General features: G+C 43.2%; 39 protein-coding genes (1 of these 39 running past the window's edge). 29 read left to right on the forward strand and 10 right to left on the reverse strand.

Features of this window, described 5'->3' with window-relative positions; all coding sequences use genetic code 11:
* Window positions 1-66: 66 nt before the first annotated feature.
* Window positions 67-1,476: a hypothetical protein gene (locus NCI00_RS27545; RefSeq protein ID WP_253532934.1), complete on the reverse strand. Its 1,410-nt coding sequence runs from the start codon at window positions 1,474-1,476 to the stop codon at window positions 67-69.
* Window positions 1,477-1,548: 72 nt separating this feature from the next.
* Window positions 1,549-2,928: a type IV secretory system conjugative DNA transfer family protein gene (locus NCI00_RS27550; protein WP_253532935.1), complete on the reverse strand. Its 1,380-nt coding sequence runs from the start codon at window positions 2,926-2,928 to the stop codon at window positions 1,549-1,551.
* A 141-nt stretch (window positions 2,929-3,069) separates the two neighbouring features.
* Here NCI00_RS27550 and NCI00_RS27555 point away from each other — a divergent pair, with 141 nt between their 5' ends.
* The 11 genes from NCI00_RS27555 to NCI00_RS27605 all read left to right on the forward strand — a co-directional run bounded on the left by NCI00_RS27555 (window position 3,070) and on the right by NCI00_RS27605 (window position 12,743).
* A complete protein-coding gene (locus NCI00_RS27555) occupies window positions 3,070-3,432 on the forward strand; it encodes a hypothetical protein (RefSeq protein ID WP_253532937.1) in 363 nt (120 codons plus the stop codon).
* Window positions 3,433-3,517: 85 nt separating this feature from the next.
* Complete coding sequence (locus tag NCI00_RS27560; RefSeq protein WP_253532939.1) at window positions 3,518-4,765, forward strand: caspase family protein; 1,248 nt, start codon at window positions 3,518-3,520, stop codon at window positions 4,763-4,765.
* Between the two features lie 194 nt (window positions 4,766-4,959).
* The gene (locus tag NCI00_RS27565; RefSeq protein WP_253532941.1) at window positions 4,960-5,895 is read left to right on the forward strand and encodes a FlgO family outer membrane protein; all 936 of its coding nucleotides are present in this window, start codon (window positions 4,960-4,962) and stop codon (window positions 5,893-5,895) included.
* Window positions 5,896-5,908: 13 nt separating this feature from the next.
* Complete coding sequence (locus tag NCI00_RS27570) at window positions 5,909-6,871, forward strand: FlgO family outer membrane protein (RefSeq protein WP_253532943.1); 963 nt, start codon at window positions 5,909-5,911, stop codon at window positions 6,869-6,871.
* The gene (locus tag NCI00_RS27575) at window positions 6,868-7,761 is read left to right on the forward strand and encodes a FlgO family outer membrane protein (RefSeq protein ID WP_253532946.1); all 894 of its coding nucleotides are present in this window, start codon (window positions 6,868-6,870) and stop codon (window positions 7,759-7,761) included. Before NCI00_RS27570 ends, NCI00_RS27575 begins: the two co-directional genes overlap by 4 nt.
* 4 nt (window positions 7,762-7,765) lie before the next feature.
* The gene (locus tag NCI00_RS27580) at window positions 7,766-8,158 is read left to right on the forward strand and encodes a FlgO family outer membrane protein (RefSeq protein WP_253532948.1); all 393 of its coding nucleotides are present in this window, start codon (window positions 7,766-7,768) and stop codon (window positions 8,156-8,158) included.
* Between the two features lie 69 nt (window positions 8,159-8,227).
* Window positions 8,228-8,662, forward strand: a complete 435-nt coding sequence (locus tag NCI00_RS27585; RefSeq protein ID WP_253532950.1) for a hypothetical protein — start codon at window positions 8,228-8,230, stop codon at window positions 8,660-8,662.
* Window positions 8,613-10,229, forward strand: coding sequence for an ISL3 family transposase (locus NCI00_RS27590; RefSeq protein ID WP_253532952.1), 1,617 nt, complete (start codon window positions 8,613-8,615; stop codon window positions 10,227-10,229). The genes NCI00_RS27585 and NCI00_RS27590 overlap by 50 nt, the downstream gene beginning before the upstream one ends.
* A 70-nt stretch (window positions 10,230-10,299) precedes the next feature.
* Window positions 10,300-11,151: a FlgO family outer membrane protein gene (locus NCI00_RS27595; RefSeq protein ID WP_253532954.1), complete on the forward strand. Its 852-nt coding sequence runs from the start codon at window positions 10,300-10,302 to the stop codon at window positions 11,149-11,151.
* 207 nt (window positions 11,152-11,358) lie between these two features.
* The gene (locus NCI00_RS27600) at window positions 11,359-12,072 is read left to right on the forward strand and encodes a methyltransferase family protein (protein WP_253532957.1); all 714 of its coding nucleotides are present in this window, start codon (window positions 11,359-11,361) and stop codon (window positions 12,070-12,072) included.
* A 62-nt stretch (window positions 12,073-12,134) separates the two neighbouring features.
* Window positions 12,135-12,743, forward strand: coding sequence for a hypothetical protein (locus NCI00_RS27605; RefSeq protein ID WP_253532959.1), 609 nt, complete (start codon window positions 12,135-12,137; stop codon window positions 12,741-12,743).
* Between the two features lie 100 nt (window positions 12,744-12,843).
* On the opposite strand, the gene NCI00_RS27610 is transcribed toward NCI00_RS27605, so the two are convergent.
* The 3 genes from NCI00_RS27610 to NCI00_RS27620 all read right to left on the reverse strand — a co-directional run bounded on the left by NCI00_RS27610 (window position 12,844) and on the right by NCI00_RS27620 (window position 15,780).
* On the reverse strand, window positions 12,844-13,170 hold the full coding sequence (locus NCI00_RS27610) for a LytR/AlgR family response regulator transcription factor (protein ID WP_253532961.1): 327 nt from the start codon (window positions 13,168-13,170) through the stop codon (window positions 12,844-12,846).
* Window positions 13,171-13,234: 64 nt separating this feature from the next.
* The gene (locus NCI00_RS27615) at window positions 13,235-15,085 is read right to left on the reverse strand and encodes a sensor histidine kinase (RefSeq protein WP_253532963.1); all 1,851 of its coding nucleotides are present in this window, start codon (window positions 15,083-15,085) and stop codon (window positions 13,235-13,237) included.
* A 23-nt stretch (window positions 15,086-15,108) separates the two neighbouring features.
* Window positions 15,109-15,780 carry a response regulator transcription factor gene (locus NCI00_RS27620; protein WP_253532965.1) on the reverse strand — a complete coding sequence of 224 codons (672 nt, stop codon included), beginning with the start codon at window positions 15,778-15,780 and terminating at the stop codon, window positions 15,109-15,111.
* 526 nt (window positions 15,781-16,306) lie between these two features.
* On the opposite strand from NCI00_RS27620, the gene NCI00_RS27625 reads away from it, so the two are divergent.
* Genes NCI00_RS27625 through NCI00_RS27640 form a run of 4 tightly spaced genes read left to right on the forward strand, consistent with a single transcriptional unit; the run spans window position 16,307 to window position 23,092 of the window.
* Window positions 16,307-17,611, forward strand: coding sequence for a caspase family protein (locus NCI00_RS27625; RefSeq protein WP_253532967.1), 1,305 nt, complete (start codon window positions 16,307-16,309; stop codon window positions 17,609-17,611).
* A gap of 16 nt (window positions 17,612-17,627) precedes the next feature.
* The gene (locus NCI00_RS27630) at window positions 17,628-18,479 is read left to right on the forward strand and encodes a hypothetical protein (RefSeq protein ID WP_253532970.1); all 852 of its coding nucleotides are present in this window, start codon (window positions 17,628-17,630) and stop codon (window positions 18,477-18,479) included.
* Window positions 18,480-18,492: 13 nt separating this feature from the next.
* Window positions 18,493-20,778 carry a LamG-like jellyroll fold domain-containing protein gene (locus NCI00_RS27635; protein WP_253532972.1) on the forward strand — a complete coding sequence of 762 codons (2,286 nt, stop codon included), beginning with the start codon at window positions 18,493-18,495 and terminating at the stop codon, window positions 20,776-20,778.
* A gap of 16 nt (window positions 20,779-20,794) precedes the next feature.
* Window positions 20,795-23,092, forward strand: coding sequence for a LamG-like jellyroll fold domain-containing protein (locus NCI00_RS27640; RefSeq protein WP_253532974.1), 2,298 nt, complete (start codon window positions 20,795-20,797; stop codon window positions 23,090-23,092).
* 89 nt (window positions 23,093-23,181) lie between these two features.
* On the opposite strand, the gene NCI00_RS27645 is transcribed toward NCI00_RS27640, so the two are convergent.
* From NCI00_RS27645 to NCI00_RS27665, 5 genes are all read right to left on the reverse strand, one after another.
* Window positions 23,182-25,119 (reverse strand): IPT/TIG domain-containing protein, encoded by a 1,938-nt coding sequence (locus NCI00_RS27645; protein WP_253532976.1) that lies wholly within the window; start codon window positions 25,117-25,119, stop codon window positions 23,182-23,184.
* Between the two features lie 22 nt (window positions 25,120-25,141).
* Window positions 25,142-26,116 carry a hypothetical protein gene (locus NCI00_RS27650; protein WP_253532978.1) on the reverse strand — a complete coding sequence of 325 codons (975 nt, stop codon included), beginning with the start codon at window positions 26,114-26,116 and terminating at the stop codon, window positions 25,142-25,144.
* Window positions 26,117-26,237: 121 nt separating this feature from the next.
* A complete protein-coding gene (locus tag NCI00_RS27655) occupies window positions 26,238-27,851 on the reverse strand; it encodes a C1 family peptidase (protein WP_253532980.1) in 1,614 nt (537 codons plus the stop codon).
* Between the two features lie 51 nt (window positions 27,852-27,902).
* Window positions 27,903-29,513 carry a hypothetical protein gene (locus NCI00_RS27660; RefSeq protein WP_253532982.1) on the reverse strand — a complete coding sequence of 537 codons (1,611 nt, stop codon included), beginning with the start codon at window positions 29,511-29,513 and terminating at the stop codon, window positions 27,903-27,905.
* A 20-nt stretch (window positions 29,514-29,533) separates the two neighbouring features.
* Entirely contained in the window at window positions 29,534-31,048 is a 1,515-nt protein-coding gene (locus NCI00_RS27665; protein WP_253532984.1) for a C1 family peptidase, read from the reverse strand.
* Window positions 31,049-31,342: 294 nt separating this feature from the next.
* Here NCI00_RS27665 and NCI00_RS27670 point away from each other — a divergent pair, with 294 nt between their 5' ends.
* From NCI00_RS27670 to NCI00_RS27735, 14 genes are all read left to right on the forward strand, one after another.
* Complete coding sequence (locus NCI00_RS27670) at window positions 31,343-32,371, forward strand: hypothetical protein (RefSeq protein WP_253532986.1); 1,029 nt, start codon at window positions 31,343-31,345, stop codon at window positions 32,369-32,371.
* Between the two features lie 9 nt (window positions 32,372-32,380).
* Entirely contained in the window at window positions 32,381-33,346 is a 966-nt protein-coding gene (locus NCI00_RS27675) for a YfgM family protein (RefSeq protein WP_253532988.1), read from the forward strand.
* 81 nt (window positions 33,347-33,427) lie between these two features.
* Window positions 33,428-36,451 carry a Swt1 family HEPN domain-containing protein gene (locus tag NCI00_RS27680; RefSeq protein ID WP_253532990.1) on the forward strand — a complete coding sequence of 1,008 codons (3,024 nt, stop codon included), beginning with the start codon at window positions 33,428-33,430 and terminating at the stop codon, window positions 36,449-36,451.
* 70 nt (window positions 36,452-36,521) lie between these two features.
* Entirely contained in the window at window positions 36,522-37,742 is a 1,221-nt protein-coding gene (locus NCI00_RS27685) for a hypothetical protein (protein WP_253532992.1), read from the forward strand.
* A gap of 62 nt (window positions 37,743-37,804) precedes the next feature.
* Window positions 37,805-39,463, forward strand: a complete 1,659-nt coding sequence (locus tag NCI00_RS27690; RefSeq protein WP_253532994.1) for an SUMF1/EgtB/PvdO family nonheme iron enzyme — start codon at window positions 37,805-37,807, stop codon at window positions 39,461-39,463.
* A 154-nt stretch (window positions 39,464-39,617) separates the two neighbouring features.
* Window positions 39,618-41,330 (forward strand): SUMF1/EgtB/PvdO family nonheme iron enzyme, encoded by a 1,713-nt coding sequence (locus tag NCI00_RS27695; RefSeq protein WP_253532996.1) that lies wholly within the window; start codon window positions 39,618-39,620, stop codon window positions 41,328-41,330.
* A gap of 175 nt (window positions 41,331-41,505) precedes the next feature.
* Window positions 41,506-46,998: a hypothetical protein gene (locus NCI00_RS27700; protein ID WP_253532998.1), complete on the forward strand. Its 5,493-nt coding sequence runs from the start codon at window positions 41,506-41,508 to the stop codon at window positions 46,996-46,998.
* A 31-nt stretch (window positions 46,999-47,029) separates the two neighbouring features.
* Window positions 47,030-47,503: a hypothetical protein gene (locus NCI00_RS27705; protein ID WP_253533001.1), complete on the forward strand. Its 474-nt coding sequence runs from the start codon at window positions 47,030-47,032 to the stop codon at window positions 47,501-47,503.
* 8 nt (window positions 47,504-47,511) lie between these two features.
* Complete coding sequence (locus NCI00_RS27710) at window positions 47,512-48,648, forward strand: hypothetical protein (RefSeq protein WP_253533003.1); 1,137 nt, start codon at window positions 47,512-47,514, stop codon at window positions 48,646-48,648.
* A gap of 1,055 nt (window positions 48,649-49,703) precedes the next feature.
* Window positions 49,704-50,315, forward strand: coding sequence for a hypothetical protein (locus tag NCI00_RS27715; protein ID WP_253533005.1), 612 nt, complete (start codon window positions 49,704-49,706; stop codon window positions 50,313-50,315).
* Window positions 50,316-50,797: 482 nt separating this feature from the next.
* Window positions 50,798-53,881 (forward strand): type I restriction endonuclease subunit R, encoded by a 3,084-nt coding sequence (locus NCI00_RS27720; protein ID WP_253533008.1) that lies wholly within the window; start codon window positions 50,798-50,800, stop codon window positions 53,879-53,881.
* Window positions 53,875-55,500, forward strand: a complete 1,626-nt coding sequence (locus NCI00_RS27725; protein WP_253533010.1) for an HsdM family class I SAM-dependent methyltransferase — start codon at window positions 53,875-53,877, stop codon at window positions 55,498-55,500. The genes NCI00_RS27720 and NCI00_RS27725 overlap by 7 nt, the downstream gene beginning before the upstream one ends.
* The gene (locus NCI00_RS27730) at window positions 55,493-56,692 is read left to right on the forward strand and encodes a restriction endonuclease subunit S (RefSeq protein WP_253533012.1); all 1,200 of its coding nucleotides are present in this window, start codon (window positions 55,493-55,495) and stop codon (window positions 56,690-56,692) included. Before NCI00_RS27725 ends, NCI00_RS27730 begins: the two co-directional genes overlap by 8 nt.
* A 16-nt stretch (window positions 56,693-56,708) precedes the next feature.
* On the forward strand, window positions 56,709-57,671 hold the 5' portion of the coding sequence (locus NCI00_RS27735; protein ID WP_253533014.1) for a PDDEXK nuclease domain-containing protein. It continues 51 nt past the right edge of the window; only the first 963 of its 1,014 coding nucleotides appear in the window; it begins with the start codon at window positions 56,709-56,711; its stop codon lies off the right edge, out of view.

The following is a 57,671-nucleotide window of genomic DNA, read 5'->3' on the forward strand; positions in this document are numbered from 1 at the left end:
AATTGGGGGAAAGAGCGTTTAAAAATAGCCAGCCAAGCGTAATCTTGGCTGGCTGTATACAAATGGTTATTTACAGAACGCTCGATTAAAACTGCTAAATTTGATTCCAATCGGACTATAATTCACTTCTGTAGGTTTAGTTTTATTCAAAAGGTTTATGGATTTACTTAGTGAGCATGGGGTAGGAGTACCATAATCATTAATTATATTGAGACGTTCTCCTACTGTAATAGCAACTGCCTCAGCGGCGAAGGAGGAACAATTGTAGGTAGTCAAATCATATTCAAAATACCTATTTACAAATTGATCCAATCTTGCTAGTTGGGTTTTATCCAACAAGTAGTAGCGTGTCTCGTCTCCTGACCCGTTTTCGACATTTCTTCTAAGGTCACTGGAAGCACCATTGCTAAGCCCCAGTTTTTTTATATCCGAACTCCAATCAGGCCATAACCCATAGTAAGTAGTTTTACCATTGTCAGTAAGGCTTATCCAAGCGTGGCCAAAATTATTGCAATCCAAACTACAGTTGTTGGCGGGTTCACTCGAATGAACTCCTAAAAGTACACGTTCAGATGGGCAGTCTGTTATTTCAACAACCCATTGAGTTCCACCATCCAAGCAACCTGAAACATAGATATCCAACTTTTTCCCTTTTTTAGGGTCATAATAAATGGTAAATTCACCAGCTTTCCCCACAAACCCTTGCGCAGGCGCAACGTTGTTACATTGACCAATAGGAGGAGTTTGGTTTTTGGCCAATAATGGGCCTGTACTCCGTACCCATTCGCCAGCATATTTGATGTCAATTCGGTCTTTAACTGTGTAAGTATCGTATTTTATTGTTACCCAACCAGGTTTGTCTCCAAGTTCGAAAGACCGCACCGTAATACCATCTTGACCCGAAACGCGCCCAAGTGTCATACCACCATTGGCACAGTAATCTACCGAGGATACCAATTCCCCTTTCATGCTTGCGGGGGCACTCACATTGCCTTTATCGTCGTAGATTTGATACAATAACTCAAATTTTCCGTTGAGGATATGTTTGGGAATGCCTACGTCAAGTACAAAGCCATTCTTTTCGGGGTTTTCATTGACAGCCCCCATCCGGGCAGGTTTGATGACGTAAGGAATATCCCAATAGGAAGCAGATCCTTTGATTTGTACATAAAAGCCCTTCAATTTTTGCGAAGGTTTAATGGCATATACAAATGGTACAAAGAGTGAGTTGTCATTGGTAATTGAAGCACTGGCTTGTGCTTTTTCGATACGGAAAGTCGCATCCTGTTTCCCCAATGGCATTGGGCCTTTTTTTATTTTTCCTGACAGCCCCAGTGCATCCGTAAACTCTGTTGGCTGGGTAGCGGGGTCAATAGAAGAGGGAATAACATCTTTAGATTTACAGCCCTCTAAGGTAAAGAGACTTGCTACAAACAGCGCAGTAAGCAGGATGGTAATGAATGATGTTTTTTTCATGGCGTTTTTATGTTTAGTGTTTAATAGGTATTCGGTAAAAGAGAGGGAACATCATCGGTTTGGATGTTTTTTTTAGAACAAAGTTCCAAGTTGCTGTAAATCATTAATTTTGACGTTGCCCTGCTGACGTTCATAGTAGGGATTGGGCTGGTACATGCCCTTGAAAAGCTCATCTTTTAGGTAATCGAAGCGTTTTGAAAGAATATTCTTTCCATTCATCACTACCAATTGTTGGTCGTCAGGCAGAGCGGCAATGCGCTGGGCAGGGATCCCTGTGATTTCCTCGACTCCTTTGGCCACTAAGTGATTTTTACAACCAAAGAACTGCAACGTTGAACAATTATTAACCAGCGTTTGCCAGTCGCTATACCGTGCCTTGAGCTGTTGTAGATCTTGCCAAAATGTATAACAACTGACCCCATAGCCTCGGCAAAGAGTAATGATGGTTTGTAGATAGTTGAAGGTGCCTAATTGCGCGGCTTCATCCAGCAAAAAAATAGTGCGTTTTTCAGGAATAGAAGTGCGGCTGGTAATGGCTTTGAGCATAGCCCCAATCCAAACACGCAACAATGCACCGTGAGAAGAAAGGTACTCGGGGGGGAATACGATATAGACGGTCATCGGTTTACCCTCGCGAATGTCTTCCAATGAAAAGTCAGAGCTATCGGTTGCTGATAATACAGGCTCGGCCATGAGGGCTTTTACGTAGCTTTGAGCAGTAGCAGATACTCCACCAGATGTTACATCAGGGAGTTGTAGAAATGCTGCAATGTCTTGGTATGCCATCGTTGGGATTTTTTTACCTACCGTATCCAGCATCACCGCCAATGAATACTTCAAATCGTCGGCAAAGAGTTTGCGGAGATAATTACGTAGCGTCCAGTCTTTCGGGTCTTCAGTTACTATCAAACAGGCTAGTATGGCGGCATTTAGACTTAAGCCTTGGGAGTCCCAAAATTTTTCACTGAATCCAGAACTTGAAAAAGACATCATATCTGCTAACAGTTGCGCCTGTGCATCTATAAATTCATTGTGGGTACAGTACTTAAACAAATCGAAGAAATTGAAACGATGTCCTTTTTTGGAAATGAGGTTAGCGAAATCAAGGCAATAAACAGCATGTCCCATTTGTTTTCGGCGTTCAGCCGTTACTGCATGTAATTCGCCTTTTATGTCCAAAACGATTGCGGGATTATTGTTTGTAAGCAGCATCGGAATTGCGACTGAGCGCCCTTTGCCAGAGCCTGTCCCCGCTATGACCATGCCGTGACCTTCGGCAGGGGCATGAAGTAAAGGGAGGGACCCTTCCGATGTCTCGCGTACTGACTTATTAGGGCTTTCATTGCGATTGCCAAACCCAATCGGTCGCGTTTGAATTTGTCCTTGGGCTTGTCCTAAGATTTCGCCGAGGTGATAGCCCAATAGAGGGCCTTGAGAAGTTAGTGAAGTCATAGCTGCTTGCGTTTATTATTGTATTCGATTCTATTTCTCCTTTCTCATCGTTTTTGGTGAAAAAATATTTTTTTATCAAAAATGATGATGTTGAGAGACGTTTTTCGATTACCTCATAAAACCACTTAAAACTCAATAGCCATGAAAACAAACCTTGTAGTATTCGTGATTTTTTTTGGAACCTCATCATCGTGGGCTTACGCCCAAAACATCGAAGGATATTATTGGGTCAACAACCAGCGTCATAAGCCCGTGGTCATTACCCACTACCAAGAGCAAGATTATTATGTGTTGTCGCCGCGCAACGCCGAGGGTTTTGTGCGGTTTACAGATCCAACCACCCTCAAAGGGCTTTGGGCCAAGTTAATGCCCCACCGCAAACGTAGCGCACAGGGGGCTTATACCGCCGTGAAGCAGCCCGACGGCAGTTTGGCGGTAATGGTGACAACCGACACCAAGCAGTGGACTGAACGCTGGGTACCTGCTCCAAAAGGGACACGTTGATAGTTCATTCGATAAGTTTTGCCTTTTTTATTTCTTAGTTTCAACCTGTTGTTTTTATCTTACACCTTTTTAAATCCACCTTGATATGATTCGCTATTTCAAAATGTTTATGTGCCTATTTTGGCTCTGTACGGCGTCTATTATACAAGCCCAAAAGACCATGGGGGTTGCAGCACTCTCGTCTGCCACTAAACGAGTAGCCTTTCTCATCGGTAATAACAACTACACGAATGTTCACCCGCTCAAAAACCCCGAGCGAGACGTGGACGCGCTCCAAAAAGTGCTTGAAGGTTTAGGGTTTAAGGTATTCGCCTACAAGAATTGTAGCCTGAGTGAAACCCAACAAGTCTATTCTGATTTTTTGAAACAACTCGACCACGTGAAACCCGAAGTGGCTTGGGTGTATTTTTCGGGGCATGGCTTGGGGGTAAACGGAGTAAATTATCTGCTGCCTACCGATACAAGCATCGGCTGTGTGGAGCAACTCCAATCTTACGAGGCGGTTTCGCTCAATAGTTGGATTGAGGATTTACTCAAAAAACAAATCAAACATAATTTTATTTTCCTGGATGCCTGCCGCGACTTGGGCAAACTGACGCATTGCAGTGGGGCAGCCATCACAGGCGCGGTGCAGGGCCTTAGTAAACCTACTGAAAAGTACCGTGGTCTTCTCATCGCTTTTGCTACTACCGAAGGCAATACTGCCGACGATAGTAATTTTGATAAGAATAATAGCCTCTTCACGGCGGAACTCATCAAATACCTGCCCACTCCCAACATCGGTATTCGTCAGGTTCTTGACTTAGCCAAGCAAGGAACGTACCTGCGCAGTGGCCAAACCCAAGACCCCAAACGCTGGGACGATTTGGTAGAAGATTATGTATTTGTCAGAACGAAGTCCGAAGCATCTCCTTCCCCAGCCGCTCCCATCCAAAAAGTGATTTCGGTGGTGGCCTATAAGCCCAACAGCAGCGAGGTGGACATGGGGTTGGCAAAAATGACCCAACAACAACTCAAAGTACATGAACAATTAAAAGCTGAATACCCTGACCACGACATCCGCCTCCAAACCAACAGCAAGGGATTGGCTGCCGACGAGATTGTATGCACCGTGCGGCGGCAAACCGAAACCAGCCCCAACCCCGTGGCGGGTTTCAACCTCATCAAGGCCGACACGCGCCTGACACTCACTTTCAAAAAAGGACAAGACCTGCTGGATGAAATAGAACTCTCCGAAGGTGGTACCGATCATCAGAAGAATATCGCTATTCAAAACTCCATCGAACGGGCGATGGAACATCTTAAAAATCAAACGATTAATCTGAAAAGATAAAACACATAGCTACACTTTTGTGACCTTGACGACAGGAACGGTTTGTGGCCGATAGGAAACTGATATAGATGCCCGCAAAGGCGGCCCCGTCGTACCTCGGCATGACAAAATACGTTTTTGCCATAGGCTGTGTGGCCTAAAAACACTAATAGGAGTCCCAAATCAATGAATTAAACCAAACTTAATATACCCAAATGAAACGAATCCTTCTATTCCTCCTGTTGGGCTGCACCCTTGTGCAGCCTGCACTCGCCCAAGAAAGCGACATTGATACCAAAATGGAAAAGATGGCACAAGACCTTGCCAAGCAATTACGAGCTGCTGGAAAGAGCCGTGTTGGTGTAGCGGAATTTACTGATCCTCAAAGCTATGTCACTGAACTGGGGAAATATTTTGCTGACAATTTTCAAGGAACTTTGGTACAGCAAAAATTAAGAGTTATCAATCGTCAACGTTTATCACAGTTACTTACTGAAAATAAACTTACTGCTAAAGGATTATTAGATCCGAATAACTCACTCAAAATAGGAAAAGCTGCTAATATGGAAGTAATTATTGTTGGTACTGTAACTACTTTAAGTAATCGGGAATTTGCAATTGAATTGTTGGCATTGGATGTACAGGGAGCAGAAGCCATAGCGAGTGCAAAGACAAAAATCTTACGAACGGTTCAGTTGGATAAAATGCAGGAGACAATTGTTCCTCAACTCAATATTTCTCAACCGGAAAGTGAAAATTTAGTTGAACAAGGATTAACACCCTCGAACGAACAAAGACCAACACCCTCGAACGAACTTTGTAATGATAAAGCATTTTATCTGGGCCAAGTATGTTTTGAAAATAGAACGAAACAACGATTGATTTTATATGAAATTGTAGGTGCATATACTAAAGACAGGAAACCCAATACCCTTGTTGGGACAGGTAAACAAGGTTGCACTCCAATTTTGAGAGTGGGAGTAAAATCACGAGACATTAAGGTAGTAAGTGCAACATTTTATTTCCATACATCTGAACAAGATGAAAGCAAACGATTATATGGAAAAATGAACGTAGAGGTAGAGGCCTGCAAGGTAAAAAATCAATCAATTACAACCGACAATCTTTTTTTGAATAAAAAACGTTACTAAACTAATTCATAAAATGAAAAACTTACTGTTTTACACTTTTTTCTTGCAGACCGTATTCTCAACGATTCACGCCCAGCAAATGGACGACAAAATCAAGACGCTTGCCAATGAAATAGCCGAGCAAATGGTGAAGAATGGCAGCAAAAAAGTGGCCGTCACTACGCTGGATTACAAAGGTTGCTCAACCGAATTTGGTAAGTTTCTGGCTGAAGAACTTACCGGAAATCTTTCAGTATCAGGGCGCAGCATTACTGTAGTCAATCAAAAATTACTTGAGGCCTTGCTCGTCCAAAACAAGCTTACGGCACAAGGATTATTAGAAGCCAAAAATGATGCCGCCAAATTGGGGCAGGTATCAGGTATTGATGCGCTGGTCTATGGAACGATTACGACCTTGGGTGAAGACATACGTATTTCCATCAGCATTGTCAAGTTACCTACTTTGGCGGTGTTTGGTTATGCAAAAAGCAGTTTTTCTTTAACGAATGGCTTAAAAGAGATGTTATCCTGTATAGAATTCGGCACCAGCGATAGAACTACGATGGAGAAAGCACCAGGAAAACCTGCACCAGAGAAAACAAATTGTACGGGTCAGAACACAGCGGGTGCTTTATTTTCGATGAAAGAGTGTGTATTGAATAGTAAATCACTGGTCTGTCACTTTGTTGTTTCTAATAACCGTGAAGACCGAAGTGATGCAAAATTTGGGTATAACAGTAGAGAGACTTATATCATTACCGATGGCGGAAAACAATACAGTGCCAACAGAATTGATATAGGGAACTCAGGAAATTGGAGTATGTATGGAAACGTGACAGAATACAATTCTATTTTTGGGGGTAAGGTCAATGCCACCATTAAATTTGAGGTGGATGACAGCTCCATTAAAAATCTTCAGGTATTCGAATTAAAAGACCAAGGGATACGGTGTCTAAATGTACCGATAGTATCTTCAAACGGAATAAGCCCCAAATGAAACGCCGTTTTCGAAAATTACAACCTTCAAAATTTGATATTATGAGAAAAACTACGCTCATCATTACGCTTTTATGTGCCATCAGTTTAAACACCCGTGCTCAGGACTTTCGTTCTCAATTACGACAAATTGCCAATGATTTGGCCAAACAGATAGAGGCCAAAGGAAAAAAAAGAGTGGTTAGTGCATCGTTTCTTGACCTCAAAAACCAAGAAACCGACCTCGGTCGCTATATGTCCGATAAGTTCAGCATTGGTCTGGCCTCTTCGTCATTAGAAATCACAGACCGCAGCCAATTGGCACAGCTCCTACTCGACAATAAACTCGGTGCGGATCGTATTCTTGACCCTAAAACGATTCCTACTTTGGGAAAAATTACAGGCGCTGAGGTAATTATTATAGGAAACTATACTGCTTTGGACAACTCTGTGGACATCACCGTTAAGGCTATTGACCTCGAACGGGGTTTGCGGATTGCTATTGCAGAGGGGATAGTGGCACGTACTTCCGAGATTAATAAATTGTTGAGCGAAGTATCCTCTATTGACTCTGATGCTCCGACTACTTCTACTGGAACAAAGCTCCCCACAGATACTAAATTACCCAAACCCTCAGCAGACTGTATTACCAAAAATACTTGCGTAATATGCGCCAAGAATAATTCAAGTTTACCAATTGAAGTAAAAAGAGGATACATAGGGGGTGACCAAGACCATCGTGATTTACTTATCTATACCAGTGAAACAAAGTGTTGGCAAAACGTATGGATTGGTACAAATAACGACTATTTTAAGTTTACTGTTAGCTTTTTTCAAAACGAGGCAAGGGTCAAGCAAGAAGTAGTTAATGTCCGTGCCTGTGAAGTCAAATTAATCACCTTTAACAAATAGACGAATGAAAACGCCTTTTGCTTTTTTGTATTTATTCCTCTTTTTCACCCAAGTTGCCCATACTCAATACGAAGCGCAAATCAAGGGCATTACGCAGGAATTGAGCAAAAAAATTGGTAAAACGGGCAAAAAACGCCTCGCCGTCGCCGATTTTACCGATGCTGATGGAGCTGTTACGAAACTGGGGTGGTTTCTTAGAGAGGAGTTCAACTCGGCCCTATCCCAAATTGGGCAAGACTTTGAAGTAATCGAGCGTAAAAGTGTCAATGAGTTACTCCAAGAAAAGAAAGTTCCAAAATTGGGTAAACTCACAGGTATAGAGGCCTTAATTGATGGTACAATTACGCCATTTGAGGAGATTGTACGGGTTAATATCAAGATTTTAGATTTGCAATAAGGCGTAACACTGGGATCTGTAGTAGGCAACATCCCCCGCACCTTCGAAATCAACAAGCTATTGAGTGAGGTGAGCGAAAGTACAAATTATGACGTAACTTGTTCATTTGACCCCGACCCTAAGTCGACCCAGAGCAAAGATAAAAACTGTGCAAAAAATCATAAAGGTGATATCCTCTTTATCAACAAAACCCAAAAAGATGTATTGCTTGAATGGCGTGACCCAGTGGTGGGGGAATTGAGCATCGTTGTTAGAGCAGGAAACCAGCATCTTGCTCAAGGACTCTACACAAGAGATGGCTTATTTTCTTACAGGGCTAATTTGTATCGAAATATTGCAAAAAAAGAAAATCCTGAGAGCTACTCTATTTTTGTGGAAGAATGTGTAAATTCCAATGAAAGTGGTTCATCGTCACATTTGGTGAAAGTCGGGGTTTGGGTTGTAATTTTGAAGAATGGACTCTCCCTTCCTTTTGCCTTCCAACCTCGACTTAGAATTACTTAATTACGAACTTTACCCCGACCGCATTGATTTGCAGGTAATAAGTACAGCCTCTTCTACCTGCTGTCCTGTTTGTGGAAAGCTTAGCCACAAAATCCATAGCTGCTACCATCGAATCATCCATGATTTACCCGCCGGTGGCCGAAGAGTTCGATTAGAGCTTCAGGTTAGGAAATATTTTTGTAAAAATGCCGACTGCCCGCGCAAGATATTCACTGAAAGATTTGTTGCGGGTTTAGCAAGTTATGCCCGCCGATTTGACCGTTTGAATCAAGTACTCACCGGTATAGGACTGGAATCAGGGGGTAATTCTTCTACCCGCCAAGCCCACTCTTTCTCCGTTAAACTAAGTGCTTCTACTGTTCTGAGGCTTATCAAAAAATGTAATATACCTTCTATAACTGCACCTAAAATCATTGGCGTTGATGATTGGGCGTTTAAAAAAGGGCGCAAGTATGGAACCATCATCGTCGATTTGGAAAAGCACCGAGTGATTGATTTATTGCCTGATCGAGAAGCCAAGACCTTATCTGCCTGGCTTTTAGAACACCCAAGCATTGAAATTGTCAGCAGGGATCGCTCAAATACGTATGCCGCTGCCATTACAGAAGCCTGTCCACAGGCAGAACAGATTGCCGACCGATGGCATATTCTGAAAAATCTCTCGGAAACGCTTGAGCGATTTTTAGATACCCAACGGGGAGAAATTAAAGAAACGGCGCTCAGGCTAAGCCAACAGCAGCAAAAATCCGCCAATGAACAGATAATTCCTGATAAGGCTGAAACTCTTCCACAAAGAGCTGTTTTTGCTGGAAAATACTATGATAACTTTCTAAAAGTTAAAGAGTTACAATCCAAAGGGTACAGTATTAGAAAGATAGCAATTACTTTAAAAATGTCTCGCAGCACGGTGGCAAAATATTGGAATCGGATAGAATTTATTCCTAAAACTTCTCATAAACGAAGTAATATTCTTGACTTTGAGACCTATCTGCAACAGCGTTGGCAGCAAGGGCAGCAGTCGGCCAAAGCGTTGTATGAAGAAATTAACGATCAAGGATTCACCTATTCTCAAGCTACAGTCTATAACGCGGTAAGAAATTATCCCAAATCCGTCTTAGAACCACTGCCGGAGTCAGTAAAAGCAACTTACTATTCTTCCAAACAACTGAGTATTTGGTTAGGGATGTATCAGAGTGATTGGCAAGATTACATGCCCATTGAATTTTTAAGGAAACTTTTGGAAGAAAACCCGCTCATCAAAGTCGTTAGAGAAATTGCTTTAGAATTCAGGCAACTCATGAAGGCAAAGCAAGGGGATCAACTCCGGGATTGGTGTAATAAAGCGCTTGATTCCGGAGTAGAATCGCTGAAAGGATTTGTCAGAGGAGTTAAACAGGATTTTAAAGCCATTTTCCAAGCATTCACCTCCGAATGGAGCAATGGTCAGGTCGAAGGACAAGTAAATCGGCTCAAAAATATCAAGCGTCAAATGTATGGAAGGGCAAGTTTTGAACTACTCCGCAAAAGAGTCATCCTGATGGGGATCCCCGACTTTCACCAAATGTGACGATGAACCATTTTCACGCCATTTTACAAATGTCGCACTAATCCGCTAACTATTAAATAACCATCTAATCATGAATAAGTCTATTTTGTTTTTCTGCCTTGTTGGAAGTCTGCTTTATGCTTCCAAAACCCACGCCCAATACGAAGCTCAAATCAAGGGTATCACGCAGGAGTTAAGCAAAAAAATTGGCGAAACGGGCAAAAAACGCCTCGCCGTCGCTGATTTTACCGATGCTGACGGGGCTGTTACGAAACTGGGGCAATTTATCAGTGAAGAGTTCAACACCTCCCTGCCCGAAGTTGGACAAGGCTTTGAGGTCATAGACCGCAGCCGTATCAATATCCTAATTCGAGAAAACAAAATATCGACAACAGGCCTGACAGACCCTACCAATGCCTTGAAATTGGGAAAGTTGGCGGGTATCGAAGCCCTTGTTTATGGCACCATCACACCTTTTGGAGAAAGCGTACGGGTCAATATTAAAATTTTGGACTTACAACGGGGCGTAATACTGCGATCGGTTGCGGGCAATATTACCCGCACCGCCGACATCAATCGGTTACTGAGCGAAACGGTGAATAATGTAATCTCGACTCTGAATGATGATAATACTACAAGTGATGCCAAACTACCAAAACCACAGAAAGATTGTCAATTTAAGCCCAGTTGTGTTTTGTGTGTAACAAATAAATCAAAGAATGCTATTGAAGTTCAACCCCAATTAAGTAATCAACTTTATGGTTATGCTGGCGAAAAACTTTATGTTCACCCCAATAATTTTAAATGTTGGAGTGAGATGGGATTTAGTGTAAGTGGTGATCATGATACCGTCCGAGTCGATGTTTACATTCAAGGGAGCCATGTAAAGTCCCTTAAAGAAATAATAGAGCCCTGTAAAGTATATAATCTTGTTTATGAATAAGATGCACACCTGTATTTATGATATTGAAAATAGACGAACTTCTTTTAGAACCTTGCAGGGTTTATAATCAGGTGTTTACGAAATAAAACCTAAGATGCGTAAATTTTACTTTGCAAAAAAAAGCACTATGTTTTTGTTACTATGATGATGTTCCACGCATAGCCTCGAATAGATGTATGTAAACCAATTACAAACATCTATTCAGCTATGAGAACAAACCACACACCCGTCCCTACTACTGCTGCTAACTGGCAACTATTCTTCCAAAAACTCCTTCAAGAAGCCCCTCAGAAAGTGGGGGGGCTTCTTATCGCCCTGCTTCTTTACTATATCTTGCCATTACTTGGCAAGCTTACACTTTTGTATGCGCCTTCGGTGGTTATTGCAATGTGGGCGTGTGGCTTGTTGTTTTTGATTCAGCCTGCCACCGATCCTGCGCAAACTAAATCGCGTTCTGACAAAAACTCAATGTGGGGAATCATCGCAGCTACTACCATTAGCCAAGCCTCCATCATGGTGGAGTGGGCATATTTTCACACTAACCACAGTTGGGTATTCGATGCTTCAACTCTCTCGGGGCTTGGCCTCATCGCACTGGGGCTTTGGGTACGTACTTTGGCTATCTACGAATTGGGTCCTAACTTTGACAATACTGTCACTATCAAGGGGGGCCACGAGCTTATTCAAACGGGTATTTACCGTTACATCCGCCACGGAAGCTATACTGGGGCCATCTTGGTTGGGCTTGGCATCGGCATTATGCTATCGGCTTGGTGGGGAGTAGCCATTTCGGTCGTGACGTTGGGCTTGGCCTACGGTTACCGCATCAAACACGAGGAAGCTACTCTACTGGCGTATTTTGAGGATGAGTATCGCCAGTACCAAAAACGAACTTGGAAATTGATACCCTTCATTTTTTAAAATAGTGGGGGCGTATCCCCACTTTACCCTACTTATTTTCTAACTTAATTTATTTTTTAGCCATGAAAGTCACCGTTTCTGTGGCCTCAACCGTCGCGCAGCGTCGGCAGGCATTTGCTTTGCTTTATCAAATTTATTTATCGGCCTTCGGGGTGGATTTAAAGAAGTTGAAAAAGATTTTTCCTTTGGATTTTCGCTCAGTTGTATTACTTGTAAAAAACGAGACAGGGCGGCTTTTGGGTACGGCAAGTTTGATGTACCCGCACGATATTTTTTTTCCTACTGAGTATCTTTTTGGGGCTACAATTCGTCAAGATGGAGTGCATTTGCCATTACGAGAGTCGGTAGAAGTAGGCCGTTTGGCGCAGTTAGAAGATGCCCCAAAGGGCTTAGTAACTCGTGCTATCATGCTGGCTGTAGCGGCCTATCTCAAAAAAGAAGGTTTGGCTGGATGGGTAGCTACTGTCAAGCCTACTATGAAACGTATTATCAAAAATACGGGTGTTGAGTCAGTGCTTTTTGAAACGTATATAGAAGAGACGAACGCAGCAAAAGCATTGATTGTCAAAAGGTACAAAGGTAACGAAATCGTATCTTTTTGGGCCTCGACAGAGAGTACAATTGTTGCCTTTAAGCATTTGGCATCAGAAGATATTGTGGTAGAGATATAATTACACTCGTATAGACGGGGCGTGGACTAAACACCACGCCGTCTATACGAGTGCAATTACAGGTCATCATAAACAGCGGTTACTGGACGCCAATGATTGGTTAGGCAGAAAAATTCAATATCTTCAACCTTCTACGGCTTACGGGCAGTTGAAGGCCCTTTCCTACTAGAGCGACAGGAGTTTCATTGGTGTGATTGATGCCTCTGAAATAGTGAAGATTGATTACGTGAGTACGGCTAATACGCAAAAATTGTCCTGATGGTAAGGCCGCAAAGATTACACTCATGGTTTTGGAAAGCAACATACGTTTACCGTTCGTGAAATAGACAAAAGTGTAGTTACGATTGCTTTCTAAGTATATTACATCGAAGGTTAGCAGACAAGTACGTGGCGTAATATAGACAAGATGTTGGGGTAGTTGTTTCATTAGGGCAAAGGGTTTGATTTCTTTGACAAAAGAAGCAACTACTCAACGTGATTCATACCCCCAATTACAGGGGGTGTGGCAATAAATTTACTTTAATAATGATTGTAGTGCCGCGAGGGCCACTATCTATTGTAAACTGTCCTTTCATATTTTGTGTTATTTGCTTTTCAATATTGGTTAAACCGCTTTTCTTATTTTGTTTGAGGGAGGTTTTTAGGTCAAAGCCCCTACCGTCGTCTTCGATGAGAATACTAAGTTGCGGTTGGTCATAACTTATTTGGACCATAATGCTACTGCATTGGGCGTGTTTTAGGGCATTGGTAATAAGTTCCGAAATAATACCCGATAGTTGAGCTTCAATAAATGGGTCAAATCGAACACTTTGGAGGTTATCAAAGCTAAAATCAACTATATTAATTCGTTTATATTTATTGATTAATACAGACTGCAACGTATCATCATCGTTGGTACGAAGTTGATAGGAAATATCCCTGATACGCAGATAAGCTTCACTTAATTGTTCTTTTATATCTTCCCATTTTGTTTCGGGGTACTCTTTTGCCAACACCCCCACCTGAAATTTGCTGGCCGCTAAAAGTGACCCTAATTCATTGTGCATTTCGTCGGCTATTTGGTTACGTTCGCGACGTTGAGTATTAAATTCGATTTTTAGAATTTCATTTTCAAGTCTATACTTTTCCTCTTCGAGCTTATATTTCGCCTCTTCGAGTCTAAATTTTGCCTCTTCATTTTTTTTAAACCGATAGACAATACCGCCAGTTAAAACAAGCAATTCTATAAGAGTAGTAAAATAATAAGCATTGTGAATGTGTTGCACTGGCCACTGATGTACATCGGAGAAAGTTTCAATAAGTACGGTAATGGTCACGGGTAAAGTGGCACCAACAAAGAGCTTAGCGGCTGGGGACGGCCACTTCGCCAATAAATACACTAAATTAATGGTGCTCAGGATACCCATGAATACGTAAAAAAGGGGTTTGTATTCAAAGAGGGTTTGTTGAAAAAACATCAGCACTGCCATACAACTGTATTGCAAAATGATGACGATTCGACTTATCTGATAGGTTTTGAGAAATACTTGGCGAGATACTTCTAAAAATTGCTCCGCAAAAAGTAAATAAAAGACAGGGACAGTGGCACTCAGTACCCCAAGTGCATTTTTGTTTAGGATAAAAATAGGTAATCGCTCAAAAAATAAATAACCATAGTCGTTGTAAATGAGCATGATGCACAAGGCACATACAATGCAGCCGAGGTAGTACCAATAGATTTTTTCTCTAAAGAAGTAAGCCAAAGCAACACCCAATAACAAAAATAAAGCCATACTACCGATGTAGATACTATGATAGAATTGTTGAATAGAGATGTAAGTACGCCCTGCTTCTTGGCTATATAGTATAAAAGGAGAAGCTGCTAAACGATAATGAACATTGTGCATCTTTGTCCAAATCCAGTAGATTGAATCGGGCAAGACCTCAAACGAAGTAGTCAAAAATGCACTGCTAATTTCGCGTTGTCTCATTGGATAATGACTGCCTGTTCGATAAGATTTCAAAGCATGGAAACGCGAGTCAGTGACATATACCTCCAAACTATCTATACCCTTTGTGATAAGCGATAATCGCTTGGGATTCATACCTGTGTAGTGAACCCCAAATCGTACCCAATGGGGGTGGGGCGAATTTCCAAAATTGGGGTGGTTGTGAATAACGGGTTGTGGCTTAAATATTTTTATAATTTGCTCAAATCGTTGATTTTTCTGATAATCAACCTCATAAGCCAAGTGTCCCGCAAGCGATACTTGTTGAGTTTGTTCAGTTATTTTAACAAGGCGTTGGGCACGAAGATGATAAAATGAAATTAGGGCCAACAAGAAGGCAATAGAGCGAAACATTGAGTTAGGAAGATTAAGTTACGTTATAGAAACTTATGGTCATGGGCGATTTTGACAAGGTGAGTGGCATTTTTGGCTTTGAATTTTTTAAGCAAAATTGCCCGATATTCTTCTACGGTATATTTTGAGAGGCTTAGTTCGCTCGCAATTTCGTCTCCTGTAAGCCCTTGTGATAACAACATAAGAATTTCTTTCTCCCGAGTACTCACCTTAATGCCTTCACCTACTAATCGCCCCTCATCTTCTTGCTTTGATTTGAGGATAGCCCCCACTTCTTCTTGAAAATAAGTACGACCGCTTCCAACGGCCCGAATGGCGATAAGTAATTCATCTACATCAATGCTTTTGAACAAATAGCCTTTAGCCCCGAACGCAACAGCACGTTTAATGATATCGTAGTCGCGGTGGGTGGAGGTAATTAACGGACGGATTGGCAATTTGACTTTTTTGATAAACTCTAATACATCCAGCCCTGATAAGCGGGCATGTTGATTGTTGTAAGTCAGGGGCATATTCAAATCCAGTAAAAGTACATCACAAGTATGTATTTTGAGCTTGTGAATGATGTCGTAATAATTGGTAGCAGTCGCAACAATTGCGAGGTCTTCGGCTGCCGACAACAACTGTTCATACCCCTGCAAGAGGAGTTTGTGGTCTTCGGCGATAAATAGTCTAAGAGGTGTAACATTCTTCATGGCAAGTACTGTTTTTTTTCATGTGTTGAGCAAAGGTAACGGATGGATTTGTGCTATTCCACCCCCATTTACAGGGGTGGATTCTTAAATTTGAAGGTGATAGGTTTGTGTTGTTATAAAGAAGAGGCGTTTCAATTGTGAGTCGCTATAAGCGTTGAAAGTACTTTCCCTTCTTGTTACATAAAATGAGGATTTTATCAAAAAACGCATCAAAAATTCTTTAAAAATCAAATATGCTAAATAATCTCTTTATAAAAAGGCTAAAAAACAAAATAACTAGATGATAAAAATTAATATAGTTGTTACAACAACTATATACAAGACAATGAAAAGTTAAAACAAAAATATCTAATTCATATAATTACTATTAACATATCCATGCATATCTAATAATCTTATGCTTTGATATTCAACGTTTTCAAAAAAATACCTCAAAAAATCAGGCTTAGATGATGATAACCTCCTCTTTTTTACGAATACACCCTTAGAACGCCATTTAATTTATCCTCAAACCCGCTGCAGTACCATGAAAAAAATCTTAATATCTCTCTTAATCCTTGTGGCAAATGGGGCTATTGCCCAAGACAAAACCTTGGGTAAACAGCCGCTTAAACCTCTTAATCCTTATCGCAAAGCGATTTTGATAGGGAATAATTTATACAAAACCCAGCCTAAGCTGCATAATTGCGAGCGCGATGTGGATAGCATGAATGTAGTTTTGACGAAGCTGAAATTCCAAACCACCTGCCACAAAAACCGCAATCGAGTACAGATGATTGAGGAGCTACAGGCATTTTATGAAACTTTGCAGCCGACCGATACTGCAGTAGTGTATGTTAGTATGCACGGGATTGGAAAAACCAATGAGTCGTGGTTGCTACCGATAGATGTCAATATATGCGAGATCAACAAAGACCAACTTTACGGACAACTGCGACTCAGTTACATCATTAATCAAATTTTGGCCCGTAATACCCGCAATGCCATCTTTTTGCTGGATGCCTGCCGCAATATGCCCGACCTTAACAAATGCGGTAAGAACTTACAACTAAACACAGGGGTAGTAACGCCTCTATACAATCCGCTAGGCTATTTTGTGGGCTTTGCCACGGGCGAGGGCGATACTGCCAATGATAATACTTACGACAAAAACAACAGTCTATTTACGTCCGAACTACTCAAACATCTCCCTAATATCAATCTGGGTATTAGGGGAATTTATGATTTAGTACGGGTGGGGGTTTTACAAAGAAGCCAGAACAAGCAAGACCCCAAACGCAATGATGAATTGTTTAGCGACCTTTTCCTTAATGGACAAGCGGCATTTACTACCCACAATAACCCACCACGAGAAGTAGAAATGCCTTGTGCTGATTGGGAAATGGGTCAGACAGATGTGGTTTTACGAGCAGCAGGCGAAGGTAAAAGCCCGCAACAGGGTATTGCCCTTAACATTGCCCGCAACAATGCTCAAGCCAACATCGCCCGAAATTTACGTTCAACCCTTGACTTGGTAGCGGAGCGGTATTTTATGCAAAACGATAATAATGATAAGACCGAATGGAAAGAACTCAACACTGAGGTAAGTAGCATCACCACGACGATGGAAATGGCGAATATGGCGGTAAAGTGCCAAAAATGCCTAATGAACCCAAACAATACCTACACTTGCTGGGTAGGGTTGGAAGTGTTGGCCAAAGATGTGGTAGCCAAATTTGACGAAAAACTACCTAAAGGACTTAGCAAAAAACTCAAATATGATGCCGCAGGATTTGAAAAAACTTATAGAGATGAATTGACCCGAATCCAATCCTATTTTTCCAAACCATAAAACCCACTTTACCCCAATGAAACGGCTCATCTTTCTGTGGCTGGTAGGTAGTAGCTATCTCCAAGCCCAAGACCAATTACTCAATAGTTCTCGTAATACAAAACCCTCTTGGGTAGGCCAGCCACAAACAGCGGTGGACGAATATTATTTTTATGGAATAGGCCAAGCAAATAACCTCATCGAAGCCAAAGAAATAGCAGCCAAGGATGTGATAATAGATACTTTCAAAAAACAAAAATGTACGATTTCGTTGGACGAAATCAATAAGACTACCCAAAAGCAGAAAGGAGAAACCTTTGAAATAGAAGGACAATATTACTCAATTATGCATACTAAATGCAAAGACATTAGTACAGAGGGCTATAATCCCAAAGATTTTTACTGGGAACAATGGAAACAAGCTAATGGGCAAACCTTTTACCGCTACTATCTGTGGGTATCATTGCCAAAGGCTAAATTGGTATCCCTTAAAAAAGCATTGGCCTATTCTATCTTCCCAGGAGGAGGTCAAATGTATAAAATAGAATATGGCCGTTTTGCAGCTATTTGGGGCGGTTTAATCTTGAGTGCTGGCGGAGCAAGTTATTGCTTAATTAAAGCCAACGAAAATCGTGACATAGCTGCAGGTTTTCCATCAATCAAATATCAACGAGATAAATATCAACGCTATGAGAGTAATTGGCGTTTGGGGATAGTGGCTTGCGGAGTAGCTGCCGTGAGTGTTTATATCATAAATCTATACGATGCTAATCATCATAAAAATAAACGAATCCGAACTGCCTCCACGAATAACTTAAAGCTCCTGCCCTATTATGCCGCCAACCATGGCGGACTCATGCTTTCTTATTCACTCCACCCACAAAAATAACCCATCTACAAAAATGAAAACGCTCGCCCACCTTCGCTATCTTCTTTTATTGAGTCTTATCTTGCTGAATCCATCGTGTAATAGAGATAAAGACAGAAACAAGCCCATTCCTGAAAACCAAGGCATTACGGTGACGGTACAAGACATCAAAACCAACAAGCCCGTTGCCAATGCACAAGTCAACCTGACGACATTGAGCAAGTCATTGCCAACCTTGTCAGACGGTACAGCGCGCTTTACCAGTTTAGAAATAAGTAACGCATACCAACTTACGGTTTCTAAAACAGGATATGCTACAGAAACAAAGGCAGTAATCGTAGAAGTTGGAAAAAACACGCCCGTTTTATTCCAACTCAAACCCGTTTTAGAGTTCGTTCCTGCGCAGCTTGATTTTGCAGCGCAAGAACGCATCAAGAAGTTCGATATCATCAACAACTCTGACAAGGATGTGGGCTTTTCAATTAAAGTCAACAACAATTGGATTTCGGTAGAACCCACTTCGGGTACGATACCCAAAGATGGGCGACGAGTACCTATCACTGTCACGGTAGATGACAAAGGTCGTATTCCTGCCAAGTACGAAGGCACTCTGACGCTTGATTTTGGTGGTGCAGTGCCAAGCGAAAACTATCCCATTTTCATGACCGTACCGAATGTGGACGCTCCTTCAGTTAGTTGCGACCAACCTGTGGGTATCACCCGCACCAGCGCAGAAGTACTCGGCACCATTATGTCGGTAGGTAAAACCCCTATCACCAATCACGGCCACGTATGGAGCGAGACCCAGACACCCGAGTGGGGTGTGCCAGGGACATACACCGATTTTAAAGCCAGAGGAACGGGACAATTTACCAGTACTATTGGGCCACTCAAGCCAGGTACTATATATTATGTACGTGCCTACGCCCGCAATGAAAACGGCATCAATTACAGTAAAGAAGAGTACAAAATCACTACCTCAAATACCTTTACCGCTCCTGGGGTAAGAGTAGTAGAGGTATCGAATTTTACACCTACTACTGCTCGTGTATCGGCCAAAATCACCAATAATGGTGGGGCGGATGTGGTATCTTATGGGGTAGCCTACTCTGAAACTGACCCTACTCCCAATGCCGATACACCGACCAAACAGGAATTTAATGGAAACCCCACCAATGGCGATTTTGTGGTCAATTTGGCAAACCTAAAACCAAACACCAAGTACTACGTGGTGGCGTACGCACGCAACAATGCGGTTTCAAGTCCAGGTATTAGCCCCGTCGTTACCTTCAACACACCTGAGCCTATTGTAGCGGCAAAAGTGACAGTTTCGGAAGCAAATGACGTAAAAGAAACATCAGCTGTACTCAATGGCAATATAACAGAATATGGAAGTTTAAAGATTATAGATCATGGCTTCGTTTATTCACAGAGCAATGCAGACCCTAGGCTTAATGCTAAAGATTGTGATTTCAAATCACTTGGTAATCTAACAAAGTCTCAGTCTCAACAAATATCAACTCCAGTTGTTGGCTTAAAGAAAGGCTCTAATTATTATTATCGTTCATATGTTAAGCCAGAAGGTGGCCAAGAGATTTATAGTCTTTCAGTCCAAACCTTTGTTACAAAGGAAGATAATCTGAGAACTTATTATTCTTTTAGTGGAGACTATACAGATGTCTCTGGTAATGCTAATCATGCACAAAGCACTGGTAGTAAATTCGTCAATGATAGATTTGGAAGTCTCAACAAAGCTGTTGATGTAAGTACAGGGGCTGTTACAGAAATCCTAACGAGTAAGTTTGGAATTTCAGGCGAATTGACTTTTAGTATCTGGTTAAAATTTAATGATTCTAACTTTATTGGGGGTAAAAAAGTAATAATTGGTCATGGCGACCAATTCTGTCCAACAAGCTCTTCTTTTTCTGGTTTTATGATTTATTTTGACCCTGCACGTTCAGAAGGACAAAATGGCGATATTCTCTTTTTTATTCGCGATGGAAGTAATGCCCCCCTTAATGTTAAGAGAGTCATTGATAGAAACAACATAGATACTAAGATATGGCATCATATTGTAATTGTAAAATCTGGTAGTAAATGGAGATTTTATTTGGATGGACAATTACAAACAAGCGAAACTTTTCTTGTCAATTTTACTAGTCTGGGTAATCACAAGACCTTTACAGGTGCATCGTGGACATCATGTAGTGCTTCTGAGGGGTTTAGTAATCTCAATGCCCAAATGGACGATGTACGCCGCTACAACAAAGCCTTCTCAGACACTGAAGTAAGAGAGCTCTACAACCGTGAAAAACCTTAAAAACCTACCCACAACAATGAAAACTTACTTAAAAAAACATCTTATTGGCTTCGCTTGCCTTGTCATGGCCGTATTTGGCCTGTACTCTTGTAAATTATTTGGGCCTAAAGACCCACCTAAGCCACAGGCGCAAGGTATCGTCGTCATGGTCAAAGACATGTTTACCAAAAAACCTATCCCCAATGCCACTGTCAAATGGTCAAAATCTGAACTGAGTGGTTCTGGTTCAACCGACAAAGACGGTATTTATCGCAAGGATGGTATGGCTGATGGTAAATATCTGGTTATTGGAACGGCCAATGACTATAAATTGGAACGGGCTGGAAAAGATATGACTGTAGAAGTAGGCGCAATGACTTCGGAAACTTTTGAGCTCACTCCCGAAACTCTTGAAATCACCCCCAAAAATGTAACATTTGCCGACGGCGAAAAATCCAAAACGGTCTATTTCAAAAACAAACACTCAGAGTCAAGCATAACACTCAGTATTGAAGTGCCTCAGAAGGATGATTGGGTCAAAATAAGTAACCCTACCTTGACGATTCCAGCGGGGAGTCAAAAAGATATTACCGTAACAGTTGATACTAAAGGTAGGGGTTTTGGTAGCTATAATAGCACGGTTACCCTCAATTTTACCATTAACGGTCGCCCCGATAACGATGTGTTGAATATCTATATGAACATCGCCAACCCACAAGCTCCGAGCATTTCTACCGATGTACCCACGGGAATAAGCCAAACCTCGGCAGATGTGCGCTGTACCGTGACCAACATTGGCGGGAGTACTGTAACCGACCGTGGTATTTATGTATCAGAAAATAGCGACCCTAAAGCCAGTAATTCCCAGAAAGTTTCTATGGGGCCTGGCGGAATAGGCTCTTTTGTAGCTACGGCCAAAGGGCTTAAATCGGGGGGAAAGTACTTTGCGAGAGGATATTCTATCAACTCTTTTGGCGAGGGCCTGGGTGAAGTACGAGAGTTTGTAACCTCTGTCGAACCTACTCCACCAACCCTCGCCATGAATCCTGTATTAGACAAAGACGTATCGCTTACTACGGCGGTGGTATCGGCGACTGTAACCAACAACGGAGGAACAAATATCACAGAATCAGGCTTTTTAGTTAGTAACGCTAACCCACCCACCATGTCCAATGGTACGAAAGTACCTGCTAATGCTGATCCCAACGGAAAAATGAGTGCCAATTTGACTGGACTTACCCAAGGCACGAATTATTTCGTACAAGCGTATGCCATCAACGGACTGGGTGCTAATAAGTCAGGACTAAGTAATGTGGAGACCTTCAAAACTCAATCTCCCTCCACTCCTGCCAAACTAACAACGGGTGCCCCGACAAATATTACCGAAACCTCCGCTCGCATACAGGCCAACCTGACCGAATTGGGTTCCAGCCCGATTGTGCAGTCGGGCTTCTGTTGGTCTCGACAAAACGCCGAGCCTGAATTAAAGAATTCAGATAAAAATGAACTTGGTGGAAGGCTTGATACTGGGCAGTTATTAGCTACTATTTCAAATTTAAAAAAAGGAAGCTTATACTATATTCGTGCCTATGTCACAAATAAAGACGGTCAAACGTATTACGGCAACGTACAAACCCTCTTTACGAAAGAGCAGGGGCTGGTTGCCTATTATCCATTTAACGGTGACGCCAGTGACATAAGCGGCAACGGTAATAATGCAATTTCAACTGCCCAACCCTCTCAAGACAGATTTGCTAATGAAAAGAGTGCTTATGATTTGAATACTGGTATCGTACAAATACAGAATCAAACTGTTGGACGTTTCGTAGGGGATTTTACCTACAGTTTTCAAGTAAAAATCAACTCTTCGACGTTCAAAGGTTCTAAAAAAGTATTGTTTGCAAAAGGATCGGACAGTGATTGTTCAAATGGTGAATATTGGAGTGGTTTTATGGTTTTTACAGAACCTGTAAGCAGTACATTAAATCTTTTTGTAAACGGTGCTGATGGAAAGAAAGATGATGTCAAATTGTTAAACTCATCAATTATGGCTGATGAATGGCACCATGTTGCACTCTCAAAAACGGGGAAAACGATTAAAGTATTTTTAGATGGCTCCTACATTAATCAAGTTGACGTTACAACGTCAACGGTTGGGTTTGGCAGAAGGTACCCGGGAGGAACAGAGGGGAGTTTGACAATTAGTGGATTTCCCTATTCTTCAACTAATTGCCAAAACCCCGAGAAAATAATTGCCTTAATGGACAATTTTAGGCTATATAGTTACGGTCTTTCGGATGCAGATGTAGCGGATTTGTATCAACGTGAAAAATAAAGGTAGTTGCTGGTTGTTAGATTTTGAATTGCATACAAAAACAGAGCATAATATATGCCCTGTTTTTGTATCTAGGGGCATGAAACTGGCTACCTACACTCCATCGCCCTTACGGTATTGGCTCTGAATACATCCACCAGTAAGACGGCTTTGCGAGTATCGTCGTAGGTGAGACAAGAGATGGCGGCAAAATTTGCTTTTGAGCCATTATCGATCAAAAGGCCATTTTCAAGAGAGGTAGCTGCGCTGGGGGCATTGTAGATGATGCTGCTTGTGCCATTGGTCAGATTGACACGATGTACCAGGAAGCCCCCATTGGAGTTGCGGTCAAAAACATAAGCACATTGGTTGTTGGGGTCAATGGCCATGCCCTTGGGGTAGTTGGTACGGTCGGGAGCTAAATCGGGGCGCGAAATGCCCAAGGCACCCGATGCCAACAAGGTGGTATTTTGCAAAGCGGTCGCAGTTCTTTTTCGGAGCCGCCAAGTTGTTGGGTTGTTTTCGGGTTCTAAGTCGAGCGTATAGACGTCATTGCCGTCAAAGTCCATAAACACAGTGAAGCCCTGGTAATTGGTGAGGTCGGTACGGCTTCCATCCAATCCGTATTTTTTGTAGGCCGCACCATCGGCAAACAAAATACCATTGAAGTTGAATTTGGGGATGTGTAAAATTTCGTTGATAAACACTCTATCGGCTATTTTTTGGTAGTAGGGTGCTGGTGTAGCAGTGATTTGACCGTTGGCAATACGGCGAATACTGGCGTAACCTTCGGAGTGATTGGCACGGTAGCGGGTATTGTCGTATTGGTCCGCTATGTATAGTTCATTATTGACCGCTTCTATTTTGGTAGGATTTACCATTTGGGCGGTAGTGCTAAGGTCGCCATTGGCAAACCCCGCCTCACGTTCAAGCATCGCTGTTTCAACACCACTACCACGCGGGATACGGTAAATACCTGCCTGAGCTATTTCGTTGGAGTTAGGTTTTAGTTCTACCCCAGCCAAGTAAATAGTCCCGTCCTCGGCTACGGTAATGTCATTGATGAAAAAAGAAGTCCGCAAAGAGGCAATGGTACTCACAGTACAGGTAAGATTGTAGGTAAAGACAGCATTAGAAGTTGCAGTATTCTGACCGATTCTCACTTTGATATTATCGGTTTTAGCTCCTACAGGAACTCTGACTCGGTATTCGGTAACACTCCAATTGGTAATGACCGCCTTGCGGTCGCCCCCAAAAAGCACTTGTACTTTGGAGGTATCGGTCTCGAAGTTTTGGCCTGTAATGGTGACGTTGGTGTCGTAGCCCCCTGCTTGGGGCAAGATATTGGAAATAACTGGCGTGACAGAAATAGGCGGGGTGGTAACGGATACAATCAACACATAATCATCATAGTCAGAAAATCCATTATCACCCGTATATTCAAATCTTATATTGGCAGAATGTTCCCCAATGTTCAATGTTCTACTATCCACCGCAAGGGTTACTGCAAGGCTCTGGTCTTTGGCGATGGGTACAGGGTCTTTGGGCGTTACTACAAGCCATTGTTTATTGTTATCTGGGTTTATCAAAATACGGATAGGGCCTCGATTGCCCACATTTGTTAGGCGTAACGTAACGGCTTTATCATTGGCGTTGATACGCAAAGGAGAAGGTTTATCAAAACTGATTTGACGTTCAGAATTCAATAAAAAAATTGCTGTCGGCATCACTCCGTTACTGACTTCCATTTCTTTGCCTGCGGGTAGTTTTTGATAGTTGGTAGCTGAAACCGTCACTTGGTATTTCCCAATAGGCAAGTTCCCTTTCTTGTAGGTACCATCCTTGTCAGTCGAACCTGACCCGGATTGAGGACCAGCCCAACTTACAATAGCATTGGAAATTTCTTTGTTGGTCTTTTGGTCTTTTACAGTTACCAAGATCCCTTGATTTTCGGGAGGCATGGGCTCGCTTTGGGGCTTACATCTTTGTAGCAATAGGATGGGCAGCAATACCCAAATCCATTTGGCTAGTGTCGCTTGTATTCTCATGCGGTGGTGGTTTTAGTTAAGTTTATCTTCGCGAAATTTTTCCGTACCCTTGCGTACTGCCATAAATATGCAATGTATGAGTATCGGTACTACGAAAATAATGCATATTGGATTCTTGTTGAATGTCGGCTTGCTCAAATACGGTGCCATAGCTTTCGCTGAGATTCGGGAAGAAATGAACGATATTGTTATTGGCACTATAAAGAAAGTTGGTGGATTGAAAGTAGGGAAATCCATACATCGCTGTTCCCACCCAAGCCAGCGAAAATTTGTCGGTAGTATTGAATGTTGGTGAGATATTTTCGCCTCCTGTGGCCAAGCAAACGATTTTTACACCTTTGGTTTTCATATAGTTGTGGCAGGCATCTGCTTTCTTCTTCCACGCATTGAGGTCAAAATAGTTATTATTCCCAACCAAAAAAGACTCCGCCAAATAATAGTCGTTCTCTCCCATGAGGCTATTCCCACCGAGCACATCGTCGGGATTCCAAGCGTTCATCATTATTTGGAGGTTTTGTTGGCGGCAATGTTGAATCACCACATTTTGTCGCTCACGGGTCACGCCGTAATCAAAACCTGCATCGTCAAACATAATGCCCGAAATACCCACTTTTTTCCAATCGTCAATCTGTTGGCGGAGGATATTCTCAGCGTAGTTGTTGGTCGAAACACCCAAGTCCACGTATCCAAAAGTAAGGCGTTTTTGAGCACTCAGATTGGCTACTATGGTTTTGGTATTAATGTGGTCGGGATGGGTGGATTTTTGAAGACCATCGCCAAATACAATCAAGTCAAATTTGGAAAATTCGGCAGAGGCTACTTTCAAGTCTCCTTTGGCTTGATTAATAAGGGATGGGTAACCATAGTACACACACAAGTATCCAGGTGGTTCGGGTACTTCAGCGTCGTTGGAAACAGGCTCCGCTTTTGGGGTACAACTTGCAAAAAAAATAGTGATTATCAGAGCTATATACGCATATTTAACAAGAAAAATCATAATGATAATGGATTTTGAGTAACAAAATTAACCAAAGATAGACTGTGGTTTTACCCCTATTTTTGGGACTAAAACTACAGTCATATCACTTTTATGAGGGAGAAAGGAGTTAAAAACAACCCTAATCTACCCGCAAAAGAACAGGAACAATATGGCCTTTATTGCTACGGGCGGCGTATTGGATTTGGTTGGAGTTGTACTTTGGAGATGCGATTAAATCTTTTCCAATAACCCGTTTAATGGTCTCTTTAATGGCTTGCTCAGTATGAATACCGTCAAGACTTTGCATGATTTGATTTAACTCATCGGGGGTCAGTTCTTCGCTGGCGTGGAGCATCAGCACAAGGTCGGTTCCTTCTGCGGTTTTGGTGAATGCTTGCTCTTGAAATTTATTTTGACCATTGACCGTAATTGTCCGTGGATTGGGCAGTACAAAGTGGGTTTGGCTGTCATTGACCCTGTTTGATACGGGTTGGACTGTTAGGGTTTTAGCCCCGTTGGCGTTGTTTGGCCAATGCAACTGTGCTTTTCCGTGCGCATCCACAGAAATAAGGTACAAGAACGATTCGGGTGTAAGACCTGATACCACCAACTGAAACTGCTGTCCTTTTTCCCACTTACCTGCTTGATACACACCATCTCTGAGCGAGACTTTGACATCTTCAAACAAAAAATCATTGTTTTGGTCATGCCCTATCGGATAGCGTAGTTTTATAAAACCACGCAAATCCATTTCAGTAGGTGCAGGCGTGATAGTTACGGTTGTGGTAGTACTCACAGTGGTTTGCGTCTGCTCAACCTGCACTCTTTGCGGCTTCTGCTTATTTGGTTTTGAGGAAGGTGGGGTAGCTGCCAAATCACTCTCTTTTTTTTCGGGCGTTCTTAGTTTAGTACGGGCTACGGCGTAGTCAGATTTGGCGGTGATTTTGAAGAATTGCTTTAGCAGAAATACATCTTCATAACGGATTTTGCAGAATCCATTGTTACCCCAGTTTTGTCCCCAGCAATTCGCAATTTCAAACTGTTGTGCGTTATCGTCATAGCCCACGATGACCACTACGTGCCCAAAGAGCCTAGACTGTCCGTCAGGTATCCAAATTGGCCCTCTTAATGTTCTGAAAGCGGCATCTGCTTGCATGAGCGTAACGACAGGTAACCCAGATTTCAAGGCGTTTTTAATGGCATAAATGATTTGTTTATTATCCCAATCAGCTTTGAGAGGCACTACCAAATTGATATTGGCATAGTAGTGCTTTTTGGTGCCGTATTTTTCCAAATCGGGTCGTTTGATACAGTCATTGGAGGGACTGTAATCTCGTTGACGGATGTTGCCCTCTTCTTTCAATATTTGCTGAACCTCGGCCATGTATCGCCCTTTTACCAACTGACATTTGGCGTTGGCTTTGGTAAGCAGGTCAAACAAAAAATGCGGTGACAGTGCATCAGCAGGCGAAAGTTTGTGGGCCATAGTCATAGCGCGACTGATGGCCCAGGTCAAAGATTGAGCCGAGGGAGCGTTGCCAATGTTTCCGATAGGCGGAGTTTTGGTACGAAGATTTACTACTTTAAGGTCATTGACTTCCAGTGACTTAGCACCGCCATAGGTTTCAATTAACTCAAAGTCCAACGCAAGCGAATCGTCAATGGGCAGGTCGTCAGATTCAGGAAGTTCTTGGGCAAAAAGCGCAGAAGATGCCAATAATAGGCTGAATAATAGGTTTTTGAAAAATTTCATGGTGCTTATTTTGTTTAGTTTTACTATTAGTTCGATGTTTTGTGTCGAACATCATTGTTTATAGGAGATTTTTTTTTCGGAAGTTCTAAACAGTAGTGGCAACCAACCATCATCTGATAAATGGGCAATTTCAAAATGATTGCCATTGGCGGAAATATTTATTTGAAGGAATTCATTAAATGTGGTTGGGTACTGTTCATGTAAACTACCCATAGGATTTTCGGGGTGGAGTTGGTCAGAGCTGTAGGCATCGCTTTTCAACAACAGTTGTAATGGTGCAGCAAAAGGTCGTTTAGTAACCAATACCAAATACTCGTAGTTGGACGAGAGTTGAAAGTGTAGGCTATCGCTACTTCCCAACTGTACCCAGCTTTTTTCCTCCCATGCTTCAGTATGATGTGGACGCTGCAACAGGTAGGCATAGCCATCACCTTGACAGTGCGTAAATAGCAAGGAATGAGATCCTGAATCGGTAGGAAACTTAAACGTAGGGGGTACTTCGGCTATGGGCGTAAGGGATACTTGCATCCATTTGGCATTTTTGGCAGTAACCTCAAACGATAGATGTGAAGGCAATGCCTCCGATGTTTCTTGGGTACGCGAAGGATATAACCATACACTCCCATCGGGATGATTGCACACGATCAGCCATTTGTCTTGCCACGCACTTTGTGCTAACATCCCTACAGGATGAAGATGTTCATTGGATAGGCTACCAGTAAGCCAGTTGATCTTGCCAATACTGAGGTTTTGGTTGAGTTCCAAAAGTCGTAAACGACGATTTTGGCGAGTCAATATCACCAACTGCCCATTAGGGCGTTCGGCTACTTGATAGGCGGTATCAAATGTTTCATCAGTACCGTAAGATTTGAACCATTCAAATTTTTGTAACAAGGGTCGCACCGACACCACATAGGCTTCGTCATTCACGGGACCAAATAGCTGTGTTTTTTGTTGTCCAACCAGTAATACTTCACCATTGGCCCTTTGATACAATCCGCGCCAAAGTGCGGCTTCGTTATGGTATGACCAAATTGTTTGTCCGTTTTTGTCCAAGGCATAGCTATGCCCACCGAATGCTACCATCACCCATCCTTCACGTGTGATCATAAGGTGGCTTTTGGCTTTTTTTGAGGAGTTCCATTTTCTTTCCCAATGGATGCTTCCATTGGCGTTTAGTTTGATAATTTTCACAAAATGACCCTGTTCCACTGCTACTACAAGACGTCCTTCATGAGTAGTTTTGATGCTTCTGACACATCCCGTATCCAGCGATATGGTACGAGCAATACGGCCATTTTGCTTCGAGTCTATTTGCCAGATTTTGGCATCACCATTCTGACGCCCACCCACCCAAAGTTGATTACTATCATCACTGGCTACACTATATGCCTCTACTTCTCCTTTCAATTGGGGATAAGTACGTGTCCATCGAGGACTACCTATCGAATCGGTGTAAGTGACGACCATCTTTGAACGACGGTCGGAGAGCGATTGTGCGCCCACTATCACAAAACCGTTGGCAGTTTCGGTAGCAGCTTGGGCGAACCAATGAGAGAGATGTTTGGCTACGGGGATGGGAGCAGTGCGTTTGGCTTCGGAGTATTGCCAAACGCACATAAGTAGGCAAAGAACTACGTTTTTAAATGAAAATGTGTTCATGGCTATTGTATAGGCTGATTTTATTTAGATATTACTTCGAGAATGATAGGAACGATGTCGCCTTGTTGGGGGGTAGCTTCAAAGTGCATTTGATCGGGTGAATAGGTGACTCCCGAGGTAACCGCCCTGCTCCCAAGTGCTTGGCGGAGGCGGAGGGAAAAATCTAAAGTGGCATCCGTTTGTTGTAATTTTGATAATATGGCGGTAAGTTCTGATTGGATGCTGTTTTTGCCAAAAAGAATACAGAGGTAGTCTTTGCCTTTTTCTTCAATAGTGAGGGCTGATTCGGTACCAGGTATAACTACTTGTGAACTATTGCCAATCATATCGCTCACTTCAAAGCCTCCGAAGATATCGGTGGTATTGAGCGTCTTACTCCCTTGTTTTGAAACGGCATAACTTGAAGGCCAATGGACGTTAATTTGTTGTTGTTCATTGATACTGAACACACACATGGATTCGCCTTGCGTGCTGTTTTTGGCAAATAACTGAAACATCTGCCCCTTTTTCCAGTCTTTTTTTGCTAATTCATACAAGCCGTTACGCACATAACGAGGGCTTTCCGTCTTGAAAATAAGACCGTTTGGAGAAGTAGTGATGCTTTTAAATTCAAAATCACCTCCTAATTTAGTCCCGTTATAGGTAGGGATTTGGTCTTGTGTTGATCTGGATTGCTCGGGAAATAGTTGCAGCACAAAACCACCCAAAGCGTACCTTTCAAAATCGGCCTCTGTCATCCAAAAAAAGCCATTCTGACCCCAAGCAGAACCATAGCAATTGACTAATTTGATAAGCTCACGATTAGAATCATAGCCAACAACCGTCACCGCATGACATAAAGCATATATTTTACCATTGTGAGTGACAGTAGATGGCGTGCCCTGGCTTGGTTCATAAAAGGGATAATCTTGTCTGATTTTGGAAAAATTACTGTGTAACGGTAACCCCACCACAACGGGTCGGTTTTCACTGACATGCTTTTTTATATCATAAATCGAGGATTCCTCGGGGAAATTCTTTTTGTCAAAAACCCACTGAAATTCCTTTATTTTAAAGTAGTTATGTCTGTCATTGCCAATCGTTGCTATCCTTTTATCCTTACATTCGGAAGAATTTAAGGCCGAGAATGAAATCCCTCCGTTTAGTTTCAAATCGTTGGCAACGGCGTTTAGGTCTATGCCCATACTACAATCTTTTTGGAGTCGTGAAAAAGAAAATAGTGGAGAAAGACTGAACGTATTAGCGATGTTTCCGGAAGAGCTGATGCCTTGTTGGACGGCGCGTTGAATACCCACGGCATAATATGCAGTACTAATAGCCACACAGGTCATATCTTTTTCACCCTGCTTGAGAATGGTAGGCGTGTATTTGCTTAAATCATACATCAATGGTAGGGGTTTTATTGATTTTGATCCGTCTGACGTGGGGGCCTTGGGCACATTTTTGAACGACTCCGAATCGAAAAGCATCCCTTGGCTAAAGCCAACCAAAGGCAACAAGGCAAGTGTTACAAGTAAGATAAGGTCCTTTTTCATAGTATTTGATTGATTTGGTTCTAAGGGTATATCGAAGGAGTTACCCCAACATCATCAATAGTGACAATATTTATTTTAAAGCTACGAAAGAGGGTAAAATTAGCCTTGAAAAACCTCGAAAACTTATCGAATGAACATACAGGGTATTGGAAGGGGGGGTATTTTTGTCAGTTAGGAGAAAGTTAAAAAGGGCAAATGAAAAATTTTTCAAAAAAAATAGCTTGACCGCTGATATTTCTCCAAAACCACCGATTACGATTAAAACAATCATTCCACTCAAACATTGTAACCACTATGAGTAAAGCGAGGAGTTACCCAACGTACAAAGGCAACCTTGTCGAAGACCTGCGTAGAGGACATCGTTACGCCCACAAATTTTTGTATGATTTTTTGTTAGAGCGTGCTAAGAAATATGAATGGCAAACTTCCAAAGACCAAAGCCAAAAACCAGAAGACCGAGCTATGGAGGCATGGAGTTCCATTTTTAAAAGCCTAAACAGATTTGATGCTTATGGTAATTTTCTTGCTGAAGCTGAACTGATACTCAAACGAAGAAATATAGACTACTTTAGGCAGCATATAAAACCCCAAAATGAATTGTTAAAAAAGCAATATAACTTGGATGATGATGAGATTAAACTATTAGGCGGTGTCATTGGTGAAGATGACTCTTTGTTAGAATCAGTCGACGAAGAAGGCTACAATAAGGGCGAACATAATACTGGTAGTGTTGAAAATCATGTAAAAGAAATCAACATGGAGTCTGATTATGATGATTTTCAGCCAACACGTGGTAAATCCCAACAGCCATTAACTTCAATTGACGATGCCTCGTTTGGAGTTAGGATTGAAGAACTTTTTAAGGTTTTTTGGAAGGACTTGGCAAAAACGAATGTGCCCATCTACAAAAAATTGTCGTTTTGGCTTAATAACGTTCAAGAATTAAAAAACAAAGAAATAGTTATCGTTTTGAAATCACTGATTGGATCAGAATCAGCAGAAGTTACTGAGAATGATGTGATTTCAAGTACCTGTTTATTTGAAGTAGAATCATCTATTTTGCTTCAAATAAATGAGATAATTGAAGGTTTAAGAAAAGTTAATGCAAAAAGTGTTGATGGTTGGTTAGAAAGTGCTGTTGATCAAATCTCATTTTTAATTTTTGAAGAACATAAAATCAACAAAAAAGAGGTAGTAGAGCTATTGAAGACCGTTCATGAAAAGTCACATGAACTTAACAATACTGATATTACAACAACGAATGTATCCCATTGGGCTAATCAATGCAAAATTAAATTAGCAGAAATCACAATTTTAAAATAGCATACTGACATGAAAAATAGCAATAACATCATACAATTCACTGATTTTCTGAACGGAGAATTAAGTGAACAAGAAGCCAAATCTTTTATCAAAAGATTAAGCCAAGATACTGACCTTGCCCAAGATTTTGAGGCGTTTAGGCTGTATAAATTCAAACAAGAACAAAAAAAGATGCTACTGGCTGCCCGAAGCGAATTAGCTGCGATTTTGGCTAAGCAGGAAGAAACAGCAGAAAAAGAGGAAGTGGAGGCAGAACAACTGGAAGAGGTAGAAACCCGCGTCATTACTATTGGTGGTCAAAAATCTAACTTTAGATGGGGGTGGGCTGTTGCAGCTTGTTTGGGGGCAGGTTTGATCATATTTGGATCAATAAAATACAACTCATGGCAAAAAGAAAAGTTGGCAAATTTAGAGAAACAGAGACAAAGAGAGTTGCTTGAAAAACAAAAGCAACTCCAAACCCCTCCCGTTGATCTCGCTACCAAAATCCCAAGCCTACTGGCCGAACCTGTGGAGCTGAAAGGAATATCGGACAAAATGGGCGAAAAAATGACCGCCCTCAACGATGCCATTGACGAAGTAGCTCAACAGGGAGCCATTAAAGATTTGGAGGATTTGGGTAATCCCGTCAAAGTTCCGCAAGAAAGGCCCACGGGCGAGACGTATGGCGCGGGCGAAAATTCGGGTACGGTACCGACTCCAAAAACTAGCCCGCAAATCACCGCCGCCGAAGAGCAATACCGAAGACTACTGCTCGGAATAGGCTATCTCAAAGAAAACCAATTGGACAAGGCATTAGCAAACCTCAATAAAGTAAACAGTGAGCAACTCCAAGCGGACGTGGCCTGGTATAAATCGTTGGTACTTATCCAACAAAAGAAATACGCAGAAGCCAAAGCAGAACTGCAGAAAATTGAATCAAACCCGCAGTATGGCTCGAAGGCAAAGGAATTGCTGGGGGGCATACCTCAATAAAGTTTGCGTAAAATGATGATTTTTGGAGGGGTTTTACGATAGCTACGTAAACCCCCTTTTACAACCCAACCCCTCCAAACCATGCAAGAAAATATTACATCTTTTCAGCGCGAACAATTAGAAAAAGCGCTAAAACTATTTATCGAAGCTTTTCGCGACTACATCGTCGAAATATTATCCAGGGAATATGGCGAAGCAGATTGGGCGGTCAAATACAAAGCAGCTCTCAAACCTGAGCATCAACTCAACTGGGAACGCGAGAAAGCCAAGGGCAGATCGGCTCGTGATATGATAGACTATACGCATCTGAGAAACTTTGCGCTTCAATTCAAACATAGTGCCGCACTCAAAGCCGATTTTCAGGAAGATGTTCACGTGTTGCCGACTCGCTTGAGCGATATTTACTACAAAATTCGCAACCGTATTCGGCACGACGAAGAGACGATTCCAAAGGATGATTACATCCAGTTTTGGTTGCACCTGCGAGCGATTGCCCGTGCCATCAAAAACCCCTCCTTGATAGAAGCCCTGAAAACCCTTGAAAACGATGATGCGATGAAACACACAACGACAGAAGTTCCGACGCGTTTGGCTGAGGTAAGCCCTGCCGAAACCCCAACAGGCAGACACAACGAGTATGCCCTTCAAAAGCAAATTGTAGAAGTGCCGAGGGCATCGTTATTCTTGCCGATACTGGTGCGTGGTCAAAAAGCCCACGTAGTACACCTGTGCGAAGCTGATGTGGTCAATAATCGCCCCGTACGCGGTTTTATTTTTGAACAATCGGGTCATAGCATTACACTTTTTAGCTTGATAGAGAATACTTATCAAGGTCGGGATACCACCCACGCCAAAGGAAAGTGCCAGTTGAAAGAAGTGCGAGTAGAAGATAAAACATTGACCGTGGTGTTGGAGCAAAATGAAGTGTCTCCTCAGCCCAATATCAATGCACCACAGGGTATCAAAGCACTTTATCGTCAGGAGTCGCTCGTTGTAGAATGTAGTGTAGAAATGGCGTTTGACAAAATCGTTTTTCAGTTGTGGGTCAATGACAAAAGCTACACCGGCGAGATACAAACCCATTTTGCGCCGCCCCAGCTCATCAGCGACGTGGCCATGGATTTTGGTTCCGAAGCCAGTCAAATCGTGGTGCACACCCGTGGCAGAGGGGAGACGCTACGGCGTTTTCCGTTGTTAAAAGAAATGCAGGAACAGTTTTATAAGGAATTACAAGGCCCTTTTCACCAAGAAGATACTTCCGAGAAAGAACGCCTCGACACAGAGAAAGGCTTTTTTCGGTCGCAGATTTTTATCCGACAAAAAGACGCCGTATTTTTTAAGCAAACCCAGCCCAACGCGCACCAAGCCAATGATTTAGTATGTACCTTAACCAAGAAAGGGGACATAGACAACCTCAGAAAAACGCACTTTCTGATTGCCAATCCTAAGTTGGCGCATTTGGGAGCTTATGGCAACTTTGAGATTCAGTTTAAAGATACCTCTTCCAATGAATTGGGAAGCCAGAAAAATGATTTCGGCGAACTCGTAACCGACATTCAGCAGGCCATTATTTACCATTTTTTACATACTATACTTGGGCGGCTCGACCTGCACGCGGGCAAAACCCACTCGCGTTTTATCAATATCAAATTTTTGGTACCCAATGTACTCGACCAAGCCGCCGTAAGTAACCTCATTACTCAAACGTATCAGTTTCTTCGGCAACCACAGATAGCCGATATTTATCGAATCAGAGGGATAGAAGTTGGTACACTATCGGAGAGCGATGCTTCGTTTTTGGGCTGTTGGCAAGATGAGGCAATTCGGAAGGCCAACGCCAAGTATCTAATCATAGACGTTGGCAAAGGAACTACTGACTTTTCGATTATTGAGAGCAACGCCCAAATGGAGTTGAGTTCTACCTACCGTTCGGGCTTTATCGGGGCGGGCAATGTACTTACCTACGCTTTCATTGAAACCGTTGTGAGTGCGTTTTTGGGAGAACAAGCCACCGACGTGCTTCGCCAAAAGCTGCTCCGCATCATGACTTCGGCCTTTACCGACATCGTAAATCAAAATACTTTTTTGGACATCATCGAGGGTCTCAAGCAAAATTATCGCTTCAAGGGTATCAAACCCCTGTCGGCCTTGCTCACTGCCGAAAAACGCGAAGAAGTTGTTAACTTGGTAATAAAAAGTGATGCTTCGTCCAATGTGTTGAATAAAATCAACGAAGCACTTGAAGATGCACTAAAAAACCACAAAAGCATCGCCGATGAGTTTGGATTTATCAATAACGCAGTGCAAGCCGTAGCCGACGAAATTAATCAGAAAGTGGCCAAGGCACTTCACGATCCGACGGGAGAAAAGCTACCTAACTATTTTCATAAAGTTATTTTGACGGGTCGGGGCTTTTTATTTGAACCGTTGGTGGCTGCCATTCGCCAAACTTTCTCGCAAACGCTGTTGCCTTTCCATACTGCCGACGAACTCAAAAGGATTTGTTTGCGCGGGGCATTTAGTGGGCGGGTGATAAACTATGATTCCAACTTAGTGGGCATGCCGCGCCTACACACCCTCCTCTACCAAAAAGCTACCTCCCAAGCCAAACCCCAGGAGATCATCAATGATGGACAAAAGACCTCTGTGTACACCCCAAGTGATGGCATTTCAGAAATGATTCATCAATTTAAATTTCCTAATTGGTTTGGAGATTCCAAACCAATTACAAAGGATTCCGATGAGCCTGCACCTCTCGCGGTAGAAAAAGAGAAAATTCCCCCGCCCTCTACGTCGCCTTTGTTACGGTTTTTGGCCGAAGGCAACCCCATTGCTGGGACTCAATACCGCGCTAGTCAACACACGATTGGGGTGAGTGGGGTAAAATACCTTTGCGAAGGCTACAACGGCCCCCTTGATTTAATGTTTGACGGCGAACGGATTTGGATGCGAACCGACGGCGGCCTCAAAGCATTGCAAGTACCCTTAGACTTTTTTGGGGGCCAATCTATGGTCTGGAAAACCTTGTTTCCGTACTTCAACGCTACGGCTAAGGAGCATACTCCCATCGATCACTCCCAACCTGACCCCGACGATGTGATTTAAAACCACTATCTCCAGCCAATACAAGTATCGCATAAAATAGGCTTGACACAGATCAGATATGAAGACAAAAATGAGTATATGGATTTTGGGATGGGCGCTACTGGGCGCGGCGTTTGGCTGGAAAGCTTGGCGTGAACGGACACAACATGCCACCAACACCACCCAAGTGCCCGTGAGTATCGCCACGCTGCTCCAAGGCAAAAACGATTCTACTTGGTTGTTGCTCCCCCGCCGTGGCTCACAGGTGGCCGTACTCCGCACCACCACCAAAACCCTGCAATTGGGGACCATGGGTGAGCAATGGATAGGCTATCAAAACGATACGCTGCTCCACATTGCCCGCCCAACAGAACTCATCCGTTGGAAACGCACCCTCACGCAGTGGTTGGCCAATCCCGCCGTGGCCGATACCAACCTCCAATGGGCCGAAGCCCGACAGAAACTGACCGATTTTGTCGCCGATACTGAGGTACCAATGACCAAGGTTCAAGATGCTGACCTACTGCTTTTTCACCGATTGGTAAGTAAAGTGAGTTCCCTCCAAAAACGTAAGCGCAGCACTTACCTGCTCGACCGTGCCTTTTTCACGGGTGAACTTGCCACCCTTAGCATCCCTTCAGACCAACGACTCAACGTCCAATTTTCGCCGTCATCACCATTTTCCCCCGCCCTTTGGTACGGGTTGGTAGGGTTTTGTTGGTTACTCATGGCGTTGGGGATAGGTTTTTGGGCTAAAAGTCGTTTACAGTTTACAGTTGATAGTTTGGAGGTTCAAGCTGACGATATGGAGGTTGTTAATGAGGCTGCTTCTGAATCACAAGCTCAAACCCCTCCTACTTCTGACCCCCTATCTCCTACTTCTGATCTCTTACCTCCTAACGCTGATCTCTTACCTCTGACCTCCGACCACACACTAACGTACCTCAAAAAGTTTTACCAACGCTACGGAAAATTTTTTGAAAAACTACAGCAAATGTCTATCCCGCCCACGCCCGACGAACGCGCATGGACAGTGCGACAACTGACCGAAATGGCCTTGCACGCACACTCTCTCGCCTACGCGGCCAACATTGGCCAAACGCAACTGCTCGACCAAAAACCCAACGGACAGCTACTGCTCCACGACAAAAGCCTACAAGCACTGCTCGATACGGCCCAAGTACGCCCACTCTCTACTGACCCCTACGAAACTGAAGTCAAGTACCGGGTTTTATATGCTATTTTGAAGGATTTGAATGTCAGGGAGTTGGATGTAGCACTGGAAAACAGCGTAGCCATCCCCCAAAAATAATTGGCAAGAATGATGATGTTTTGTGAAAAACAGCGAATAACCCCAAAAACCCCGCAAAACCCATGAGAGCGATTGTTTGCATACTGATGCTTTGGGCAAGTACGGCACTCGCCCAAGACAAAACCATCGGCACGACCCAACTGCCCGCTGGTACGGAGAAACGCGCCGCAGTGATTTTTGCCAACCAAGACTACACCGAATCGCGCTACGACCTGCAAAAAACACACAACGACGCCGACGACATGGCGAAAGTACTCGGTAGTATGGGTTTCAAGGTGATTGTGTTTAAAAAAGACCTGAACGAGCGCAATTTTTCGCGGGAGGTGCAAGCTTTGCGCGACCAACTGCGCGGCTATCAAGTGGTGTTTTTTTACTACTCAGGCCACGGGGCTGAGTACCGAGGCGAAAACTACCTCATCCCTACCGATGTATCGTTGGAATTCAACGCCGACATTGAGGCGCAGGGTATCAAACTCAGTACCGTGTATGAAGTACTGCAAGATGCAGGCGTGAAGACAAGCATTGTTGCCTTAGATGCCTGCCGTAGTTTGCCCGTTGGCAAAGGCAATTTGTCAAATGGTCTTGTGATCCCCGCTACCAACCCAGCAGGCACGTTTACGATGTATGCCACGCGGGCGGGGAAAATTGCCAAAGAAAACCTCAACGGACGCAATAGTTATTTTACGCAGGAACTCAAAAAGTATTTGCCCCAACCTAACCTGACCCTCAACGACATCCATTACAAAACCCGCCAAGGGGTAAAAGTGGCCACTCAAAACGGACAGGAACCTGGCGTAGCCAACGAGTTGGACGGGGAGTTTACTTTTTTGTTGAAAGAACTCCCCTCGACCGTTGACCCCGAAAAAGAAGCCCTGCGGGCTGAGATAGAGCGGCTGAAGGCAGAGCAAAAAAACACCATTCCCGCTGACAATACCCGTGTATCAACCCCGACACGGACGAAGGATTTACCCCCTTTTATGACCATGGTATCCATACAGGGAGGGACATTTAAACGGGGTGATTATGAAATTACGGTGAATAGTTTTTCAATGGGCAAGTACGAAGTAACTGTGGGCCAATACCTGCAATTTTGTAAAGAGACTAACGGCCATTGGCCAGAGTGGAAAGAAAAAGGCAGTGATTACAATATAGAATCAGGCAATGATTATCACTACAAAAAAATGGGGAAGGCGCTGACGAACCCTGAATACCCCATCGTGGGCGTAAGTTGGCATGATGCAGTGGCCTTTTGTGATTGGCTGAGCAAAAAAGACGGTAAGGTGTATCGCTTGCCTACCGAAGCCGAATGGGAATATGCCGCTGGAGGAGGTAGCGGCGAACGAAGTATTTGGTCTGGGACTTCTAATGAGGGAGCTGTAAATCAATATGGAAATATTATTCAGAAAACCGATGGTTATGAATACACCTCACCAGTGGGAGTTTTTCCACCCAACAGTTTAAGTTTACACGACCTTATAGGTAACGTTTGGGAGTGGTGTAATGATTGGTATGGGGACTATCTTAAGCAATCAGTGGTTAATCCTAAAGGCCCTGTCAATGGTATTTATCGGGTGTTGCGGGGTGGCTCGTGGTTTCTTCCCCCAAATCATGCACGCGTAGCATATCGCTATAGCAACTCGCCTGGAATCCGAAGCGCATACTATGGTTTTCGGGTTGTTTCTCCTATTTCACCTGCTGTAAGGGACGAGCGGAACGAGTGAATGGAGAAGTGTTGGTATCTCAGATGCGTCCTATCATCGGAATGATAAAAAAACTGGAATTACAAAAGTAAAAAGAACACAAAATTGATGATAAAAGACCCATTTAAACGAATAGGATATATACCTTGAGAAGATTTCTAAACCTGATTGAACGATGAAAGCTATTTTATGGATACTTTGCTTAGGTTGGTGTTTGGGTACAGCCCTTGCCCAAGAAAAAACAATCGGTGAGGTACAACTCACTACCCAAGCCACGGAGCGGCGGCTTGCGTTGGTGATAGGTATGAAAGATTACCAATTTGTGAAGCCCCTAAAAAACACTCTCAACGATGCCAACGACATGGAGGTTTCTTTGGGTTTACTGGGCTTTAAAGTAACCAAAATCATCGAAAAAGACCGTGGCCAAACCCAAGCTGAAATCAATAAGTTTATTGCCAACCTGCGCCCCACCGACGTGGTGATCGTTTATTTCTCGGGTCACGGCATTGGGTATCTGGGCAATAACTACCTGCTGCCCATTGATGCGCGCGTGGAGTGTTTGGAACAGATTGATGCCTACGGTATCTCGCTCAACAAGCTCATCGCCGACCTGAGCACCAAAAAAGTACGCAACAGTTTTTTGATATTGGATGCCTGCCGCTCGCTCGGCAATCTTTACACCTGCCGCGACGACCAACGCGACCCCTTCAACCAAAGCGGCCTCACGTACCCCACCAACAATCCCACGGGTAACGTGATTGTGTATGCCACCCAAGCAGGTCGCACCGCCGACGACAACCAAACGGGCCGAAATGGCTTGTTTACCCAAGAGTTGCTCAAACACCTCACCCTGCCCGATTTGACCTTGGCCGATATCCTCGACCGCACCGCAGAAAATGTACTGACCCTCAGCCAAAAAATGGGCAAGACCCAAGAGCCCACCGTGTATGGGCTGCGGGGCTTGAAATTTATGTTTTTGAAAACTACCAAGCCGACCAACCCCCAAACACCCCCCAATCCTAAACCTACTCCTACTGACTTACCCTTTATGGATATGGTTTTGGTGAAAGGCGGTACGTTTGATATGGGCAGCAATGAGGGCGAGGCCGACGAAAAGCACGTACATACCGTGACGGTGAGTAGCTTTTATATGGGAAAATATGAAGTGACAGTGGAACAGTTTGCGGCTTTTGTGGCCGAAACTAATTATAAAACCGATGCCGAAAAACAGGGAAGTAGTTGGTGTTGGAATCCTGATACAAAAAATTGGAAAGATACTAGGGGCATCAACTGGCGATACGGTGCAAATCTACAAACACTCAGTGCAAAGGACTATAACCACCCCGTAGTGTACGTGAGCTACAACGATTCCGTAGCATTTTGTGAATGGCTTTCTAAAAAAGAGCGTAAAACCTACCGATTGCCAACCGAGGCAGAATGGGAGTACGCCGCAGGTAACGGGGTACAACATACTAAGTATAGCTGGGGGAATAATGAACCTACCAAAGCCGTAGCTAATATTGTTGATGAACAATTTCAGCGTACATTCAGTACACCCAACTGGGCAAAGTTCGATAAATATAATGATGGTTATGTTTACACCGCTCCCATCGGCAGTTTTGAGTCCAATTCGTTTGGATTGCACGACATGATAGGAAATGTAATAGAGTGGTGCAGCGACTGGTATGCTTCTGACTGGTACGGTCAAGTGGCAGCCAGCCATCCCAACCCCGAAAACCAAACTTACGGCCCCAAAACTGATCGGGTGTTGCGGGGGGGCTCGTGGCGCGACCTGCATTATGGCGCGCGCGTAGCATTTCGCGACTACTGCACGCTTGGCAACCGCTACGCCTACGTCGGTTTTCGGGTGGTTTCCCCCAGCCAGTAGGAGGTCCTGCGCTCTTGCACCCCCTGTCGTGTGAGTCATCCCTACGGAATGAGCGAGTAGCGAGGGACGAGCGTAAAGAGTGAATGGAGAAGGGGTGGCGAGCTAAATACCGCCGAAGGCGGTCGAAATGATGATAAAAATATAGATAAAACGAATAGTTCTAAAAAAGGCAAGAATGAACAAACAGGGTTGGTATTTAATCGGAAAAATAGGGCTGGGTGTGGCAGTAGTGCTTGGATTGTTTTGGGTCATGAGTCTGGCCGTATTTTTGGGGCTTTGTCTTGTACTGTTGGGTTGGATGTCTTTCAGCGATTTTCGCATTACTAACCCTGACCCCAACGAGCAGTTACAGCGCGAGCGTACCCAACGGCACCTACACCTGGGCCGCCTTGCGCTCGTGGGCGTACTGTCTGCATTTACGCTGTATCAGTATTGGGGTGCCCCTACACGTATTTTCAAGAATGCCGACCACCATGCGCTGACGCATTTGGGCTATCAGTTTGGGCAGCGGCTTATTCTGGCCGATGACCGTAATCCTCAGCAAGCACTTTGGGAGACCAAACGCGGCACACTCCAAGCTGAGCAAACCACGACGGGGTTTGCCTTGCGCGGGCGGCAGTTTTATGAACCGCTGTACGTGCGCCAAAACGACGACTATCGGCTGGCCAATGCCCCCGTAGAAGAAATTATAGACAGTAGCCTCAGCGTGACGTTTAAAAACGGGCGGCAGTTTACGCTCCAATTCACCCCCAAGAACGATACTGAGGGCACTTACAGCTACCGCTACACCACCCCCGACAGCAGCTACTCGCCTATCACGCTTGATTTTAAGCGCATTATCCGCACGGGCATAGCCCTCAGTGATTTGATAGCCCGCAACCCCACTCCCGCTCCCGATTTTGCGCGGTTGATGGCTTTGTTCGACAGCACCTATTTACTGCGCGAGCAGTACCTCACTGACAAAAACGACACCAAAAACAACAGTCCATTGCGGCTTTTTCCATCGCAGTTTTGGGTAGATTCGGTCGTGGCGGTGCGGATAGATGGTACACCCGTGGCGCTGGAACGCGATGTGCGAGTGGACGTTTCGTTGCAAGCAAGCCAACTTTTTTTTGTAGGACTGCGCACCAAACGCACCAAAACCTACTTGTTGCGGTCCGATGGCAAACAGTCGGCCCTATTCTTCGGTTTTCCCGAACGCCAATACCTACGGAGTTCAAATGATGCCGACCAAGAAACCCTCTTTATCACCTCTTCGGCTGGGCGAGTAGCCGACCATTCGCTGTTGGCGGGGTTGCTTTTCGACGGTCCCAAAGACGAGAATAACCACCACCACATTGCGGCCAACATGGGATATCGTACTGGCCACACCACTGAGAAGATGCGTTTTCGGGTGGTCAATGAAGTGCAGCAGCTCGAACTCACCGACGAGGCCGTGGCGCAAGTCGTAGCAGCAGGCGATACGCTGCGGTTGGCTACCGTTGGTAGTTGGGGCAAACCGCAGACCCAAGTCCGTTGGCTGATGTCGGTCATAGACCTCAAAGCCACCAACCGACTACCTTGGTGGGCCATGGTGGCATTTGTATTGGGGTTTGCGTGGCTGGCCATGGTGTCGGTATATGTTACGCCTTTTTCGCGGGTACATCCACTGTTGTTCAAAGTCGAAGTGATGACCTACATTGTGCTACTGGCCTTTTTAACGGTACGAACGGTGCTACTGTGGCGCACCGTAACTTTTGTGCCATTGGAAGACATTACCGCCGTTGATTTCAACAAACTACGCGAACTCTACGCTTCTTTCAACAAACAAGTGTGGTTTTCGCTCGGTTTTTTTGGTCTATTGTTAGCTTTTAAGTTCACCGTTTTAAATTGGCGGTACAGGGAAAAGCCATTTTCTTGGGGCTGGAAATGGGGAGCTTACCTTTGGTTTTTGGGTTATGGATTGGTGACATTTAAGGGCATTGCCGAATTGGAGCGCGTGGCAAGTGTTTTTGTTCCCGTATTTTTTTATTTTGTGATTGAATGGGTGTTTCAACGACGAGCTGCAAGGCAGTACGGATTTGCCGCCAAGTCGCCCGAATACCGTTTTATTAGCAAACTCAACTGGCTTGTGGCCACTGCTTCGTTTGCGGTGGGCGACGCGGGCTTTGCCATTGTTTTCATTGTTTTTACGTTGATTTATGGCTTTGTGCGGTCATTGGTATTGCCAGATTTGGAAACCCAAACTCCAAAAAACAAATGGCTAAAACTGGTTTGGCCGCGTAGAAGTATCATTATTGGATTGTTTTTGACCGTATTTATTAGTTTTTCACCCGAGTTACTATCATGGGTATTTCGGCACTGGATGGCAGCAATGGGCTTAGTACTCACATTGTTGGGGTGGTTGGTTTGGCAGGAGCGATTTTTGCCCAAAGCTACCCGTCTGCTTGCCATTGGAGGGTTGGCAGGGGTCATGGCCTTGGCCTTTGTGTTTGATGATAAAGTAGCCGAGATAGTGGCTACCAAAAATCGAATGTTGTACCGCGCCGAGATTCGTTTCCGCACTGCCGACGACATCATTGCCGACGAACAGTTTAATTTGGGCAATGACCGTCGCCTGCTCAATGCTGCCCAAAACCAGTGGTTTATTAATTATTTTTACAGTAAAGGACACTTCAACCCCTATCAGTATTTTCAGCGCGTGCCACATTTTCAGCAGGGGTCGTCGTATTTGACGCAAATCTCCGACTTGGTTTCAGTACGTTATGTCATTGCCGAACACTCGGAAGTGGTTTTGATTGAGTTACTGTTTTTATTGGGTATATTGATATTTGCGGCGGTACGTGTCCAAAGCCCTTTCCAAAACCCGAGTCAACCTCCGTGGTGGGTTTTTATGATACGAAGTTTTGTCCCGTTCAAATACGCAAACAAAGTAGAGAAAAATCAAGTCATTGTCATTGAAAAAACACCCCTTTTCAGTTTCACTAAGCTGAGGGTAGAACTACTTTGTTTTTTGTTTGCCTTGGCTTTTACGATATGGCTCACCGCCTCCGACCGAATGGTGTTTGTTGGGCAAGATTTTCCGTTGTTGAGCATGAATAGCCTCTTGACGTTGGCCATGAGTTTTGGGGTATTTTTGGTGGTGATTTTGCTGGGCTACGGTCGGCCACTGCCTAAAGAAGAAAGTAAAGACCATTTTTTTGATGAATTGGGGAGCTACAAGTTTGCGTTTTGGCCGCTTAAATTGGTAGTTTTTATTGGCTTTATTTCACTGGTTGCGTACCAACGCAAAGCCCCCAACTTTGATTTGGCCGCTACGGTAGCTCGTCTTGACAACACCTTTGAGGGCATTAATCAAACCTTCAAAGACTTTCAAAGCGAAGTAATGGGAACACCCTACAAGAACCGAAACCCACTCGCAGTGGTGGAGGCGTTTGAAACCTACCGTCAAAAAGAAGGGATTGATTTGTTTGGCAACAGCCGCTTCGACCTCAGTGTTTATGAGGCGTTTAGGACACGTTATGTACAACAAAACTCGTCAGAGTTGCTGCTTCACCTCCGTAAAAACGACGATGGTTTATACGAGTTTGCGGTCAATAATTACTATTACAATGTCAATAGTCCAGATGTGTATCAGCAATCATGGCGGGGACACTTGACTGCTTCTACGGTCCAAAAGACCCTGTCTATTACCTCACTCCAAAACACAAGGCGTACATCTGGCTTGGACACGGCTGATTTTGTGGCTGATTATGCTCAAATTTTAGGTAATAAACAGCTTCTTAAGGAGCGTGAAAACACCAACGTGAGGTTGAGTTTACTACCCGCAGGTTGGGCTAAAGATTCATTACCCTTATTGATAGTAGGGCGAACCGTTGGTGAAGAACGCCAGGCACGGTCGGCTTTTGTGGTCAATAATGGCGTGTCTTTGCTTCAATCTAAACACACTCGTCATGCCATAGCACTACGGCCCGGTGACTTGCTCCACCTTCAACCTTTGACCGTATCTAATAAAAAAGCCAGTATTACCTCCCTCAAAATTGTTCAAAAAGAAGAAGGCTATTTAGCTAAAAACGTCTGGCTCAATGGTCGCCCGCAGCATTTTTATCCTTTGCGAGAGCGATCGTTATGGAGTTATTTTTTTACCAATATGGTTAAAAGTAGCTACAAAAATCAACCCGAACAACGGCAACGCAACGTAGCCGTTACGCTCGACCCCTCTCTCATGCGTGATGTTTACGATGAGGTAGCGGCTTATTTTGGACAACCCAACCGAAACTTCAACTACAAGCGTGGCTTTAGTTTGGTAGTGATGGACAACAACGGCCACATCAAAGCCCTCAACGACTACAAAACCGACCCTAAAGCTAGCCTCGACCCCAACCGTATGGCTGATTATGGGCAGATGATTGAAGATTTGTATCTTGACCCAACCCAATTTGCCGACCCTGCGAGATTCAATGAGCGACAGTTGTTTGGCAATCGTTGTTTGATTCAAATGCCTAACGGCCCAGCTTCTACTTTCAAGCCAATTTTGTACGGGGCAGTTACCTCACAGTATGATTTGGGTTGGCCTCAACTGCGTTTTGGCGGAATTTCCAACTATCCAACAGAACCCGTAGGGAACAAAGGTGATCAAAAAATCAAACATTTTGGTGGTAAAGTCATTAACTTAACCGTAGGGGCTGACAACCTCGTCAATCACAGTAACTTGGAGTATCTCAGCCGCTCCACCAATACCTACAATAGCATGATAGCCTATTTGGGGTCGTTTACAGCCTCACAATTGAAAGACATTCATTCCAGCTTACAGTCGGGCAATGAGTCGGCGTTTTTAGCGGTAGGAGCACATCCCACCAAACCTGAGTCCAACTTTCCATTGCTGGAGTACGGTGGTCAAAAGTTTCGGATAAAGAATATGCCGAATTGGGATGAGAAAGCCTCCCTGATGTCCAAGGGATTGACGGATAATTTCGGGCTGGCGGTTAATAAGAAAGGGGTAGACGACAAGCAAGGATTGGGCAATCAAAACATAGCGGAAGGCCTTAGCAATGAAACAGATAAAATTCCTGACTTAGCCGCGCACATTTGGTGTTTTCCTGAGCCGTCACACTTGTACATGGCTGACCGCACAAGCATGCAAAACGCCATACCGCAGATTGCAATGGGCGGTTATCCGATTCGGGCTACACCACTCAAGATGGCTCAAATGGCAGCCAATTTATTCTCTTTCAATCCATTATTGAAAGCATCAGTTTTGACCCAGCCTTCTGAAACTACTAAAGGACGTTTTGTGGCAGGGGGAAATTGGCAAGACGAAGCCCAATTGTTGTCATTTTATTCACAAAATCTTTTTCAGGGAATGCACGATGCCATCGAAAAAGGGACAGCCCCATTTTTGAAAGGATTGGCTCCAGGTTATCACCTATACGCCAAAACAGGCACTATTAGTGGTGACCGCCGCAATAATGAATCGAGAGATAAAAATCTACTGTTAGTTATTAGCAAAAACGCACTACATGGGCAGCCGCTGACAGTTGAACAAGTTCAGCAAAACAAATTTTATATTCTTTATTTCTCGTTTTACAGCGATGCCGCTGAGGGAGGATGGAGTACCGAAGCTAAAACTACAATAAGAAAACTGATAGAAAGGGTGATTACTTCGCCTGGATTTAAAATAAATATGTAGCTGTTTATCAAACGATTAAACCAATGAATTAATGAAAAGTCAAAACACTTTTTCTCTTATCATATTTGCGGTATTAACAGTAATACTGATTTTGGTGGGGTTGGCACTTGGGTGGCTTAGCCGCTCCGAAGGAGGTATCGCTATGGCTACCCAAACATTACGTATAGACTCTTTGGATACCAAAAGGCAGTTGATAGAAGTCCGTGCTGATTCGCTTATGGCGCTTTTTCAACGTCTCCAACAGACCAATAAAGACGTTTTTTTCGTCGAAAATGGTGGAAAAACCATTGAAGTACAATGCGCTTCGGGTCGGGAAACAGCATTCAATCGGCTTTTTTTAAACGATGAGAGCCTCAGTTCATTTTCCAAAGTCAAAAACAACGGCCTTATCATCGAACTTGATTCGTACCAATTTGCCATCAAAAAGTATGAACAAGAGGAAATAGACTACGTCAGACTACCTGCAGAAATGGTTCAAAGTATGCTTTTATCCATTGAAAATTAACTCAATCCATGCAAAATCCATTGAAATTTAGCACACCTCAAACCCACGGATTCCGCTCCAATATACATCAAGATATGTCTGAAAACTTGGTAAGAGTAGTCATGGGTTCTCACCAATCGTTTGCCAAGTCATTTGATGCCCAGACGATTTATGATAAAACCAATTTTATACCCGCACTCGAACGCGCTTATTCTGACTATCGTAACGAGTACAGGGCTAAAAAATCAAGAGATTATCCCAAAGATAATTCTTACATTATTAGCCGTTTTGTTCAATTGAACCTGACAGAAGATGGCAAATTATCGGTTTTTACATTCGGTAGAACCCAAGTGGGTTATCTTAGAGCAGGCAAAGCTCAATTAGTATACAAAAATTTGCAGTGCAAACAGGGAGATATATTGTACATTAATATAGAAGCTAACCCTTCTTTCGACCCTAATTCACTGCTTATGGTCTCCTCGCAGAAGGATAGCAGTTCCTTAGAAAACTATCATTTTCCTCTCTTTTATATTAGGGTAGAGGAAGAATCAGCGGCAATAACTCCCGTCCGCCCAACTGCTTATCTGTGGAGGTCTTTATTGGTTCTGGGTATCTTAACGGTTTTATCAGTGGGGGGATGGTGGAGATTCAAGAATAGTGATTTAAATTTCCCCACTTCTACCGTTACGACAGACTCTATCCCGATGAATACCGAAGATAGTACCGAAACAATCGTTGAAGAGCCATCTTCTACGCCTATCTTGTCCGACTTTCCCCAGACCGACAGCCTTTTAACTATTTATTATCAATCAACACCACGCACCTTGGAGGCACTCGATAAGGTGGCTCAGGTCTTAAATGATGAACAAGCCAATAACCCCCAAGCAGCACAAGCCAAGTGGGAAGAGTTGAAAGAAGAACGAAAAACGCTTTTTTTAACACTTCTCGAACCTCTCGATATCATCCTGAACCGTGCTGAGAACGCCTACCGCAACCTCCAGAAAGTCGAATATCAAAACCTAATTGATAAAGCTGATGAATTTTTCAGAGAAGACATAAGTACAAAGTGGCAAGATGTACCGATAGTGAAAGAACGGATAGAACGCCTAAACCGAATTAAAAGTTACAATAGCGAACCTGATATTAATTCACAATCTACGAATTAGTCAATAGTTCGCTACGGATTACGCAGCGATTTTAGCATATGTGGTTAGTGTTGCTATTTTGGGGTTATTTTCTTGATGTTAAGGACAAATCCGAACACGTAAAAAATAAATTCAGGAAACGTTCATTAAAATATTGAGGCAGACCGACGCCGCTGTAGTTGAATGGACTGGAAATAAACTAACCCCAAGTGCTATTTAGCATCTCTGTATACAATCAAATTTTAGTCCTTTACGGTCGGTTGCAGATACTCTGGGGTAGCCAACCAACATTTGTATAGGTTTGTCCATCAATTTTTTAAATTAATTATACATAGATTAGTATACAAGTTTATCTTACAAAATAACCTTAAAAACACTTGATTATGGGTACTTGAATGTTTGTTAGAATCATGCTCAGATTGTACAATTAGACCCGCGTTTGTTTGTACAGGACAAGACAATCCTAAAAAACCCGGCAGGGTCGGAAAGTACTCCTGTTTCAATGTAATGATACTGTAATGAAACGTAATGATACCTTAAGGATACCGCAAGGATACGTAAGTACGAAAACGTGATGGCGACTCCCGAAAAACGGAACGTAGGGGTTCGAAAAAAGGTACATACACGAAAAATTGATACCTATATACTAAGACATTATTTTACCTTATATATTAAAAACCGATGTTACAGGTCTGTAACATCGGTTTTTAAACCAACACAGTGTATTCTCCTCCATTTCAGCTGATCTGAAAACTGTCTACACATTTGTCCCTACAGGTTTACGGTCTTGAGCCTTAAAGGACAAACTTCGCCCAAGAAAACAACCTGAAACACTGGTCGAAAATTATCTGTTGTCTGCTCTCATAATCATCAAAAAGACAGTCATCTGTCTAAATGGATTGCTGCTTTTAGATCACCAATATCACGGCGGGACAAAATCGCAGCCCATTACCGCCACAACTAACGGGAACACTTTTTTAAGAGGCATATATGGTTAAATCAGTTTCCTTTGTCGTAATTCATTAAAATAGGAATATCTTTGCTTAAAAGTCATACAACAGTTTACGAAAACAACCATGAAAAATCAAACCATCAACTTTCGCGTGGATGAACCCACCAAAGTTCTGCTCAAAGAGTTTGCGCAGGAGTTAAACCTCAATGAAAGCGAGTTTATCCGAAAAGCCATTGTCAGCTTTAAGGATTTGACCAGTCAGGTGCAGGCCGCCGCTCTGGATAAAGAAAGAATTCAGGAGCTGGAAGGACAAATAAAGGAGCTCCGTTACCAGCTGGAAGCCTATGAGAAGAATGAAGCCTTTACCGCGCTTTTCAAAAACATTAAGGGTCATACCCTTGAGGGGAAGAAAATCACCTGCAAGTCCGATTTGATTGAGTTGCTTGCCAAGAGTGCTTCGATAGAAATCGCAGAAGCAATTTCGGAGACAGAAGAATCCACAGTTTCCCTCTCTCCCGTTGTATTACAGGCGCAGGTAACGCCCGAAATCGTTGATGAACCCATCACCCGCCAAGAGGTAATGAGTTTTTTAAAACAAAATAGGCTATGGTTGATGGGGCTGGCTTTGGCGGTGGTGGCCTTTGTCTTCTGGCGATGGACCTCGATCATGAAGATGAGACCCAAAATCATCCAATATTCTCCTTCAAAACCAGAAGAAACCCTGCTGGCTGCCTGATTGTCTGCACAAATGTATGTACAAGTCTCGGTATTAATTAAAATGCAGAGGTATATGTTATTTTCCTTAAAAACCTATGTTACATGCCTGTAACATAGGTTTTTTGTTTTTAGTGAAGTATGTACTCTGTTAAAAAGTGGGTGTATATACATTTGTACATACAATTGTATACACAAATATTTTACAGGAATTCTTACTTATGTTTAGTTACTATTATTGGCTTAGTTTACTTGGCAAAATGATTTATAAATTGCGTTTTACAAGTACTGTTCGGAAAGAAAAACATTCTGACGAATGTTATAGTAGTATACAAGTATTACCTTACAAAGCTTATCAAACCAACAATTCACTTCCCTGCTCATCAATAACCGCCGTGATGCTTTCAGGCCACAACTTCTGTCCCCCTTTGACTAGGTTTATTTTTTTATCTTTACACTCATTCATGGATTATATGACCTGCTCAACGATTACCTAAACCTCTTATGGCCTTCAACGAAAACACCCGAGTAAAGATACCCGCTATACTGCACCTGTGCCGATTAGGCTATGAATATGTATCTCTTTCCAAAGCCACTCGCGACGAAAGTACCAATATTTTCACGGATATTTTCGCGGAAAGTATATCGCGAATTAATCCTGAACTAACGGAAAGTGAAGTTCAAAGACTATTTGAAGACGTTTCGTTGAAGTTAGATAACGAAGACTTGGGAGAAGCATTTTATACAATGCTTACGGCTACTTCGGGCAGTAAGCTGATTGACTTTAAGGATTTTACCAATAATTCATTTCATGTGGTGACCGAGCTCACCTATAAAAACGGGGATGATGAGTTTCGGCCCGATATTACGCTACTGATCAACGGAATGCCTTTGGCGTTTGTGGAAGTTAAGAAACCTAACAACCATGAAGGCGTGCTTCAGGAGCGTAACCGAATCAATGTCCGTTTTAAGAATAAGAAGTTTCGCAAATTCATCAATGTTTCGCAGGTACTGGTCTTTTCCAATAACATGGAATATGATGTTGAATCCATTGAACCCATTCAAGGTGCCTTTTATGCATCGACTTCCTACTCTGCGGCAAACTTTAACTGCTTCAGGGAGGAAGAAAAATTTGATTTGGCCACGTTGCTCAGCGACGAAGATGACACCTTGGAGAATTTTGTTCTGAAAGACAACAACTTACACTCCATAAAGCACTCCCCAGAGTTTTTGACCAATAAAGAAACAGATACTCCGACCAATCGAATACTGACATCATTATTCAGCAAAGACCGTTTTGCGTTCCTTTTGAAATACAGTATCGCTTACGTGCGGGAGGAAAAAGGGCTGGAAAAGCACATTATGCGCTATCCGCAGATATTTGCGACCAAAGCCATTGAACGCGATTTGAATAAGGGAATAAAAAAAGGCATCATCTGGCACACGCAGGGAAGCGGAAAAACCGCCCTGGCCTACTACAATGTCAAATACCTTACCGATCGGTACCAACAGAAAAGCATCGTTCCCAAATTCTATTTTATCGTAGACCGTATCGACCTGATGGACCAAGCCAAACGGGAGTTTACATGCCGGGGGTTGGTTGTACATACCGTCAACTCCAGAGATGAATTGCTGAAAGACTTCAAGACTCGGCAGGCCATTCATAATTTTTCGGGGAAACGGGAGGTAACGGTCGTGAATATCCAGAAATTCAAAGATGATACGGATGTGCTCCGGCCCAACGACTACGACATCAACACGCAGCGCATTTATTTTTTGGATGAAGTTCATCGCAGCTATGACCCTAAAGGCAGTTTTCTGGCCAATCTGTTCAACTCAGACCGTAACGCCATTCTCATTGGGTTGACAGGGACACCGCTTATCGCCAAAGACCGTACCTCAAAGGCTACCTTTGGCGAGTACATTCACAAATACTATTACAACGCATCCATTTCTGATGGCTATACCCTGAAATTGATTCGAGAAGACATTGAGACCAGCTATAAGCTTCAGTTGAAACAAGCCCTCAAGGAGGTGGAAATCTTAAAAGGTGGAGCCGACAAACGCATCGTATATGCCCATGCTCGGTTTGTGGAACCCATGCTGGATTACATTGTTCAGGACTTTATCAAGAGTCGAATACGATTCAATGATCATACCATCGGGGTCATGGTGGTATGCGACAGCGCCGATCAAGCCCGAAAAATGTTCGAGATCTTTATCAGCAAATACAACACCTCGCAAAAAACCTTAGAGCAGGTGGAGCCTTATGCAATGGCGGCCGAGCCAGTGCCAGAGTATGGGCCGTACACCCAACGCCAAAAGAAAAACCTGACGGCTTCACTGATTCTGCACGACATTGGCGACAAAGAGGAGCGCAAAGCCGAAGTGGAGGATTTTAAAGACGGGAAAATTGAATTTCTGTTTGTGTACAATATGCTGCTGACGGGCTTTGATGCCAAGCGTTTGAAGAAACTTTACATTGGCCGAGTCATCAAAAATCATAATCTGCTCCAAACCCTGACCCGCGTCAATCGGCCCTACAAAACCTTTAAGTACGGCTACGTGGTCGATTTTGCCGACATCACCAAGGAGTTTGACGCTACCAACAAAGCCTACTTTGACGAGCTTCAGGCGGAATTGGGCGACGAAATAGAAACCTACTCCAGCCTCTTTAAATCCAAAGAAGAGATCGAAGAAGAAATCAAAGACATCAAGGAGAAGCTGTTTCACTATGACCTGAACAATGCGGAACTGTTCTCGCGTCAAATCAGCCAAATTGAGGACCGAAAGCAGGTACTGGAAATCAAAAAAGCCTTGGAAACCGCCAAAAACCTCTATAACCTGATTCGGTTGTACGGGCATTTTGACATGCTGGAGCAGATTGATTTTCATAAATTGAATCAGCTCTACAACGAAACAGCAAGGCATTTGGACCTGTTGAACCAAAAAGAAGCCCTCGAAAACAGTACCGACACGACCAACCTGCTCAATATCGCATTGGAGAATGTGCTGTTTATGTTTCGGAAAATTTCGGAGGATGAAATGGTTATTGCCGACCAACTCAAAGACACCCTCCGCAAAACCCGCGAAGCGCTGGGACAAAATTTTGACCAAACCGACCCGCAGTTTATTTCTTTGTACGATGAATTGAAACGGCTGTTTAACAAAAAGAATCTGGACGAAATCACGCAGGACGACATGAAACGCAATATCGGCTCCTTGCAAAAAATCTACGATAAGGTAACCGAGCTCAACCGCAAAAACAACCTGCTCAAGGCCAAATACGACTATGATGTGAAGTTTGCCCGCGTTCATAAACGAATCATGGAGCGGGGAAATGTCTCCAAAAGAGAAAGCGAATTGTGCGAAACACTCACGTACATCAAAGGCCAAGTCGATGAAAAAGTGCTGATCAATACCCAAATGTTAAAAAATGAGGCTTATTTTGAAAAATTAATGATTCAGACGGTCATTGGAAGCTTTACAAAAACCAAAATCAATTTAGACACCGGCACCGCCAAATACATCAACGGCTGTCTGGTCAAAGAATACTTAAACGAATATCAGGGAGTTCAAAAATGGTAACACAGGATTTTACGGCACAAACGAAACAATTGATCGACAACCTTAAGGGCGTTTGTACCTCGTATGGATTGGGAAACGATGGCAATGAGTTTAAAATCATTACCCAAGTTTTTCTTTACAAATTTATGAACGATAAGTTCGCCTATGAACTCAAAGCGTTGGTACCGGCATTGCAGGAAGCTGAAAGTTGGGAAAAGGAAATCGCCGACTACACCGAAGAAGACTACGAAATGCTGCTGCTCCGGATGAACCCCGACAGCGCCAAACTCAAACGGGAACATTTTCTGTCTACCCTCTTCAACCGACAGGATCAGGAAGAATTTGCGAAGTTTTTTGACGATACCCTGCGCGACATTGCCATTTTTAACAACGAAATCTTCTCGGTCAAAACGGGTACTGGGGCCAAGATTACGCTGTTTGACGAGCTGAGCAATTATATCACCGACAGCTCACAGCGGGATAATTTTTGCAAGGCCCTCGTGAATCAGTTGGTCAACTTCAATTTTGATAAGATCTTCGATCAAAAATTCGACTTTTTCTCGACCATTTTTGAGTACCTCATCAAGGATTACAACAAAGACGGCGGCGGCAAATACGCCGAGTACTATACGCCTCACGCCGTGGCTAAGATTATGGCGTCTATCTTGGTCGACAGCCCCGTGAGCAACGTTACCTGTTATGACCCTTCGGCGGGTTCGGGTACATTGTTGATGAATTTGGCCCACGCCATCGGAGAAGACCGCTGTACCATTTACTCGCAGGATATTTCGCAAAAATCGTCGAGTATGCTGCGCCTCAACCTGATCCTGAACAATTTGGTGCATTCCATTCAAAACATCATTCAGGGAAATACCTTGCGGAACCCTTACCATAAGGTGGGCGAAAAGCTGATGACCTTTGATTACATCGTTTCCAATCCGCCCTTTAAGCTGGATTTCAGCGATTATGTGGAAGACCTGGACACCAAACAAAACAGCGAACGCTTTTTTGCGGGATTTCCCAACGTGCCCAATAAGGACAAGGACAAGATGGCTATCTATCCCCTTTTTATTCAGCATATTATGTACACGTTGGCTCCCAAAGGCAAGGCCGCGATTGTAGTGCCGACGGGCTTTATCACGGCCCAAAGCGGCATTGAAAAGCGCATTCGGGAGCGCTTGGTGGAGCAAAAAATGCTCCGGGGCGTGGTTTCGATGCCGAGCAATATCTTTGCTACCACGGGCACCAACGTTTCCATTTTGTTTATTGACAAAGCCAACACCAAAGGCGACATTGTGCTGATGGACGCCTCCAAGCTGGGCACCACCGTAAAAGACGGCAAAAACCAAAAAACGCTGTTGAGCGACGACGAGGAGGATTTGATTATCAACACCTTCAACAACCACGAACCCAAAGAGGATTTCTCGGTAGTGGTGAGTTATGAGCAAATCAAGGAGAAAAACTACAGTTTCAGCGCGGGGCAGTATTTTGAAGTAAAGATCGAGTACACCGATATTACCCCCGAAGCCTTTGAGGAAAAAATGGCAGGCTTTAAAAAGAATTTAAACGCGCTTTTTGCGGAATCACAGGCATTGGAAGTGGAGATAAAAAAACAGTTGGGAGGGTTGACGTATGAGTAATAAATTAACAAAAATTTCTGCTGTTATAGAAGAAATTTCAATGGGCCCTTTTGGGTCAGATATTAAGGTTGAAAATTTTGTAAGTCAAGGAGTTCCTGTCTTAAATGGCTCTAATTTAACATCGTTCAAACTTGTAGAAGATACATTTAAATATGTAACACCTGAAAAAGCAAAGACATTCAAAAAAGCAATAGCAAGAAGAGGTGACATAGTAATAACTCATCGAGGAACATTAGGCCAAATCTCATATATTCCTAAAGACTCGTTATTTGATGAATACGTAATCTCACAAAGTCAATTTCGTGTCTCATTGAATAAAAACCTGGTTGATCCATCTTTTTTTGTCTATTACTTTCATACATCAGAAGGACAAAAAAGATTATTGGCAAACAAATGTCATGTAGGAGTCCCGGCATTAGCGCAAGCAACAACTAACTTTAGGCTAATTGAAATACCTCTACCATCTCTAGCTACTCAACAAAAAATTGCCTCGGTTCTAACAGCTTTAAACGCAAAAATCGAACTCAACAACCGCATCAATACGGAGTTGGAAGCGATGGCCAAAACGCTGTATGATTATTGGTTTGTGCAGTTTGACTTTCCCAACGAAGCAGGGAAACCCTACAAAAGCAGCGGCGGTACAATGGTTTGGAATGAGGAATTGAAGAGAGAGATACCCGAGGGTTGGGAGGTGAAGGAATTATGGGAAGTGATTGAAATTAAATACGGTAAAGACCATAAACATTTAAATTTTGGTTCAATACCTGTTTTTGGTTCAGGAGGAATTATGAGGTATGCAGATAAAGCACTATATGATTATGAATCAATATTGATTCCAAGAAAAGGTACATTGAGCAATTTGTTTTATCTAAATAAACCATTTTGGTCAGTGGATACTATGTTTTTTTCAAAAATGAAAATTGTTCATATCGGAAAATTTTTATTTTATTTTTTGCACTCTTTAAATTTAGCTTCACTGAATGCTGGAACTGCTGTCCCAAGTTTAACTACTGAAATTCTGAATAAATTAAAAATTGTAATACCATCCTCTAATATCCTAAAAAAATTTGATACTGTATTGACACCTGCATTTGAAATGAAAGAGCAGGTTACAAAAGAAAACCAACAACTTTCGGAGCTTCGTGATTGGCTGTTGCCGATGCTGATGAACGGGCAAGTGAAGGTGCAGTAGTTAGAAAAGAAACAACATGGACATAAGCTATTCTCAGGTACAATTTATTGCCGAAATCAAGCAAAAAGTAAGGCAAGCGCAGTATGAAGCCCTAAAAGCCGTCAATACTGAGCTTATCAACTTGTATTGGGAACTCGGCAAAGCCATTGCTGAAAAGCAAGCCATGGGTTGGGGCAAAGCCATTGTGCCTACGTTATCTAAAGAACTGCAAAAAGAATTTCCCGAAATGACGGGGTTTTCAGAAGGCAATCTTTGGCTTATGGCCCAGTTCTACACTGAATATCAGGCAGATATAAATCTCGTACCAATGGTACGAGAAATTAGCTGGAGCAAGCATATCGTTATACTGAAACGCTGCAAAGACCCGCAGGAACGGCTTTTTTACACTATTGCCACCAAAAAAATGGGTTGGACAAAGGATGTGCTCATTCATCAGGTTGAAAACAAAACCTATCAAAAATACCTGCTCAATCAAACCAATTTTAACGAGGTATTACCCGATAAAATCAAAAATCAAGCCTATTTGGCAGTAAAAGACCAATACAATTTTGGGTTTTTGGAGATGTCCGAGCAGCACAGCGAATACGAACTCGAACAGGCACTCATCCGAAACATCCGAGATTTTCTCTTAGAACTTGGGGCAGATTTCAGTTTTATCGGTAACCAATATAAAATCCACGTAGACGACAAAGAATACAGGATCGACCTGTTGCTTTTTCATCGAAAACTACAATCATTAATTGCCATTGAGTTGAAAATCGGGGAGTTTGAGCCTGAGTATAAAGGAAAAATGGAGTTTTATTTATCGGTCTTGAATGACACCGTAAAGCTCCCGCACGAAAACCCCGCCATCGGTATTATAATCTGCAAAAGTAAAAATCGAACGGTGGTAGAATATTCGCTCAAAACCGCTACGCTGCCGATTGGTATCGCTACCTATACCACCACCGAGCAACTCCCCGAAACCTACAAAGACCTA

It is taken from the genome of Runella salmonicolor, from assembly GCF_024158025.1.
In the GTDB taxonomy this organism is placed as follows: domain Bacteria; phylum Bacteroidota; class Bacteroidia; order Cytophagales; family Spirosomataceae; genus Runella; species Runella salmonicolor.

Bases quoted from the DNA above. Each gene is read 5' to 3' on its own strand.
- NCI00_RS27685 (WP_253532992.1), top strand. From the start codon at position 36,522: ATGAGTATATGGATTTTGGGATGGGCGCTACTGGGCGCGGCGTTTGGC.
- NCI00_RS27545 (WP_253532934.1), bottom strand. From the start codon at position 1,476: ATGAAAAAAACATCATTCATTACCATCCTGCTTACTGCGCTGTTTGTA.
- NCI00_RS27630 (WP_253532970.1), top strand. From the start codon at position 17,628: ATGAAACGGCTCATCTTTCTGTGGCTGGTAGGTAGTAGCTATCTCCAA.
- NCI00_RS27560 (WP_253532939.1), top strand. From the start codon at position 3,518: ATGATTCGCTATTTCAAAATGTTTATGTGCCTATTTTGGCTCTGTACG.
- NCI00_RS27640 (WP_253532974.1), top strand. From the start codon at position 20,795: ATGAAAACTTACTTAAAAAAACATCTTATTGGCTTCGCTTGCCTTGTC.
- NCI00_RS27570 (WP_253532943.1), top strand. From the start codon at position 5,909: ATGAAAAACTTACTGTTTTACACTTTTTTCTTGCAGACCGTATTCTCA.
- NCI00_RS27695 (WP_253532996.1), top strand. From the start codon at position 39,618: ATGAAAGCTATTTTATGGATACTTTGCTTAGGTTGGTGTTTGGGTACA.
- NCI00_RS27625 (WP_253532967.1), top strand. From the start codon at position 16,307: ATGAAAAAAATCTTAATATCTCTCTTAATCCTTGTGGCAAATGGGGCT.
- NCI00_RS27565 (WP_253532941.1), top strand. From the start codon at position 4,960: ATGAAACGAATCCTTCTATTCCTCCTGTTGGGCTGCACCCTTGTGCAG.
- NCI00_RS27550 (WP_253532935.1), bottom strand. From the start codon at position 2,928: ATGACTTCACTAACTTCTCAAGGCCCTCTATTGGGCTATCACCTCGGC.
- NCI00_RS27715 (WP_253533005.1), top strand. From the start codon at position 49,704: ATGAAAAATCAAACCATCAACTTTCGCGTGGATGAACCCACCAAAGTT.
- NCI00_RS27645 (WP_253532976.1), bottom strand. From the start codon at position 25,119: ATGAGAATACAAGCGACACTAGCCAAATGGATTTGGGTATTGCTGCCC.
- NCI00_RS27670 (WP_253532986.1), top strand. From the start codon at position 31,343: ATGAGTAAAGCGAGGAGTTACCCAACGTACAAAGGCAACCTTGTCGAA.
- NCI00_RS27620 (WP_253532965.1), bottom strand. From the start codon at position 15,780: ATGAAGAATGTTACACCTCTTAGACTATTTATCGCCGAAGACCACAAA.
- NCI00_RS27705 (WP_253533001.1), top strand. From the start codon at position 47,030: ATGAAAAGTCAAAACACTTTTTCTCTTATCATATTTGCGGTATTAACA.
- NCI00_RS27575 (WP_253532946.1), top strand. From the start codon at position 6,868: ATGAAACGCCGTTTTCGAAAATTACAACCTTCAAAATTTGATATTATG.
- NCI00_RS27605 (WP_253532959.1), top strand. From the start codon at position 12,135: ATGAAAGTCACCGTTTCTGTGGCCTCAACCGTCGCGCAGCGTCGGCAG.
- NCI00_RS27680 (WP_253532990.1), top strand. From the start codon at position 33,428: ATGCAAGAAAATATTACATCTTTTCAGCGCGAACAATTAGAAAAAGCG.
- NCI00_RS27600 (WP_253532957.1), top strand. From the start codon at position 11,359: ATGAGAACAAACCACACACCCGTCCCTACTACTGCTGCTAACTGGCAA.
- NCI00_RS27730 (WP_253533012.1), top strand. From the start codon at position 55,493: ATGAGTAATAAATTAACAAAAATTTCTGCTGTTATAGAAGAAATTTCA.
- NCI00_RS27635 (WP_253532972.1), top strand. From the start codon at position 18,493: ATGAAAACGCTCGCCCACCTTCGCTATCTTCTTTTATTGAGTCTTATC.
- NCI00_RS27690 (WP_253532994.1), top strand. From the start codon at position 37,805: ATGAGAGCGATTGTTTGCATACTGATGCTTTGGGCAAGTACGGCACTC.
- NCI00_RS27590 (WP_253532952.1), top strand. From the start codon at position 8,613: ATGGACTCTCCCTTCCTTTTGCCTTCCAACCTCGACTTAGAATTACTT.
- NCI00_RS27610 (WP_253532961.1), bottom strand. From the start codon at position 13,170: ATGAAACAACTACCCCAACATCTTGTCTATATTACGCCACGTACTTGT.
- NCI00_RS27675 (WP_253532988.1), top strand. From the start codon at position 32,381: ATGAAAAATAGCAATAACATCATACAATTCACTGATTTTCTGAACGGA.
- NCI00_RS27660 (WP_253532982.1), bottom strand. From the start codon at position 29,513: ATGAACACATTTTCATTTAAAAACGTAGTTCTTTGCCTACTTATGTGC.
- NCI00_RS27580 (WP_253532948.1), top strand. From the start codon at position 7,766: ATGAAAACGCCTTTTGCTTTTTTGTATTTATTCCTCTTTTTCACCCAA.
- NCI00_RS27700 (WP_253532998.1), top strand. From the start codon at position 41,506: ATGAACAAACAGGGTTGGTATTTAATCGGAAAAATAGGGCTGGGTGTG.
- NCI00_RS27595 (WP_253532954.1), top strand. From the start codon at position 10,300: ATGAATAAGTCTATTTTGTTTTTCTGCCTTGTTGGAAGTCTGCTTTAT.
- NCI00_RS27665 (WP_253532984.1), bottom strand. From the start codon at position 31,048: ATGAAAAAGGACCTTATCTTACTTGTAACACTTGCCTTGTTGCCTTTG.
- NCI00_RS27555 (WP_253532937.1), top strand. From the start codon at position 3,070: ATGAAAACAAACCTTGTAGTATTCGTGATTTTTTTTGGAACCTCATCA.
- NCI00_RS27725 (WP_253533010.1), top strand. From the start codon at position 53,875: ATGGTAACACAGGATTTTACGGCACAAACGAAACAATTGATCGACAAC.
- NCI00_RS27615 (WP_253532963.1), bottom strand. From the start codon at position 15,085: ATGTTTCGCTCTATTGCCTTCTTGTTGGCCCTAATTTCATTTTATCAT.
- NCI00_RS27720 (WP_253533008.1), top strand. From the start codon at position 50,798: ATGGCCTTCAACGAAAACACCCGAGTAAAGATACCCGCTATACTGCAC.
- NCI00_RS27710 (WP_253533003.1), top strand. From the start codon at position 47,512: ATGCAAAATCCATTGAAATTTAGCACACCTCAAACCCACGGATTCCGC.
- NCI00_RS27655 (WP_253532980.1), bottom strand. From the start codon at position 27,851: ATGAAATTTTTCAAAAACCTATTATTCAGCCTATTATTGGCATCTTCT.
- NCI00_RS27650 (WP_253532978.1), bottom strand. From the start codon at position 26,116: ATGATTTTTCTTGTTAAATATGCGTATATAGCTCTGATAATCACTATT.